56 protein-coding genes, 18 tRNA genes, 1 rRNA gene and 1 riboswitch (1 of these 76 only partly in view) are annotated in these 57,465 nt (G+C 41.9%); of the genes, 47 read left to right on the forward strand and 28 right to left on the reverse strand.

Going from position 1 to position 57,465, the window contains the following annotated elements; translation table 11 throughout:
• Nucleotides 1–43: 43 nt before the first annotated feature.
• Nucleotides 44–2,440 carry an EAL domain-containing protein gene (locus BQ5321_RS04115; protein WP_071393332.1) on the reverse strand — a complete coding sequence of 799 codons (2,397 nt, stop codon included), beginning with the start codon at nt 2,438–2,440 and terminating at the stop codon, nt 44–46.
• Nucleotides 2,441–2,799: 359 nt separating this feature from the next.
• Nucleotides 2,800–3,306, reverse strand: a complete 507-nt coding sequence (locus BQ5321_RS04120; RefSeq protein ID WP_071393333.1) for a CBO0543 family protein — start codon at nt 3,304–3,306, stop codon at nt 2,800–2,802.
• Between the two features lie 349 nt (nt 3,307–3,655).
• Between BQ5321_RS04120 and BQ5321_RS04125 the strand changes: the two genes are divergently transcribed.
• Entirely contained in the window at nt 3,656–4,507 is an 852-nt protein-coding gene (locus tag BQ5321_RS04125) for a patatin-like phospholipase family protein (RefSeq protein ID WP_071393334.1), read from the forward strand.
• A 219-nt stretch (nt 4,508–4,726) separates the two neighbouring features.
• On the opposite strand, the gene BQ5321_RS04130 is transcribed toward BQ5321_RS04125, so the two are convergent.
• The gene (locus BQ5321_RS04130; RefSeq protein WP_071393335.1) at nt 4,727–5,596 is read right to left on the reverse strand and encodes an AraC family transcriptional regulator; all 870 of its coding nucleotides are present in this window, start codon (nt 5,594–5,596) and stop codon (nt 4,727–4,729) included.
• Nucleotides 5,597–6,328: 732 nt separating this feature from the next.
• On the opposite strand from BQ5321_RS04130, the gene BQ5321_RS04135 reads away from it, so the two are divergent.
• A complete protein-coding gene (locus BQ5321_RS04135) occupies nt 6,329–7,087 on the forward strand; it encodes a DUF2935 domain-containing protein (RefSeq protein WP_071393336.1) in 759 nt (252 codons plus the stop codon).
• A gap of 263 nt (nt 7,088–7,350) precedes the next feature.
• Here BQ5321_RS04135 and BQ5321_RS04140 read toward each other — a convergent pair whose 3' ends face one another.
• A complete protein-coding gene (locus tag BQ5321_RS04140; protein ID WP_071393337.1) occupies nt 7,351–7,800 on the reverse strand; it encodes a DUF5946 family protein in 450 nt (149 codons plus the stop codon).
• Nucleotides 7,801–7,993: 193 nt separating this feature from the next.
• On the opposite strand from BQ5321_RS04140, the gene BQ5321_RS24360 reads away from it, so the two are divergent.
• Nucleotides 7,994–8,317, forward strand: a complete 324-nt coding sequence (locus BQ5321_RS24360) for a hypothetical protein (protein ID WP_071393338.1) — start codon at nt 7,994–7,996, stop codon at nt 8,315–8,317.
• 92 nt (nt 8,318–8,409) lie between these two features.
• Here the strand turns inward: BQ5321_RS24360 and BQ5321_RS04150 are convergent, their stop codons facing one another.
• The 3 genes from BQ5321_RS04150 to BQ5321_RS04160 form a co-directional block, all read right to left on the reverse strand.
• A complete protein-coding gene (locus tag BQ5321_RS04150; protein WP_071393339.1) occupies nt 8,410–8,868 on the reverse strand; it encodes a CBO0543 family protein in 459 nt (152 codons plus the stop codon).
• Between the two features lie 240 nt (nt 8,869–9,108).
• The gene (locus BQ5321_RS04155; protein WP_071393340.1) at nt 9,109–9,615 is read right to left on the reverse strand and encodes a CBO0543 family protein; all 507 of its coding nucleotides are present in this window, start codon (nt 9,613–9,615) and stop codon (nt 9,109–9,111) included.
• Between the two features lie 901 nt (nt 9,616–10,516).
• Nucleotides 10,517–11,119: a TetR/AcrR family transcriptional regulator gene (locus tag BQ5321_RS04160; protein WP_071393341.1), complete on the reverse strand. Its 603-nt coding sequence runs from the start codon at nt 11,117–11,119 to the stop codon at nt 10,517–10,519.
• A 133-nt stretch (nt 11,120–11,252) separates the two neighbouring features.
• Here BQ5321_RS04160 and rph point away from each other — a divergent pair, with 133 nt between their 5' ends.
• A complete protein-coding gene (gene rph, locus BQ5321_RS04165; RefSeq protein ID WP_071393342.1) occupies nt 11,253–13,874 on the forward strand; it encodes a rifamycin-inactivating phosphotransferase in 2,622 nt (873 codons plus the stop codon).
• Nucleotides 13,875–13,963: 89 nt separating this feature from the next.
• Here rph and BQ5321_RS04170 read toward each other — a convergent pair whose 3' ends face one another.
• Genes BQ5321_RS04170 through BQ5321_RS04180 form a run of 3 tightly spaced genes read right to left on the reverse strand, consistent with a single transcriptional unit; the run spans nt 13,964 to nt 15,698 of the window.
• A complete protein-coding gene (locus BQ5321_RS04170; protein ID WP_071393343.1) occupies nt 13,964–14,257 on the reverse strand; it encodes a hypothetical protein in 294 nt (97 codons plus the stop codon).
• Nucleotides 14,239–15,222 (reverse strand): anti-sigma factor C-terminal domain-containing protein, encoded by a 984-nt coding sequence (locus tag BQ5321_RS04175; RefSeq protein ID WP_071393344.1) that lies wholly within the window; start codon nt 15,220–15,222, stop codon nt 14,239–14,241. The genes BQ5321_RS04170 and BQ5321_RS04175 overlap by 19 nt, the downstream gene beginning before the upstream one ends.
• A complete protein-coding gene (locus BQ5321_RS04180) occupies nt 15,222–15,698 on the reverse strand; it encodes a sigma-70 family RNA polymerase sigma factor (protein WP_071393345.1) in 477 nt (158 codons plus the stop codon). The genes BQ5321_RS04175 and BQ5321_RS04180 overlap by 1 nt, the downstream gene beginning before the upstream one ends.
• Nucleotides 15,699–16,245: 547 nt before the next feature.
• Here BQ5321_RS04180 and BQ5321_RS04185 point away from each other — a divergent pair.
• From BQ5321_RS04185 to BQ5321_RS04195, 3 genes are all read left to right on the forward strand, one after another.
• A complete protein-coding gene (locus BQ5321_RS04185; protein ID WP_071393346.1) occupies nt 16,246–16,473 on the forward strand; it encodes a hypothetical protein in 228 nt (75 codons plus the stop codon).
• Nucleotides 16,474–16,912: 439 nt separating this feature from the next.
• Nucleotides 16,913–17,176 (forward strand): zinc ribbon domain-containing protein, encoded by a 264-nt coding sequence (locus BQ5321_RS04190; RefSeq protein ID WP_071393347.1) that lies wholly within the window; start codon nt 16,913–16,915, stop codon nt 17,174–17,176.
• 393 nt (nt 17,177–17,569) lie between these two features.
• The gene (locus tag BQ5321_RS04195) at nt 17,570–18,001 is read left to right on the forward strand and encodes a DUF5412 family protein (RefSeq protein WP_234978352.1); all 432 of its coding nucleotides are present in this window, start codon (nt 17,570–17,572) and stop codon (nt 17,999–18,001) included.
• Nucleotides 18,002–18,080: 79 nt separating this feature from the next.
• On the opposite strand, the gene BQ5321_RS04200 is transcribed toward BQ5321_RS04195, so the two are convergent.
• A complete protein-coding gene (locus tag BQ5321_RS04200) occupies nt 18,081–18,569 on the reverse strand; it encodes a pyridoxamine 5'-phosphate oxidase family protein (RefSeq protein WP_071393349.1) in 489 nt (162 codons plus the stop codon).
• A gap of 155 nt (nt 18,570–18,724) precedes the next feature.
• A riboswitch (cyclic di-GMP riboswitch) is annotated at nt 18,725–18,814 on the forward strand.
• Between the two features lie 111 nt (nt 18,815–18,925).
• Here BQ5321_RS04200 and BQ5321_RS04205 point away from each other — a divergent pair.
• Nucleotides 18,926–19,234 (forward strand): response regulator, encoded by a 309-nt coding sequence (locus tag BQ5321_RS04205; RefSeq protein ID WP_315970077.1) that lies wholly within the window; start codon nt 18,926–18,928, stop codon nt 19,232–19,234.
• Between the two features lie 140 nt (nt 19,235–19,374).
• On the opposite strand, the gene BQ5321_RS04210 is transcribed toward BQ5321_RS04205, so the two are convergent.
• Entirely contained in the window at nt 19,375–20,676 is a 1,302-nt protein-coding gene (locus tag BQ5321_RS04210; protein ID WP_071393350.1) for a DUF4179 domain-containing protein, read from the reverse strand.
• On the reverse strand, nt 20,652–21,191 hold the full coding sequence (locus BQ5321_RS04215) for a sigma-70 family RNA polymerase sigma factor (protein ID WP_084786632.1): 540 nt from the start codon (nt 21,189–21,191) through the stop codon (nt 20,652–20,654). The genes BQ5321_RS04210 and BQ5321_RS04215 overlap by 25 nt, the downstream gene beginning before the upstream one ends.
• A 184-nt stretch (nt 21,192–21,375) precedes the next feature.
• On the opposite strand from BQ5321_RS04215, the gene BQ5321_RS04220 reads away from it, so the two are divergent.
• Complete coding sequence (locus BQ5321_RS04220) at nt 21,376–21,975, forward strand: TetR/AcrR family transcriptional regulator (protein ID WP_071393352.1); 600 nt, start codon at nt 21,376–21,378, stop codon at nt 21,973–21,975.
• A gap of 17 nt (nt 21,976–21,992) precedes the next feature.
• Nucleotides 21,993–22,667, forward strand: a complete 675-nt coding sequence (locus tag BQ5321_RS04225) for a YqeB family protein (RefSeq protein WP_071393353.1) — start codon at nt 21,993–21,995, stop codon at nt 22,665–22,667.
• A 96-nt stretch (nt 22,668–22,763) separates the two neighbouring features.
• On the opposite strand, the gene BQ5321_RS04230 is transcribed toward BQ5321_RS04225, so the two are convergent.
• From BQ5321_RS04230 to BQ5321_RS04245, 4 genes are read right to left on the reverse strand one after another with little or no spacing between them, the layout of a single operon-like run.
• The gene (locus BQ5321_RS04230; RefSeq protein WP_234978353.1) at nt 22,764–23,375 is read right to left on the reverse strand and encodes a hypothetical protein; all 612 of its coding nucleotides are present in this window, start codon (nt 23,373–23,375) and stop codon (nt 22,764–22,766) included.
• Nucleotides 23,376–23,404: 29 nt separating this feature from the next.
• On the reverse strand, nt 23,405–24,043 hold the full coding sequence (locus tag BQ5321_RS04235) for a hypothetical protein (RefSeq protein WP_084786633.1): 639 nt from the start codon (nt 24,041–24,043) through the stop codon (nt 23,405–23,407).
• 5 nt (nt 24,044–24,048) lie between these two features.
• A complete protein-coding gene (locus BQ5321_RS04240; protein WP_071393354.1) occupies nt 24,049–24,459 on the reverse strand; it encodes a permease prefix domain 1-containing protein in 411 nt (136 codons plus the stop codon).
• Entirely contained in the window at nt 24,456–24,785 is a 330-nt protein-coding gene (locus tag BQ5321_RS04245) for a PadR family transcriptional regulator (RefSeq protein WP_071393355.1), read from the reverse strand. Before BQ5321_RS04245 ends, BQ5321_RS04240 begins: the two co-directional genes overlap by 4 nt.
• 239 nt (nt 24,786–25,024) lie before the next feature.
• On the opposite strand from BQ5321_RS04245, the gene BQ5321_RS04250 reads away from it, so the two are divergent.
• The 4 genes from BQ5321_RS04250 to BQ5321_RS04265 all read left to right on the forward strand — a co-directional run bounded on the left by BQ5321_RS04250 (nt 25,025) and on the right by BQ5321_RS04265 (nt 29,569).
• Entirely contained in the window at nt 25,025–25,606 is a 582-nt protein-coding gene (locus tag BQ5321_RS04250) for a TetR/AcrR family transcriptional regulator (RefSeq protein ID WP_200798708.1), read from the forward strand.
• Nucleotides 25,607–25,621: 15 nt separating this feature from the next.
• The gene (locus BQ5321_RS04255; protein ID WP_071393357.1) at nt 25,622–26,521 is read left to right on the forward strand and encodes an ABC transporter ATP-binding protein; all 900 of its coding nucleotides are present in this window, start codon (nt 25,622–25,624) and stop codon (nt 26,519–26,521) included.
• 1 nt (nt 26,522) lies between these two features.
• On the forward strand, nt 26,523–28,121 hold the full coding sequence (locus tag BQ5321_RS04260; RefSeq protein WP_071393358.1) for an ABC transporter permease: 1,599 nt from the start codon (nt 26,523–26,525) through the stop codon (nt 28,119–28,121).
• A 98-nt stretch (nt 28,122–28,219) separates the two neighbouring features.
• Entirely contained in the window at nt 28,220–29,569 is a 1,350-nt protein-coding gene (locus tag BQ5321_RS04265; protein ID WP_071393359.1) for a TrkH family potassium uptake protein, read from the forward strand.
• A gap of 244 nt (nt 29,570–29,813) precedes the next feature.
• Here BQ5321_RS04265 and BQ5321_RS04270 read toward each other — a convergent pair whose 3' ends face one another.
• Complete coding sequence (locus tag BQ5321_RS04270; RefSeq protein ID WP_071393360.1) at nt 29,814–30,308, reverse strand: SRPBCC family protein; 495 nt, start codon at nt 30,306–30,308, stop codon at nt 29,814–29,816.
• Between the two features lie 243 nt (nt 30,309–30,551).
• Here BQ5321_RS04270 and BQ5321_RS04275 point away from each other — a divergent pair, with 243 nt between their 5' ends.
• The 22 genes from BQ5321_RS04275 to BQ5321_RS04385 all read left to right on the forward strand — a co-directional run bounded on the left by BQ5321_RS04275 (nt 30,552) and on the right by BQ5321_RS04385 (nt 36,561).
• Complete coding sequence (locus BQ5321_RS04275) at nt 30,552–31,355, forward strand: DUF2238 domain-containing protein (RefSeq protein ID WP_071393361.1); 804 nt, start codon at nt 30,552–30,554, stop codon at nt 31,353–31,355.
• Between the two features lie 337 nt (nt 31,356–31,692).
• Nucleotides 31,693–31,774 (forward strand) — tRNA-Leu (locus BQ5321_RS04280).
• 48 nt (nt 31,775–31,822) lie between these two features.
• Nucleotides 31,823–31,894 (forward strand) — tRNA-Gly (locus BQ5321_RS04285).
• 9 nt (nt 31,895–31,903) lie between these two features.
• Nucleotides 31,904–31,992, forward strand: a tRNA-Leu gene (locus tag BQ5321_RS04290).
• Nucleotides 31,993–32,055: 63 nt separating this feature from the next.
• Nucleotides 32,056–32,132, forward strand: a tRNA-Arg gene (locus BQ5321_RS04295).
• Between the two features lie 207 nt (nt 32,133–32,339).
• Nucleotides 32,340–32,416: transfer RNA gene (locus BQ5321_RS04305), tRNA-Met, on the forward strand.
• A gap of 8 nt (nt 32,417–32,424) precedes the next feature.
• Nucleotides 32,425–32,501, forward strand: a tRNA-Ile gene (locus tag BQ5321_RS04310).
• Nucleotides 32,502–32,539: 38 nt separating this feature from the next.
• Nucleotides 32,540–32,632: transfer RNA gene (locus BQ5321_RS04315), tRNA-Ser, on the forward strand.
• Between the two features lie 40 nt (nt 32,633–32,672).
• Nucleotides 32,673–32,746 (forward strand) — tRNA-Met (locus BQ5321_RS04320).
• Nucleotides 32,747–32,777: 31 nt separating this feature from the next.
• Nucleotides 32,778–32,854, forward strand: a tRNA-Asp gene (locus BQ5321_RS04325).
• Between the two features lie 18 nt (nt 32,855–32,872).
• Nucleotides 32,873–32,956 (forward strand) — tRNA-Tyr (locus BQ5321_RS04330).
• Between the two features lie 49 nt (nt 32,957–33,005).
• Nucleotides 33,006–33,081 (forward strand) — tRNA-His (locus BQ5321_RS04335).
• Between the two features lie 4 nt (nt 33,082–33,085).
• A tRNA-Gln gene (locus BQ5321_RS04340) sits at nt 33,086–33,160 on the forward strand.
• A 6-nt stretch (nt 33,161–33,166) separates the two neighbouring features.
• Nucleotides 33,167–33,240 (forward strand) — tRNA-Gly (locus BQ5321_RS04345).
• Nucleotides 33,241–33,245: 5 nt separating this feature from the next.
• Nucleotides 33,246–33,319: transfer RNA gene (locus BQ5321_RS04350), tRNA-Ile, on the forward strand.
• Between the two features lie 38 nt (nt 33,320–33,357).
• A tRNA-Asn gene (locus tag BQ5321_RS04355) sits at nt 33,358–33,432 on the forward strand.
• 184 nt (nt 33,433–33,616) lie between these two features.
• Entirely contained in the window at nt 33,617–33,763 is a 147-nt protein-coding gene (locus BQ5321_RS23620; RefSeq protein WP_084786634.1) for a MerR family transcriptional regulator, read from the forward strand.
• 115 nt (nt 33,764–33,878) lie between these two features.
• A 5S ribosomal RNA gene (gene rrf, locus BQ5321_RS04360) occupies nt 33,879–33,995 on the forward strand.
• A 53-nt stretch (nt 33,996–34,048) separates the two neighbouring features.
• A tRNA-Glu gene (locus tag BQ5321_RS04365) sits at nt 34,049–34,120 on the forward strand.
• Between the two features lie 107 nt (nt 34,121–34,227).
• Nucleotides 34,228–34,303: transfer RNA gene (locus BQ5321_RS04370), tRNA-Val, on the forward strand.
• Nucleotides 34,304–34,339: 36 nt separating this feature from the next.
• A tRNA-Thr gene (locus BQ5321_RS04375) sits at nt 34,340–34,415 on the forward strand.
• Nucleotides 34,416–35,142: 727 nt separating this feature from the next.
• The gene (locus tag BQ5321_RS04385; protein ID WP_071393362.1) at nt 35,143–36,561 is read left to right on the forward strand and encodes an RNA-guided endonuclease InsQ/TnpB family protein; all 1,419 of its coding nucleotides are present in this window, start codon (nt 35,143–35,145) and stop codon (nt 36,559–36,561) included.
• Between the two features lie 98 nt (nt 36,562–36,659).
• Here BQ5321_RS04385 and BQ5321_RS04390 read toward each other — a convergent pair whose 3' ends face one another.
• From BQ5321_RS04390 to BQ5321_RS24200, 6 genes are all read right to left on the reverse strand, one after another.
• A complete protein-coding gene (locus BQ5321_RS04390; protein WP_071393363.1) occupies nt 36,660–36,884 on the reverse strand; it encodes a hypothetical protein in 225 nt (74 codons plus the stop codon).
• Nucleotides 36,885–37,082: 198 nt separating this feature from the next.
• Nucleotides 37,083–38,324 (reverse strand): sensor histidine kinase, encoded by a 1,242-nt coding sequence (locus tag BQ5321_RS04395; RefSeq protein ID WP_071393364.1) that lies wholly within the window; start codon nt 38,322–38,324, stop codon nt 37,083–37,085.
• A 235-nt stretch (nt 38,325–38,559) separates the two neighbouring features.
• On the reverse strand, nt 38,560–38,976 hold the full coding sequence (locus tag BQ5321_RS24915) for a hypothetical protein (RefSeq protein ID WP_200798709.1): 417 nt from the start codon (nt 38,974–38,976) through the stop codon (nt 38,560–38,562).
• Nucleotides 38,977–39,189: 213 nt separating this feature from the next.
• On the reverse strand, nt 39,190–40,461 hold the full coding sequence (locus BQ5321_RS04405; protein ID WP_071393365.1) for a cytosine deaminase: 1,272 nt from the start codon (nt 40,459–40,461) through the stop codon (nt 39,190–39,192).
• Nucleotides 40,462–40,464: 3 nt separating this feature from the next.
• A complete protein-coding gene (codB, locus tag BQ5321_RS04410; protein WP_071393366.1) occupies nt 40,465–41,727 on the reverse strand; it encodes a cytosine permease in 1,263 nt (420 codons plus the stop codon).
• A 341-nt stretch (nt 41,728–42,068) separates the two neighbouring features.
• A complete protein-coding gene (locus tag BQ5321_RS24200) occupies nt 42,069–42,224 on the reverse strand; it encodes a hypothetical protein (RefSeq protein ID WP_159433400.1) in 156 nt (51 codons plus the stop codon).
• Nucleotides 42,225–42,571: 347 nt separating this feature from the next.
• Between BQ5321_RS24200 and BQ5321_RS04420 the strand changes: the two genes are divergently transcribed.
• The 4 genes from BQ5321_RS04420 (at nt 42,572) to yppF (ending at nt 45,885) form a co-directional block, all read left to right on the forward strand.
• The gene (locus BQ5321_RS04420) at nt 42,572–43,030 is read left to right on the forward strand and encodes an Hsp20 family protein (protein ID WP_071393367.1); all 459 of its coding nucleotides are present in this window, start codon (nt 42,572–42,574) and stop codon (nt 43,028–43,030) included.
• Nucleotides 43,031–43,600: 570 nt separating this feature from the next.
• Entirely contained in the window at nt 43,601–43,999 is a 399-nt protein-coding gene (gene gloA2 / locus BQ5321_RS04425) for an SMU1112c/YaeR family gloxylase I-like metalloprotein (protein WP_071393368.1), read from the forward strand.
• 89 nt (nt 44,000–44,088) lie between these two features.
• Nucleotides 44,089–45,468 carry an MDR family MFS transporter gene (locus BQ5321_RS04430; RefSeq protein ID WP_071393369.1) on the forward strand — a complete coding sequence of 460 codons (1,380 nt, stop codon included), beginning with the start codon at nt 44,089–44,091 and terminating at the stop codon, nt 45,466–45,468.
• 213 nt (nt 45,469–45,681) lie between these two features.
• Nucleotides 45,682–45,885, forward strand: coding sequence for a YppF family protein (yppF, locus tag BQ5321_RS04435; RefSeq protein WP_084786635.1), 204 nt, complete (start codon nt 45,682–45,684; stop codon nt 45,883–45,885).
• Between the two features lie 161 nt (nt 45,886–46,046).
• Here the strand turns inward: yppF and BQ5321_RS04440 are convergent, their stop codons facing one another.
• Complete coding sequence (locus BQ5321_RS04440; RefSeq protein ID WP_071393371.1) at nt 46,047–46,526, reverse strand: DUF3920 family protein; 480 nt, start codon at nt 46,524–46,526, stop codon at nt 46,047–46,049.
• 219 nt (nt 46,527–46,745) lie between these two features.
• Nucleotides 46,746–47,141 (reverse strand): LysR family transcriptional regulator substrate-binding protein, encoded by a 396-nt coding sequence (locus BQ5321_RS04445; protein ID WP_084786636.1) that lies wholly within the window; start codon nt 47,139–47,141, stop codon nt 46,746–46,748.
• A gap of 14 nt (nt 47,142–47,155) precedes the next feature.
• Here BQ5321_RS04445 and BQ5321_RS04450 point away from each other — a divergent pair, with 14 nt between their 5' ends.
• The 5 genes from BQ5321_RS04450 to BQ5321_RS04475 all read left to right on the forward strand — a co-directional run bounded on the left by BQ5321_RS04450 (nt 47,156) and on the right by BQ5321_RS04475 (nt 51,646).
• Complete coding sequence (locus BQ5321_RS04450) at nt 47,156–47,485, forward strand: hypothetical protein (RefSeq protein ID WP_071393373.1); 330 nt, start codon at nt 47,156–47,158, stop codon at nt 47,483–47,485.
• A gap of 78 nt (nt 47,486–47,563) precedes the next feature.
• On the forward strand, nt 47,564–47,971 hold the full coding sequence (locus tag BQ5321_RS04455; RefSeq protein WP_071393374.1) for a cupin domain-containing protein: 408 nt from the start codon (nt 47,564–47,566) through the stop codon (nt 47,969–47,971).
• A gap of 10 nt (nt 47,972–47,981) precedes the next feature.
• A complete protein-coding gene (locus BQ5321_RS04460) occupies nt 47,982–48,935 on the forward strand; it encodes an aconitase family protein (protein ID WP_261798752.1) in 954 nt (317 codons plus the stop codon).
• Nucleotides 48,936–49,336: 401 nt separating this feature from the next.
• A complete protein-coding gene (locus BQ5321_RS04470) occupies nt 49,337–50,860 on the forward strand; it encodes a flavocytochrome c (RefSeq protein ID WP_071393377.1) in 1,524 nt (507 codons plus the stop codon).
• 348 nt (nt 50,861–51,208) lie between these two features.
• Nucleotides 51,209–51,646 (forward strand): hypothetical protein, encoded by a 438-nt coding sequence (locus BQ5321_RS04475; protein ID WP_071393378.1) that lies wholly within the window; start codon nt 51,209–51,211, stop codon nt 51,644–51,646.
• Nucleotides 51,647–51,789: 143 nt separating this feature from the next.
• Here the strand turns inward: BQ5321_RS04475 and BQ5321_RS04480 are convergent, their stop codons facing one another.
• Nucleotides 51,790–53,772 (reverse strand): oxidoreductase, encoded by a 1,983-nt coding sequence (locus BQ5321_RS04480; protein WP_071393379.1) that lies wholly within the window; start codon nt 53,770–53,772, stop codon nt 51,790–51,792.
• A gap of 659 nt (nt 53,773–54,431) precedes the next feature.
• Between BQ5321_RS04480 and BQ5321_RS04485 the strand changes: the two genes are divergently transcribed.
• Nucleotides 54,432–55,352: a catechol 2,3-dioxygenase gene (locus BQ5321_RS04485; RefSeq protein ID WP_071393380.1), complete on the forward strand. Its 921-nt coding sequence runs from the start codon at nt 54,432–54,434 to the stop codon at nt 55,350–55,352.
• A 75-nt stretch (nt 55,353–55,427) separates the two neighbouring features.
• Here the strand turns inward: BQ5321_RS04485 and BQ5321_RS04490 are convergent, their stop codons facing one another.
• On the reverse strand, nt 55,428–56,201 hold the full coding sequence (locus BQ5321_RS04490; RefSeq protein ID WP_071393381.1) for a DeoR/GlpR family DNA-binding transcription regulator: 774 nt from the start codon (nt 56,199–56,201) through the stop codon (nt 55,428–55,430).
• A 725-nt stretch (nt 56,202–56,926) separates the two neighbouring features.
• On the opposite strand from BQ5321_RS04490, the gene BQ5321_RS04495 reads away from it, so the two are divergent.
• Nucleotides 56,927–57,465 carry the beginning of an MDR/zinc-dependent alcohol dehydrogenase-like family protein gene (locus tag BQ5321_RS04495; protein ID WP_071393382.1) on the forward strand. The gene runs 571 nt beyond the window's last position, so the window shows 539 of its 1,110 coding nt (coding positions 1–539); the start codon lies at nt 56,927–56,929; its stop codon lies off the right edge, out of view.

Raw genomic sequence — 57,465 nt, forward strand, 5'->3', positions numbered from 1 at the left:
CCCGCCATTGGCGGGTTTTTCTTGGGGTATTTATTCATATAGATTATATGCATACAGCCTGACTTCTTGTTAATAGTTCTTCTATTTCCATCAGGGCTAAGGGTTTGCTAAAGTAATACCCTTGGGCGGCATGACAGTGATGCTGCTGCAGAAATGCCAGCTGTTCCATGGTTTCGACGCCTTCGGCAATGACCTGCAGATGCATGTGCTTGGCCATGGAGAGAATGGTTTGCACGATGGAGGCATCACTGCTGCTGTGGGGCAGTTCCTGGATAAAGGATTGGTCAATTTTGAGTGTATGAATCGGCAGCTTTTTCAAATATTGCAGCGAGCTGTAGCCTGTCCCAAAGTCATCAATGCTGAGCCGGACTCCCATATCAAACAGCTCCTGAACCACATGGGAAGCGTAGCTACTGGCAAACGGAATATTTTCGGTAATCTCCAGCTCCAGATAGTTGGGATCCATTCCCGTTTCGTCGATAATCCGCCGAACGTGGGTCAGGTATTGCTCATCCATGAACTGATTAATCGAAACATTTACCGCCATTGTCAACGGTGGGAGGCCTTGTTCCTTCCAAGTCCGCCATTGCCGGCAGGATGTCTCGAGAATCCATACTCCCATCGGAATAATAAGGCCGGTCTCCTCGGCAACCGGAATAAATTGCTGCGGAGAAATAATCCCCTTCGAAGGATGCTTCCACCTCACCAAGGCCTCCACCCCGGTAATCTGACCTGTCTCGATTTGAACAAACGGCTGATAGACAAGGAAAAATTCCTGCCTTTCGACTGCAAAGCGAAGGTCTCTTTCCAAATGCAGCATGGCAGCCGTTCCCGCCGTCAGGGAGGAATGATAGACTGCAAAGCGGTTCCGCAGCGCCTTTTTCGCTGAATACATCGCAGTATCGGCCCGTTGAATCAAGAGGTCGGCCTCCTCGCCGTGGTCAGGAAACAGACTGACACCAATACTAGAAGTCACAATCAGCTCTTGATCTTGAATTTTTGTCACCTGTTGCAGCGATTCAAGCAGGTCCTTTGCCAGCTTGGCCGCTTTATTCTGACTAGTATTCGGGACAAAAAGGAGAAATTCATCCCCGCCCTGCCTGCACAAAATACCAGAATCCCCAACGCAGGTGCGAAGTCTGGCAGCCGTTTGCCGCAGTAGCAAATCACCGACAGAGTGACCGAAGGAATCATTAATCAGCTTAAAACGATCTAAATCGAGAAAGAGAATCGCCACCTGCTCCTCTTTTTGCTTCGCCTCCTCGAGAGTGTCATTCAGCTGCTTGTAAAAATAACGGAAATTCGGCAGACCGGTTAAATAATCATGATAGGCTAAATACTCAGCCTGTTGAATCGATTTTTTCAGCTGCAAATTCTTGTTTCGCAGCGCAACCGTACGGTCATGGACACTCTGCTCCAGATCCTTGTTCAACTCAGTCAGCTGTCCAAGCAGCCTTCTGTTCTCGGCCAACGTGTAAATCTGCCGACAAAGAATCAGCACAATGGCAATAATGGAGCCAATCGTCATGCTGTTAAAGCCCTTTTCCTGAAAAACAGTCAAAAGAAACAGCAGAAGTACACCAAAATACGGCATCACCAAACGCGGTGACAGGGCATAGGCGCCCCAGCTAGTGGTTTTTCCTATCCTTTGTGGACCCGGCATGGGCAGAAGCGCCTTACCTGTACCGAAAAAGCTCGAGAGCCCCACCAATAGCAACCCGACGGCCCACAGGAGCTCAACTGGATGTCCAGTGTAATAGCTGCCATTCGTGATCAGTGATAAATACACCGTGTCGGCCAGTAGAAAATGGAATATACCTAAGGAAATAAACCAAAACACCTGCGGCTGATATTTCGTTCGACCGGTATAATATAAGCATAGAAGTCCGAAAAGGACGATTAAATCACCAATCGGATAACTAATACCCATCAGCTTATCTAATATCTCAGGGTTAAGCGAATCGTTTAGAAGCGGTAGGAACAAAAACTCCCAGCTCGAGAAGAACGCTACTACAAATATGATACTTGCATCATAAAGGATATGATTGACGCGTAAGGTTTTACGGTTCTGGATAATTAGATACATAAAGGCCGTGAACAATAACACATTCATCAGGTTCCAGAAAATATCAGCGATAGTTGGGAACGGGTCGATGATATGTAAAATAATCTCGTAACAGCTCCAAATAAGCATAGCAACAGCAAAGCTAAGCGTAGCAAGAGCAAGAAATAACCAAAACCTCCGGTCACTGCTCTTTTCAATTGAATACCGCTGATACAACCAATAAGAAGAGATAAGCGGGATAATCGTTTGGAAAAAATCCGAAATGAATAAGAGCATCCATTCATTTTTCCAATATAGAAAATTTAGGATGATATTGACAATTAATAAAAAAGTGGAAAACGCGATCGCCCTGCTGCGTGCCGTTAAATTCCTCATATATATCCCCTTTTGTATGGCATAAACCAAGAACAAATAACAGTATAAAAACAGTTAGTAAAATCATTAGTATTATTTTACTATAAAATATTCCTCCGTTTTATACTCAATTTGAAAAATTAGCCGAATTATTGCAGCTTTAAAGAGGAAAAAAGAAAAAGCATTCCTACCCAAGTAGAAATGCCGTACAAATGCTGTGTCATCGCTGGTGTCATATCGCTTGGTCGTTGGTGTCTGATATGGTGTCAGGCACCGCGTATGGATAGTCTCTGCTTAAAGTGGACACTCCCCAGGGTTTTCATCAGGATACTTATTGATGTAGGTCTATCATATCCAGTAACTTCATCCCAAACAAAGAGCTATGAAAGGCTATTTTCAACAGCACCCTCTTTATTGACACGGCGTATAAGTGCCATGAGTCCTCTAACAAGCCAAAAAGTCAGTGTAAGGGTATAGAAGCTTACTTTTGAGCTCCATCCACGGCTGTATTTCACCAATTGGGTATTTTTTTCAAGCCAATCCTCAATGATGCTCATTGGAAAGCTGATGAAAAAAACCTTGATAAGGATGCCCACTAAGCTTGAGTGCTTGGTCAATTGATTATAGTACACACAGGCTATTGGAAATAAGAGATAATTAAATAACACGCTCGTATTGAAATGATGGACTAAATTCACTGGATATCTCACATAGCCTTTTTTATTCAAAATCGTATCGACAAAGGTAGAAATGTAGCTTTTTATGAAAAAGACAAGTAACCATTCATTCATATCCTTTACGGGTTTTCTCCTGACAAGCGGGACGAAAAGTATAAATCCAAAAATAAATAAAGCTCTCAATAAAAATACTTCAGATTTCCTGCTCAAGCAATCACCACATTTTTCAGTATGTATGCGGTTATTTTATCCTAAAAAAAGTTATTTATGTTAAATTCCAATCGGACATCCCCAGAAACACATTGAAGCGACCTCAACGCAAAAATGATACAATATTAGAAACCAGAACATGCTGAGAAGAACACACTAATACATTAAAGCGCTGGGGGACAGTCCCCCAGCAGAGCATTGCGTTAAAGCATTGGGGGACAGTCCCCCAACAGAGTAATGCGTTAAAGGACTGGGGGACTGTCCCCTAGTAGTCCCCCATTATGGTAGAACATGTTGAGAAGAACTAATTGGCCACTAATCATCCTGAGTGGCGGCAAAAGGAGATCATATGCAAAATATAGGTTTAATTTTAGAAGGCGGAGGCAGCAGAGGCGTTTACACAGCCGGGGTTCTTCGCTATCTGATGAAAGAAAATATATATTTTCCGTATACCATTGGTGTATCGGCCGGGGCCTGCAATGGATGTTCATATATTTCCCGTCAGGCTGAGCGAAATAAACAGGTGAATATTGACCTGGTCAATCATCCTGAATATCTATCACTAAGGAATTTGGTTAAAAATGGACAGCTGTTTGGAATGGATTTTCTGTTTGATAAGGTACCTAATCAATTGGTCCCGTTTGACTATCAAACCTTTAATGAGGCGGAGGAGGAGTTTGTCGTCGGAACAACCGATTGCATTACGGGCGAGCCGGTTTTTTATAAAAAGTCAGCTTATGCAAAGGACATGCTCACGCTGCTGCGGGCATCAAGCTCCCTACCGGTCTTTGCCCCAGTCGTTCCCTTTGAAGAACGTGTCTTGATGGACGGCGGAATTGCAGACCCCATTCCAATCAAGCAGTCCATAAAAGATGGAAATCAGAGAAATGTCATAGTTCTCACAAGAAACCGAGGTTATTATAAAAAGCCTCAATCGTTCAGCGGCTATATTCGCAAAAAATATCAGGAATACCCAGGCTTGGTGCAGGCCTTAGAAAACCGTCACAAGGTATACAACGAAACCCTGCAATATATATTTGACGAAGAGAAAAAAGGAAATGTCCTAGTCGTGTGCCCATCCGAAAAACTAACCGTCGGCCGCGTCGAAAAAAACAAGAGAAAACTAACCGCGCTCTACCAACAAGGAACCCAAGACATCCAAAACCTAGCCCAACCCTTAAAAGAATTCATAACACAATGAAGCATTAAAGCGATGGGGGACAGTCCCCCATTAGAGCACTGCGTTAAAGCATTGGGGGACTGTCCCCCAATAGGGTAATGCGTTAAAGCATATCTTGATTTAAAGCTTGTTGAACGTTAATTAGACCAGTCATATCTCGTGACTGGTCTAATTGATTATAGAGAATATTATTTTTGTTGCGGAATGCTCCTGTTTGAAATAGATTCATGATCCCATTATTTATTTGCTGCCTTTTTCCTTTACGGCTACCCAAATTTCGCTATAGACATTTTCATATGTCCCGGTATGCTTTGTAAAGGAAATGCCTGGTAAATTGACTAGTTCATAGTCGGACGATGGCAGCCATTCGGAATAGATTTTTGCTGTTGTTTCTTGCATCGTAGAAGGGAATGGGCCTTGATTTGGGAAAATCGCCCATAAGCTTTCGTCAATAGTAATCTGCTCCAAATCATCGAATGGATTGTCTTTGGTTGTGGCAAAGCCAATCATATGCGTTAAGTTTCCCTTTTCCTCCAGGTACCCTTCGTCAAAATCATAGGATACATTCAATACCTGCTGAGGATATAAGTCAGCTAATTGATGCATTTCCTTTCTCTGCTGCTCAGTAATCGTCTGGGCAAGCTCGAGGATCGCATTATTTACACCCTCGAATTGGATTGGTACTCTTTTTGAAACACCCACTATATTAAACTTCTCTTTTTTCTCAACTTTGAATTCCATAGATATTCCTCCTCTTATATCGATAAAAAATGTAAACTTGGGAAATGATTTTTGGATTTTGTTTTTAGCTACCTCGGATGGTAAAAAACCACTCCATTCCCGAAAGGCCCGCGAAAATCCTTCTATTGATTGATAGCCATATTTATAGGCAATGTCTGTCACCTTTGCACCATGGATTAACTCAACATTTGCCTGTGATAATCGTCTATTTTTGATATACTCATTCAACGTCATGCCCGCCATATACGAGAACATTCTTTTAAAATGATAATCAGATACGCCGACAATCCTTGAAATATTCTTCCCGGAGATTTCTTCCGTCAAATGCACCTCAATATAATCCATCAACTGATTGAATTCCTGTAACATTCATTTCCCTCCTTCACAACTACATAATAGCCTTAATAATCATGATTCACTCGATAATTTAGATACGGACTTTATCGGAGGTAGATTTTTTAAAAAAAAGATACTTCAACCCTCGATTTAAAATCTCTTTTATAAAATAGTTCTATTAACCATGAATGTTGATTTTCGTTCCAGGCACTTCGCTTTCCTGCAGGCGACCGCCGAGTTGACTCAGGCTGCGGGGTCTCGACAGCCTCGTTTCTCTCCCGCGGAGGTCTGCATGCCTTCCACTACAATCAATCTGCTTAAAAAGTAAACATTGTACTTTTAACTTCATTCAGCAAATGCTTTTTGTACCGAAAGCTTGCGACAGGTACAGAAGTCCTCCACTTCTACAAGTGGGGGATGAATGCAAACTGTACTTCGATTCAGTGGGGGTTCAAACCCCGGCTGAATGAAGTTAAGCCTCCGGCGGATGTCACGGATTTTTTTAGGGGTAATTTATCGAACGAGCTCAGGTAATCCGGACGCAAATTCGACGGGCGAATTTGATCACAGCAAAAAAATCGACCCACCATCCATAAGTCCAAAATAGTTAATGATCGTATCAGTTTCGCTAAAAACCATAGATGATAGGTTGTCATGAAGCCTTGTCTAAACAACACCCTTTCTCCTCCAACAAAAATGACGACTAAATCCGTCCACTCTCGAATAAATTGATACGAAGTCATCAAAAAGGAGTTGGAGTTTCATTTGAGTAATTATGTAGACGCTGCCGTATTTGAGCATCAATTTTGGCTCCGGGTGCTGGGAGACCACTCGCGATTTATTCATGATTCGCTGTACCCTTCACAAAAGGAGGATATCGCAAAGGCACTTCATTTTATCCAGCAATTTGATCAGCTCCTAGCCCAGGTGAATCAGTTGAATGAGGGGAATGCCGTAGCCTTTGCTTTGACAGTGGAGAGTGCTGTTAAACCGCTGAAGACCTTCAAGCTTTCCATCATTGCCAGGCATCTAAAAGGTCAAATGGGGATCCACCTTACGCCCACCTTCATCAACCACATGGTCAACGAGCTTGAAGAATACCAGTGTGTCCTAGGCTATTTAAAAGAAGGAAAAGCACCACCGGTTTTTCATGAGCTTCACCATCATTTAGTGTGGCTGGTTGACGCAGCCGGCCATGCGAACGCCATCAATGACCAGATGGACGGAGTGGAAAAAAGGCTGAAGAAAAAAAGCAAGGCCTTCACCAAGCACTTCGAGCAATTTTATCTAAAAGCGGTGGAATTAACCGGGTATCTGCGCACCAATATTCAATCCTTTCCTGCCCTGAATCGATTCACAGAGAACGTTGAGGTGGAAATGAAATTATTTATGACCTTTTTAAAAGAATTAGAGGAAATGGAATTAAGCGCAGAGGTGCTTAGTACCTTTACTCCCTCGATGGCTGACCATATGTATAGGGAGGAGCAATACTATTTAACAAAGCTGGCGGAGTCCTCAAGGTAGCTGAAGCTAGATGGCTACCACGAGCTTAAATCTATTCATTGACCTGTTCAAAGTCTCCCTTTTTTATTAATAGGTTGAAGAGGCTTGTTCGGTTTGCCACACCGACTCGCGTCGCTTAGTCTGGACATATAGGGCTATACAAGCCCACGTCTTTAGGTGTGTGGTTGATGATAGGCATAAAGGCTTAGAGTGATTTCACATCTAAGTCTTTTTTTGTATTATCTTAGCGTACAACGGACTCTGTAGTTGAAAAGCACACTAGATTAAGATTCTAATTCCGTTCTAACCTGCTCCTTCCATCTTTTTATTTTGCTTATCGCATTTTCCTCTCCACTTATATAGATATCTTCAATTGTCATCGACCAATTTTTATAGATACGTTTTCTTTTGTTATTGGGTAGGGGATTGGTGATTTTATCTATTTTTACAAGGAGTTCTCGATTCTTTCTAAGAATATAATCCGTTGGCCACTCATGATCATACGCTTCAGTGAACAAATTCACCATGAGTTGATACCCTTCTTTAGTATAGTTAGAGGGATGTTGAATCATATAACAAGAAACAAGCCAAAAATGTAAAGCATATAATTCTGGGTCATTATGCTCCCAAACCAGAGGAAATTGAAACATCTCGTAGCAGGAAAATCCATCTGTTTCCTTCGCCCCACATTCCATACATTTTCTATCTTTCATCATTGTGTTATTGTCGACCATGATAGACTCATGCCTCCGTATAAATAAATTTACCTTTTCAATATTACACTCTTACGTAACGTAAGAGTCAACATCTTATTCAATGATTCTGCGTTAGCGCATTACCAAATTAATTCCAATTTTCCTCTAAAGAGCCCTTACCGTTTCTGAACAGTCTAATAAGATATAGAGACCGTCAGAAAGGAGTGATTTCATGCTACACAAACATCATCATCACCATGATGAGAATCCTGAAAAGGAACACGACAAAAAGAAGGATAAGAAGATGGGGCTGGAAAAAGACAAGAAAAAGGATGAAAAGAAAGGCAAAGACAAAGGCAAAGGTAAGGACAAAGACAGAAGTAAGGATAAAGACAGAAGTAAGGATAAAGACAAAGATAAAGACAAAGACAAAGATAAGGATAAAGATAAAAGTAAGGACAAAGACAAAAACAAAAACAAAGACAAAAACAAAAACAAAAACAAAAACAAAAACAAAAACAAAGACAAAAACAAAGACAAAAACAAAGACAACTAACCCGAAAACAGTGTAATAAATTCCCCATCAATATAGGAATTGGCGTCCACCAAGAAGGGTACAATTCACCACCTGATTCGTACCCTTCTTTGCTATCCTAATTCTTTACCAGTTAACCTCCGAACCAGCTTTAGGTTCAGATAAAGAATGTAAAAAATAATCGGATAAAGCATGGCGGAATACCAGAGCTTCCAGGTTGTATAGTAAAAAAAGCTAGTTTGCACGGATATCCATTCAAAGGTGACCGAAAACAAGGTCCAGCAAAGGATATAAACCAGCTTTACTTTATTGCCTTTATGAAAAGGGAAATAATTTAAAAACAACGTGTTGACCGCTGGATACATCAGAAATTGGGCAATGAGTCCGCTAAATTGCAGTCCTTCTGAAAAAAAACCATACAGGTTGAGTAATATATCTAAAATAGAGTCCGTTGTTCTGCCAAATACCATGGAAAAAAAGCAGGTAGCGTAGATTTCCAGCCTCGTTAACCTCTTCGGCATCACAATCGCAAAGATATTCATCGCAATTAGACAAATAAAGATAAAGATCATGTTGAAGTCAACTACTTTCAGTAATAGATTTACCTTTTAGTCCAAGATCAAATTCGCCCCGCCGAATTTGCGTCCGGATTACCTGAGCTTGCTCGATAAATTACCCATAAAAATCCGTGACATCCGCCGGAGGCTTAACTTCATTCAGCAGGAGTTTGAAACTCTGCTGAATCGAAGGACCATTTGCATTCATCCTCCACTTGTAGAAGTGGAGGATGAATGCTGAATGAAGTTAAACTTCTACTTAAAATCACTCATTTTTACCCCAAAAATGGTTAGTAAAGAAATCACAATAATAATTGAAAGTAGCCAGGCCACTGGAGGGCGTTTGTGGTGCAACGGTAAAATCATAAAGATAATGCCTGTAAATATAACAGACCACCAAAAATTCCAGCCATTGTGGTACGTGATAAATCCAAGCCTATAATTAAAGTACTCAGCAGCCAAATAAATTCCTGACCACAGCACAAACCAAATGGACCGTTTGATCCAGCTTTCCGGAAAACGCCCAAGATAAATGAGGACAGTGACAGAATAGGTTACCACCATCGCTAACAGAGTAATCAACGTGTGATTCGGCAGAATCAGGTCATGAAAGAGCCACATTGACTTTTGGTAGAGTAGAAAATTATATAAAAAATCCCCGAGGATGAGGAAAAGAATCGTCGGATAGTACGTTTTCCAATTTCTCCAATCGCCCCATAGATAGCCTGCAATGACATAGAGGGCGTTGATGAGTAAATACATATCATCATTCCTTTTAGGTAGTATTCCTATAATTTGTGGGAATGTGATAATTTATTCGTTAGTCTAGCGGCTATAAAGAGAATCAACACCATCAAAAGGTCATTTGCTCATATGCTCACAAGACGTATCATATAATAGACACTTAATTTTCAAAATGTTTAGTCTACAAATAGGTTATCATTAGAAAGAGATTCATAAATAGTCAAATAGGGGGTAAAAATATGTTATCTAATATAGGAATGCCAGGTTTTGTGCTGGCGTCTAACTTCATTCAGCAGAAGTCCTCCACTTCTATAAATGGGAGATGAATGCAAATGGTTCTTCGATTCAGTGAGGGTTCAAACCCTGGCTGAATGAAGTTAAGCCTCCGGCGGATGTCTCGGATTTTTAAAGGTAGTTTATCGAGCGAGCTCGATAAAAATCCGGACGCAAATTCGACGAGCGAATTTGATTTTCATTTTCCTGTTAATTTTTTTACTTGTCTTGTATCTTGTGATTTCATCAGCCGTCAAGACTGGGATTAATAAGTCTGTAGTGGGCCAATTGATTGAAAAAAAATACGGCAGTAAAGAGGAGATACTATCATTTCTTGATCGTGATTTAGATAACGACAAATAACAAGGTGTAGAAGGACATGCATTGGCTCTACTATTAAGTGGGCATACTTCAGAAGGTGGGATGATTAGAACTTTAAAAAATCATCTATCTAAGATGAATCTATATATATATTATAGAACAAACGTTCTGATTGTGCAACCGTTAAGCACCATCTATTACCAACACTCAGCCCAACTAGTTACGGGCTTCAGACAGCATTTTCCCAGCTAGAGAGTTTCACGCAAACCAAAAGCCCTTAAGACCAATTAAACTCAGTCCTCAAGGGCTTTTTGCACAAAGAAAGCTATTCGAAACCCCCGGCTTCCTTCCCCAAAATTCCATACAAGGTCAGCTTCAAAATTCCCTTCTTATATTCAGGACTCGACTGAAGAAAATCGGACTCCTGCAGGATGGAAATGGTCGCCAAGAAATAGTCCAGAATCGCCTCGTCGGGAATCTCACGATCAATCGCGCCTTCCTTTTTTCCAAGCTCGATAAATTGTATATAGAGGGCCTTCGCCTTCGTATCGGCTACCTCCTGAAAGACCTGCTGTAAAGCCTTGTCCTCCCAGGCGTGCTGGCTAATATAGGAGCCGCTTACCTCAAGAATCGCCTCGTTTTTCCGCTCTAAAATCAGCTTGAGCTTTTGTGAAAAAGGAAGCTTACGCGCCAAAATGTCCTCATAGCTCTTCATATACTCGTCGACAAAGGAGCGAAGCACCTCTTTCGCCAGGGCATTCTTATCGCCAAAATAATTATAAATCGATACCTGCGAAACGCCTGCGTTTTTCGCAATCTCACTGATACTGACATCGGTGATTCCCCTCTGGGTAAATAGCTCACGCGCCGTCTCGATAATCGACTCCTTCTTTTTAGTGGTTCGTTTTTCATAACCATTCATCTTCATCACCTTCTCCTATCATACCACGGTTTTGAAATTATATAATATAGATTTCAAAACTTGTTGACACCCCAAACCTCCAGCTATATTATGAAATCAACAAATTGATATTTCAAAACTTCAACATGGGGGTTTACACATGAAGCCTTATATTTTACCTTTTTCAGAAATAGATCAGTCAAAGCTTATGGAGGTTGGCGGTAAAGGCCTAAATCTCGGTGAGCTATCAAGAATAGAAGGATTACAGATTCCGGACGGCTTCTGTGTGACAACGGAAGCCTACAGAAAAGCGATTGAGCATCATATCGAATTAGAGAATTTGTTTGAGCAACTAAGCGTATTAAAAGCGGAGGACAGGGAGCAAATTTCAGCGATAAGTAAAAGCATTCGTTCCACCATCGAAAATCTTAAGCTGTCCCAGGCTGTGGAGCTGGCAATCAAACAAGCGCTTGTTTTATTGGGGGAGGATGAGACGTTTGCCATCCGCTCGAGTGCGACGGCGGAGGATTTACCACACGCCTCCTTTGCCGGGCAGCAGGATACGTATTTAAATATCCTGGGGGAGAAAGAGGTGCTTCGCCATGTCATCAAGTGCTGGGCCTCCCTTTTTACAGATCGCGCCGTTACCTATCGAATCCAAAATGGCTTTGACCATCGGAAGGTCCTGCTGTCTGTTATCGTGCAAAAAATGGTCCTGTCCGATGCCTCGGGGATTATGTTTACCGCCGACCCGATGACCTCTGACCGAAGGACCCTGACAATTGATGCGGGTTACGGGCTTGGCGAGGCACTCGTTTCAGGCCTGGTGAATCCGGATGTCTATAAGGTTCAAGATGGCATCATCTCGGAAAAAAAGCTCGGGACGCTGGAAATGGAAATCAGACCACTTGCCGGCGGGGGAACGCAGGAAGTCAAACGGGGAAAGAGCAGTCAGCAGGTTCTGAGCGACAACCAAATCAAGCAGCTGGCGGAAATCGGGAAGAAAATCGAGGCCCATTTTGGCTCGCCACAGGATATTGAGTGGTGCTTCGTGCAAAATGAATTTTATATGGTACAAAGCCGTGCGATTACGACCCTGTTTCCGTTGCCGGATACCAAAGGGCAGCAGACGCCCCGTGTTTATATGTCGATTGGGCATACGCAGATGATGACAGCTGCCATCAAGCCCCTCGGGATGTCTTTTTTCGAGATGATTTCAGATACGTCATTGGAGCGGGCAGGCGGCAGGCTTTTCGCCGATATCACGCACGACCTCTCGTCTAAGCTGGGCCGTACCCGCCTCTTGGCAGCAACGGGACAGCAGGACCCCTTCATTCAAGGGGCGCTTCACACGCTTATTGATGACAAGGAATTCATGAAGTCCCTGCCAAAGGGCAAACGGAATGTGAAAGGGGGCATTTTCACCGCCGCATCGATGAAGGAAACGGTGAAAATCTATCGCCGAAATGACCCAACCATTTTGCAGGGCATTCTCGACTCTTTTGAAAAAGAACTAACCGACATAGATAAACAGCTTTCCGAGCTCTCAGGTGTGCAGGCCTTACAGTTTATCGAGGCTGATCGCGAGCGTTTGCTCGAGATGGCCTATAACCCAACCCTCCTCGGAGCGATTATCTCGGCGATTCTCGCCAACAATTATTTAAATAAACAGCTTGAAAAATGGCTAGGTGAATCCAATGCAGCGGACGCTCTTTCCAAATCACTTGACCATAATATTACGACGGAAATGGGGCTGGCTCTCGGGGATATCGCGGATGTGCTTCGCGAGTATCCAGAGGTGCTAGCATACCTTTCCACTGAACCGAGGGAGGAGGACTTTTTTGAAAAAATGGCCATGCTCCCTGGTGGCGAAGAGGTCAGGGAGGCCTTCGGCACGTTCATGGGAAAATTCGGGATGCGCTGCCCAGGAGAAATCGACATCACGAAGGCCCGTTTTGCGGAAAAACCAACCCAGCTGTTTCCCGTTCTCTTGAACAATATTTCGGTACTAGAGCCAGGCGAGCATCGCAGGAAATTCGAGGCAGGGAAGCTCGCGGCAAAGCAGAAGGAGGAGGAGCTCCTGCAGCGCTTGAGCAGGCTTGATGGCGGGAATAAGAAGGCAAAAAAGGTCATGAAGCGCATCAGCGTGCTTCGCCATTTTGCCGGTTACCGTGAAGAGCCAAAGTATTATATCGTCCGCCGTTATCAGGTGTATAAGAAGGCCCTGATGAAGGAAGCGGCAAGGCTCGTCGAGCAAGGGATTCTGAAACAGAACGAGGACCTTTTCTATCTGTATTTCGATGAGCTCCTACAGGTCGTGAAAACCCAGCAGCTCGACTATTCGAAGCTGGAACAAAGGAAAGAGGACTATGCTCGTTTTGAAAAACTAACCCCTCCGCGCGTGCTGACCTCCGATGGGTATATTCCGAGCGCCAGCCACGCGGGAAAAGATATTCCAGAGGGCGCCATCGTGGGGATTCCCGTTTCCACGGGAGTGGTCGAGGGTCGTGCCCGAGTTGTTTTATCCGTAGAGGAAGCAAAGCTGGAGAAGGGCGATATCCTGGTCACCCGCTTCACCGACCCAAGCTGGACGCCGCTTTTTGTCACCATCAGCGGGCTGGTGACGGAAGTAGGCGGCTTCACCACCCACAGCGCAGTCATCACCCGAGAATACGGCCTCCCTGGAGTCGTCGGAGTAGAAAATGCCACCAAACTCATTCAGGACGGCCAGCGAATCCGCATCGACGGCACAAAGGGGTATGTGGAGATATTGAATGGGTGATTAGCTATATTGGAAAAAAGACGGTATACAGAAGATTTAGCAGAGGATAAAGGGATTTCTCGTCCCTTTATCCAGCTTCTTTCCTTACATCACGGGAAAGGTGTAACCGCCCAACCAAGCACAAACATAACGACAACAAAGGCTCCTAAATAGACGCCAATCCCTAAGCCCCACAAGCCAAGGGAGCGGCTGTTTTTGTTAAAAATGGAAACCACTCCGGAAATCAGGGTAAGGGAAATCCAAAAAAAGATATCACCCACGATCGGGATATCGTAATTCCACAACAGGAAAATATTTAAAGTCACCAAGGAAACGAGTCCCATTATCACGCTTAGCCAGCCAATCGATAGAAAAATCCTTTGCTTCATCGGGCCCAATTCCATAATTTCACCTCACCTAGCTTCAAATAACGGACCATTTCTGAATTCTGTAGCTTCTCCACCTCAAGCTTTGGACCTGTCACAACGACACCGTAGGTTTTATAGCCATTTTTTTCAATAAAATCAATCCGCTCGGACAATTCGAGATTTTTATGTGAAGAAACTTTAATTGCGATATCCTCATAAGGTTTGATTTCCTTTAGCATTTTAAGGAAAGTCTCCTCATGTGAGTCGGAATCCCTGAAAGGCGACCAATAGGTTTGATCAGGTTGGACTGGGTAGCCAATGGGAGAGATGAGGTCCCCGTCCGCACTGACCATTTTTTCCTCAGTTCCGGTATAAATAGCAGCCCAGGTGACGTCTAGTTGTTTCATTTCACTCACGACTTCATCAACGGGATACAAATCCTTTAAAGAGAGATAGGCCTCGACAACCGTTTCCTCTGGCAGCCCGGATAGAACCTGCCACTCCTTCACGCTGTTAAATTCAACACTATTCTTCGGATGGGCTAACCATTGATTATTCTGCGTTGGGTATGTAGGATAAACCTTCTCTAATTTGGAATCGCTCTCGCTTTTGACAAGGTTATTCAGCACAAACTTTAAATCATAGTGCTTTGCTGGATAATATTCATCCCCAATCTGCTTGTATTGCTCGAAGGCTAGATTCATAGAAAATAAGGAAAAATCCATATCGAATTCCAGTTCCTCCAGAGTGGTGTTGGGCTCAGTGATGTAAAGTGTCTTACTAGCCACGTCCATTAAAGTAGTCGATTTAGTCCCAAACACATAATAGATATAGGTCAGCATATAGCAGGTTGGAACGATGAGCAGGAGTACCGTTAAGGTTGTCAGAATCAGCTTCCATTTCGAGGAAAATATCGCCCTTTTCAGCTTTTTCGCGCCATCGCTAGGTTGGGGCATCTCAGCCTGCTTCGCCTTTTCAATAAGCTTTTCATATGAATCCATTACGTATCCTCCTCCAAAAGTTTTCGCACCCTTTTACGCCCCCGAGCCAAATGGCTTTTAAACGTATTGAGTTTTAAATTTAAAATGCCTGCAGCCTGCTCATTCGTGCAATCATGCAAATCGCAAAGCAGGATGGCCTGTTTTTCCATCGGCTTAATACGGTCTAAATAGCCCAGTAGCTCCAAGAAAGAATCTTTTTCGATTAAAATATCCTCTGGTGTATGGGTATCAGCTTGAAAAAATTCATCCATTGTGACATAGCTTTTTTTCTTCCTAAATCGGTCAATGAATGTGTAATACGCTACTTTAAAAAGCCAGGGCTTTATCTCGGTAATTTCACTAGCAAGCAAGACGATGTGTGCCTTTGTAAAAGTATCCTGTACCAAATCCTCCGTTTCAAAATGATTACGGGTTAAGGAAAAAAGGTAGCGGTATAAGTCATTGAAATAAAGCGTATAGATTTGTTCAAGGTCCATTACTTCCCACCTTTCATTCTATCCACGTATCAATGGCATAAAAAGTTGCAGGAAAACGAAAATTTATTGCAACTTCTGTAGTAAGGTTTGATTGAAGCACGAAAAAGCGCAAACTACTATACATCGTACAACAAGAAGCTTAATTGAAGCATGAAAATAAGCATCCTGGTAAATATCCTACAACAATGTCCGAAAGATTGAACCGGCAAATATCGTAAATCCCGCTTAACCATAACCGTTAAGCCGGATTTAATCTAGGGTCGATTAACTGGAATATGCTATAGTAAAGTTACACAACGAGCCCCTAACGAGAATTCCCAGGTTAACTTCAATAGAGCATGCTTAAGCTTGGATTGGAATACAATGATCGTAAAGGCTTTATACATGCCAAATAGGCGATTCGCTATTTCGAAAAGGGCGATACTAGTGAGGCAGCTATTTTTCCGTAGAGGGAAAACAAATCCTTTTACGCAAAAAAAGAATCTTGAAACCTTACTTCAACAGAAACGTATATGTAAATAAATGGATGTCTATAAGGAGGATGCTGATGGGTCCTGCAATGGTTGCCTTCATTATAGTTGTGGCAGTTCTTGCTGACTACTTTTGGTTGGATAAGGATCGAAAAAGATGGGGCTGGATGAATAATTGGCCCAAGCTTAATAAGAGACTGTTCCTTTCCGGCTTAACTTCATTCAGCAAATGTTTTTGTAGTGAAAGCTTGCGACAGGTACAGAAGTCCTCCACTTCTACAAGTATGGGTTCAAACCCCGGCTGAATGAAGTTAAGCCTCCGGCGGATGTCACGGATTTTTTAAAGGTTGTTTATCGAGCGAGCTCGATAAAAATCCGGACGCAAATTCGACGGGCGAATTTGATTTTTGGTATCAGTATTGATTTATCTTGGCTTGAGCGCGATCTAACCTTTTTTCGAGGAAAAATCAGCAAATAGGAGGAGATGATTCCTTGGTCAACCTATTAGAAAACATATTCCAAGTGACCGCCATCCTACTACTCTTGTGCTCCATCTATTATTATCGGCACTTTAAAAAAATGAAACGCGAACGAAAGCTCACCAAATCTGAACGTACGATTTACATCATCACGCAAGTGGCCATTTTCCTTTGTGCAGGAAGTTATTTGCTATTGTTTTTGAATGGGAATATTTAGAGGGACAAGGGACCTGTCAATTGTCCCCATACGAAAGGAATGGAAAAAATGACAAACATACCAATGTGTCAAAGCTGTGGCTTACCTTTTAATGAAGAACACGCTCATTTTATTGCAAAAGAGCCCGATGGAAGGAAAAGCATTTACTGTACAAATTGCTATAAGGACGGAAAATTCCTTCACCCTAATCTTTCTCTGGAAGAGATGATTGAAATGCTTGTACCGATTCTAGGAGAAGCAATGGGCGAAGAAAAGGCAAGGAAAGAAATGACCGCTTTATTACCTACACTACAACGCTGGAAAAAAGAATAATTCATCTTAGGCAGAATTCCAAAGAACTTATTTTTTCAGAAAAGTAAATGTCTATGATCCGTGACGTTCCTACAACAGGTAGGGACGTTTGTCATTTTGAACTCTGGTCCGTGCTGTTCAATCTAATTCGTCTCACTCTCCTAACAGTGAATGTTGGGTTATCCATCCTGTCCCGCCTTTTGAATGAATACCTTTTTTACCCAAAGACCGATTTACTTGGAGAAATGTTATTTGAGAAGATAGTATTGCAAGATAGGAGGGAGTATCATTTTCATTTTATTGGGAGTCATCATTTCTTTCATTACTATTTTAGTATTTTTGATTTTAGCGGCTAACCTTATCCTTTTTTTTATGAAAAAGAATACTTTTCCCAAAAAATGGCTGATTGCAGCTTTGTCGGGGGTTGTTCTAGTATCTTCCATCTATTTGTATGTGATGTACTTTTTTACCTTTAATAAAATTAATCGGGATTTCACCCAAAAGGGACCTGGACCTGTTACCTCGCCTACTGAAGAATATACAGCAAATGCTTATTATGAACTATATGGTGGGGCAGCAGGCGGCGTGAATGTATGGGTTGAAATCACAAGCAATTATAAGAAGAATAAAGTACAAACTGTATACTATAGTGATGCCAAAAGTGATTTTTCTATGGAATGGCTCGATGAGGACACATTGTCCATTCAAAACGACGAACCGGATGACCCCCATTCGAATAGAAGCATCCAATTAGAAATCGGTAAAGAGATCTATCACGAAAATGGTTTGGCTTGCAAAAGTCTATTGCTGAAAAATACATATGAGACTTGCTATCAAAACGAATAATCCGATTCAACCAACCTTCGAATCTATCCTGCTGTCACTTACATAGGTTGTCCTCTAACGAGACAACCTTGATAAGTGGTTAATGATTGAATTCAATCGTTTCATTAATATCTATTGATTGAGCATTTTGCCCTGTCATACGTTTATAGTAAAAGGCGATATTCTTGATAAGATTTCCTGATTCCCAATATTCGGCTGCTTCCACATGTACCTTTATCAAGATAATATTAGGATCATCATAAGAGGTTTGCATCACTTTCTCGTAAACCTTGCTCCACAATTCTTTTTTCTTGTTTAAATCTTCAACGATTTCCGCTTTTCCACGGACGGAAACATAGGATTTACCTACATAGGCAACATTCACCTCTTGATTATGTAAGATTTCCTCATATTTATTCGTCGCTTTTTTAGTAAAAAACCATAAGTCTCCATCAAACTCTACTTCCTGTGTTTTCATGGGACGAGAAACAAGCCCATCTTCAGTAGCCGTCGTGAACATGGCCGTCTCTACATCTTGAATCAACTCTCTTAATGTTTCAATATCCTCTTGTTTCATCCTATTAGCCATATCAATCACCTCTTTATGGTTTTATCCTCCCCTGTCTATGAGCTTTTATTCTGGGACAACGGACCTGTCCCCATGGCCAGACTCGCCTCTAAATACATAGAAATTTTTTATGTATTTTTCGACATGTATAGACAAATTTAGATAAATAATTATTATAGTTATATAGGCAAATTTTAAGAAAGTAAAAGACGCAAAGCCACGGACCTAAAACAAAGCTTTTTTGTCATGGTAGCCGGGTTGCCAGGCTCAAACCTGAAATTATTTTTTTACCTATCCTATTTGCCTAAATCTATAGTGAAAAGGTATTAAATTATGAAAAGAATTCTGATTGCTGACGATTCTCGCTTTATGAGAACGTGGCTAAAAAACTACTTAGTGAGTTCAAGCATTTTGATTTTGTAGAAGCAGACAACGGATATAAGGCTGTTGAAATGTATAAATTGAATGCACCAGATATTGTATTCATGGACATTGTCATGCCAAAACAAAATGGAATCAACACCCTTAAAGAAATTATGAAACTCGATGCAAACGCAAAGGTGATTATGTGTTCTTCATTAGGTCAAAAACACTTAATCATCGATTCCTTAAAAATAGGTGCCAAAGATTTCGTCGTGAAACCTCATTTTCAGAATTTGGAATTTGTGGTAAACAATCATATTTAGAACAGAGGTTAACGGGGACAGGTTTGTCCCTGTTTTTTTTATAAAAATAGCCCTATCTCTCTGATCTATGAGATAGGGCTTACTTCGTATAATCTTCAATTATTTCCCTTTTGGATAACGGACCTGTCCCTGTGTCCCAACTATTCCTCTAGCTCAATCGTCACCTCTAGCTCCTCCAGAAACTCCGGCGGACTCATCGCCACTGTGACAATATACAGCTCCTCGAAAGAAGGTACTTCCGCAAAGGAAACCTGGTATTGATTAACCGTCCCGTCAACACGCACCGCTGGCTGATCGAAGTGATAGCGGGTACCAGCTGAATCCTCGAGCCAAATAGCGGTTGACTGGCTGTATAAATCCTCACCCTCAACCTGATAGGTAATCGTCGTAACGCCATCCTCCTCCGTTACTTCCAAAATGGTCAAGTGACCGATTTCCCCTTGCGAAAGGGTCATTTTCTCACCCTGCCATTGACGCCTCTCGAGCTCAGGTGCGGCCTCATTCATATCGATCAAATAAGGCTTGATGGTCAATGATTTCGGCTGCTCCTCCAATGGCTCATAATATTGCTTAAAGCTTTGCAGCACCTTCCCATCGACAGGTCCGCCGCCGCCACCCCCGCCGCTGAATGGCTGCAGCACTCGACCCTTGTCATCGATGACCTGATAATCTAGCATCATATATTTATTCGAATGGAACGCCTTCTCATCGATTAATAAGCGAAGCGCGATTTCAGTTGAAGTCGGGAAGAAGGTGATTTGATCATATAAAATCGTTAAATCCTTCTGCTGCTCGACCTTTTGCACCAGGTAGGACTCGTGATTTCCTTTTCGTTCAACAGGCAGCTCGACAGACCAGGCTTTCCCTTCGCGCGGGCGAATCCCAAGAACAAACGAATCGGGGATGTCATCGCGAACACTGACGCTGATTGTCCCGGCATACATGCCCTTTTCAATCTCCGATTCCCTTCCGCCCATACCATAGCCGCCAATCGGCTTGCCATCAATGAAGAGCTCAAGATTGTTCATAAAATGATCGTTTTGAGCCTTCTCAGGGGCCTGCATCAGGTAGCCAATATGGATTTCACCACCGTCATACAGCGTTTCCGTAAAGGTAATCAGCTGCCCGTCGATCTCCACCTGTTCCCCCATCACGGTCGTTAAGCCTTTTTCTTTGCCTTTTTTCATCCCAATATCGCCCACAAATTCAATCGCGGAGCCAATGACAGGGATGTCCTTCAGGGAGTTGGCAAAGGTAGGCGAGAAGAACGATAGGCCGAATGTCAATATAAGTGCCGCAGCGGCAGCGGTTAGTCCGTAAAAAAACCTCCGCTTCGGCTTTTTCCCTGGTAGCCTCTTCAGCGTTTCCTCGACACGTGTATCAATCATGCTTGGCAATGAGCGGTTGACGTCATTCTTTAGTTGCTTTTCCCAGTTTTCCATGTCTGAACCTCCTTATCCTTGGCCAATATTTTTTGCATTTTCTCGCGGGCCCGCCGTAATCTTGTCTTCACAGTATTTTCAGGTATGTCTAAAATAAGAGCTAAATCATGAATCGATAAATCCTCTATATAATAGAGCATCAGCAGCTGCTTCTCCGCAGCCGGAAGCATGTCGAGTAATTGCTCAACCTCAATTTTTTCATAGCCACTTTCGTTTGATGACGGTTCCGCCAGCTCGTCGATGGAAAGGAGATTCCTGTGCTTTCGAATCAGCTGGTGGCATTCATTAAGAAGAATCCGGACCAGCCAGGTCTTAAAATAGCGCGGCTCCCTCAGCGTATGAATGCTTTGAAAGGCCTTCAGAATGGCCTCCTGCATCGCATCCGCACAATCCTCATCACGAGAAAGCACCGTCCGAGCAACCCGGTACATCATCCATTTATACTCAAGAATCAGACGCTCAAACGAGGACCGATTTCCCTTAATCGCCTTCTTCACTTCCCTAGTCTCATTCACTATACGCGCTCCTTTCATGCCCTTCTATCTATTAGATACATCAAACCGGTGGAAGGTTTCAATTTTTTTGGACGGGGGACAGGTCCCATTGACAGACATCGATCTTCTATGAGAAAATAAAACTGATTGAACGACCAATTTTTTAATTGAGTAATCAACCAAACTATTTAAGGCGGAGATTCGGATGGAAAATAAACAATCTTTTATTGCGGAAGCACGTAGAGAGCAGATTATTCAGGCCTGCATTGATACGCTTGATGAGCTCGGCTATACCGATGTCAGTTTAACCAAGGTTGCAAAAAGGGCAAAGGTGAGTACAGGGTTAATTTCCTATCATTTTTCCGGAAAAATGGATTTAATCAATCAAACCTTGCTCTATTTACTCAACAAAAAACTGGCCTTCATTAGTGGCAAGGTTGTGCAAGCGGAAACGCCCATGTCACAGCTAGAAGCCTATATTGAAGCTAGTTTGGCTTACCAAGTAGCAAACTATAAGAATAATATCGCATTAATAGAAATTATTTTTAACGCGAAAAATGAAGAAGGGGTTCCTTTCTATAAAGTGGATGATGACGAGGAGAATGATCCATTGGCGGCCATGCTCAAAGAGATTTTAGTAGAGGGACAACAGCGACAAGAATTTTCGAATGAATATGATGCTGATATGCTTTGCGTCCTGATTCAAGGGGCAATCGAGGAGAGCATGCTGAAGCATAAGAATTCCTTTAGCTTTGAGAAATATAAGGAAGATTTAACGCGAATTATAACAAAAATCGTCAAGTAGCTGGAGGTACAAGCTCGATGAAACATACATCTACAATTGGTTTGAGTTTTATGGAAAAATTAGTTGCCCTATTATTTCCGATTGTTTTAGGAACGATAGGCTGGTTTCTTCCGAAGTTGTTGGATTTGGTAAAAAAAATCCCGTTCGTTTCCGATGCAAAGGTCATTCAGCTTTTAGAATCCTTTAACCCTTTTTGGGTGTCGATTATTTTAATGATCGCAGGTGTCGTGATCGGTGTTTTATTATCACTCACCGTCTACAGTGAAGCGCTAAAAATGAGCATCAGTGACCAAGAAATCCTGATCAATAAAGATGATAAAGAAAAAAGGATTGGAAAGTCGGAGGTAAAAGCAATCTTTATGGAAGGCCAAACCATCGTCATGACGGGCCATAAAGGGCAAGAGCTTTTGAGTGAAAGGACCGACATCAAGCAGGAAAGCATACGAGAAATGCTCCAATATCATCAATACCCCTGGTGTGAACAGGACCCATATGCAGATGAGTTCAAGCTTTGGACTTTAGAGAATCATACAGTGGGAGAGAAAGCCCATGCCATTTTATATGAACGCCGGAACGCAATCAGGGATGGCGATAAGAAAAAAGCCAAAAATTTCAAACTAGATTTGAATGAGCTAGGAATCGTTGTGAAAGACGAGGGGGAGAATCAGTATGTGCGAAGGATTCAGGGGTAATGGGATAAGGGACTTGTTTATCTGTCCCTAAAACGATTGATATTGGATACGTAGAAGAGCATAATCAGGGTTTGTGGTAAGCAGGGAGGGACAGGTTCATTGTCCCTCCAAGACTAGGTGGGATAATGAACCTGTCCCTCTGTCCCAGCGCAATTCGGGGTATTTTTTTAGTTTGCCTTGGAAGAGTAGCTGAAACTCCTGGCATTCTCTAAAGTCATTTGGCTTGATCAGGCTGCATGGTTTTCTATTAATGGATATTCCGCCGGCATTTAATATCGTTGCAACAAATTCAGAACAAAAGAATGCTTTTCTTGTACGGAGTTTTTTATTGATTAATACCCCGAATAATCCGATGAAATTATATTTGTACTTTTTTTGGTGCTGCTCGATTTGCTCTACTAACTGTCGCATCTGCTGATATTCACACTCCGAAACCGAGCAGCTGTAGATGGCACAAGCAGCATTTTTGAATAGCTTGCCATGCATATCTTCTTTTACAAAGCCCCCGATAAAGGGATTATTCGGCCTTTTCCTCCCGAAGCTATAGGTTGTGTCTAACTCTTTTGTAAAAGAAATGGATGCATGGTTTAGCGGCTGTCTTGTAAAAAGTCTGATCAATTTTGTAAAAAGCGTCCCTGTATCGGTAAGCACAATAAATACTTCCAGTTCGGACCCCTCCCATCTTTGAAAAATCATCTCATCCTGCAATCAAATTCTCCCCGCAAGAATTATTGAACTCACGAATCGATTTTTCTTTTATGCACAAAATAATACATACTTAACGGCCACCAAATCACAGCAAAGATGGGATAGACAGCCCAAATCGTATCGGGTGTAGAGATAATATTTAATAGAATAAAAAATAGACTAATAAACAAGCTTGCCTGCAGCGAGAAGTTGAAATATGTTTTTCTTTTCACATGATAAATGACAAGCGGCCACCATAAAACGACGAAGGCAGGGAAAATAACCCATGGATAGCCAGGTGCCAAAAATAGATTTAGGATTAAGTAATATAAAATAATGCCCGTCGAGCCAAGTAATGCGATAAGCAGCGTCCCGGCGTATTTCCCTACCGATACAAGAATCGGCCACAGGATGATGGGGGCGATGGTATATAAAACCCACGGATATTCCGGTGTATTTAGGACGTTCATTATGATCAGAAATAGGAGCGTCAACAAGCTGCATAGAAAAGAAAGGAGGAGATATTTCTTTTTATAGATACAGTAAATCCCAACCGCAGAGATTAATAGTGAAAAGGCAGGATACAAAGCCCAAAGATGCTCCGTGCTTGTTAAGAAATTGACAACGATTAGAAATAAAATCGTCATAACCGTTCCCGATAATAGAAATTCAACATGATATTTTTTCACTGAACTCACCCCTGTTTTCTTTTTACCCATTTGAAGTACATCGTTAGCGGCCACCATAACACAGCAAATGTGGGATAAACAAACCAAATCACATCAGGCGAATAGTAAAAATTAATAAAAATAAAGAGGGAAACAATCAAGATGCTGCCCCAGATGGAATACTGCAGGTTATACTTGGTGAAATCCCGCTTGCTTGACTGGATGACCTCCACGTCCAACTCTTTTTTCAAATCTTCTATATCTCCAAAATCAACGATGGCTTTATTAATCGCATCTTCTTCTTCTTTTCCTTGTTCGATTAAGTCCCAAACCTTTTCTTCCAGGTTTTGCAAAACCTCCTGCATGAGAGTGCTTTTTTTCTCACTATCCGGGATATCCTTAAATAATTCGTTGACATGTTGCTTTAATGGTTTCATTTTAATCCCTCCATGAATAAATCGATAATTTCCTTCGTTTCCTTCCATTCCTCAAATGTTTCTCTAAGAAAGGCTTTCCCAAGCATGGTAATTCTATAGTATTTTCGCTGACGGCCTTTTGAAACACTGCCCATATACGATTCAATTAGATCCTTTTTCTCCAGTCTTTGAAACACTGCATATAAAGTGGCTTCTTTTATTTGAAATCGGTTATCTGTTCGCGTACTAATTTCCTTTGATATTTCATAACCATATCGGTCCTTTTCTAAGAGCAAACGTAAAATAATTGAGTCTAAATGTCCTCGAATAATATCACTTCTAATCAAATTGACACTTCCTTACAGTTCATTTACTCTATCTGTCAGAGTAATCATACCTCGGATTACTCTATCTGTCAAAGTAATATAGTTGGGACAGAGGGACAGGTCCGAATGTTGACCTAATAGGTAAACAGATGTATGATAATAGTGGATTTACCTATTAGGTAAACAAAGCAAATATTTTTATAAAGAAGGAGATTTATATGTTCTCTAAATTCTTGAATTTGGAACCTAACAGACGGAATGTGATTTTAAATGCGGCTCTCAAGGAGTTTGCCAGCAAAGGCTTTGATGACGCGTCAACCAATGTGATGGCCAAGGAGTCAGGCATATCAAAGCCTTTGATGTTCCACTATGTTAATAATAAAAAGGACTTCTTTCTTTTTCTCTACGACTATTGTTTGGAGATTCTGGAGAGAGAATATTTTGATCGGGTTAATGTGCACGAAAAGGATATTTTCGAACGGCTGCGGGAAACATGCCTGCTTAAAATTCAAGTCATGCAAAAGTATCCATGGATTTTTGATTTTATAAAGGTGGCGGTTTTTACCGATTCCAAAGTGGTGAAGGATGACTTGGAAAAAAGGCGAAAAAGGGTCGAAGCCAGCAGCTTTGAACGATTTTATGGAGATATAGATACATCACGCTTCCGCAGCGAGTTGGATATGGAAAAAGCTAAGCAATTGATATTCTGGGCGGTAGGTGGATACGCAGGGCAAATCCTGGAGCAATTTAAGAGTTCGGATACCTTGGAGTTTGATTTTGAAAAAATCCGTACGGAGTTTGACGGATATCTGGATGAGCTGCGAAAAACTTATTATAAATGATTGGAGGGTATTAGGATGAATGCAATTGAAACATTAAACCTTACGAAGTCCTTCGGCAAGCAGGAGGCTTTACGCGGAGTTGATTTGACGGTAAAACAAGGCGAGGTGTATGGATTCATCGGCCCCAACGGAGCAGGAAAATCGACAACGATCCGAATTCTTTTAGGGATGCTACGTAAAAGTGGTGGAGAGGCAAAGCTGCTGGGTGGCGACCCTTGGAAGGATGCTGTCGCTCTTCATCAGAGGCTTGTCTATGTGCCGGGAGATGTGACCTTGTGGCCCAACTTAACCGGTGGTGAGGTGATTGATTTCCTAGGGAGCTTGCACGGCAAAGTCAATCCTACTCGCCGCAAGCAACTATTGGAAAGGTTTCAGCTTGATCCAAGGAAGAAATGCCGGGGTTATTCAAAAGGAAATCGTCAAAAGGTTGCGCTGGTCTCGGCCTTTGCTTCCGATGCCGAGCTGTTGATTTTAGATGAGCCTACGAGCGGTCTTGATCCGTTAATGGAGCAGGTTTTTCAGGAATGTGTCTCAGAGGTAAAGAAGCAGGGGAAGACGGTTTTTCTGTCCAGCCATATTCTTGCAGAGGTAGAGGCGCTCTGCGACAGGGTGGGGATTATCCGGCAGGGAAAAATGGTTGAATCCGGCACACTTGAGGAACTGCGACATTTGACACGCACAACCGTAACCGTGAAGCTTGCAAAACCCGTAAACTTGAGACAACTGCAAGGGGTTCATGATGTATCACGAAAGAATGACAAGTGGCGTTTTTCGGTGGACGCCCATGCCATGGACGCGGTTATGAATGAGCTTGCGCCAATGGGGATTCAGTCGCTTACGGCAGAGCCGCCCACACTAGAAGAACTGTTCATGCGTCACTACGGAGATACACTTGGGGGAAAGGAGCTGAACTAACATGAAAGGAAAATATTTTGCATGTATGGGTAAGCTGCTTAAGCTTTATCTGCGAAGAGACAGAATCATTCTGCCTATATGGATATTACTTCCCTCGTTGTTGCTTGCCGGACAGATGTCTTTTGTAAAAGAAATGCCGGATTGGCAGGCGTTTATCACAGAACTGTCTGCAAGTCCTCTTACCACTGCTATTCTGGGACCAATTGTTCCGCTAAGCATAGAAGGCGCCATCATGTGGCGGGGCTTGCTACAGGCTTCCATTGCCGTAATGTTCGGAGCGGCGTTTACGGTGATTCGGCATACTCGCACGGAGGAAGCATCAGGAAGAAATGAATGGATTCTTGGCAGACCGGTAGGAAGATACGCCAATCTATCGGCGGCACTGATTCTTTCATGTGGGGGAAGTCTTTTGGCGGGCATCTTAACGGTTGCAATCTTAATGGGCAACGGCTTCGCAGGGAGCGGTTCCGTTCTGGCCGGGTTGACGCTTGCCACCTCCGGATGGATGTTTGCGGGGATTGGCGGATTGTGTGCGCAGATTTTTGGGCACAGCGGCAATGCAAGAGGGAGTGTATTTGGTGTATATATGTTCACGATGGTTGCTATGGTTCTAAATAATATGGGAGGTGGGTCTACCTATTGGGCTTGGCTTGCCCCTGAAGCGTGGTTCCGTCTTACCATTCCCTTTGGGGAGAACCATGCTTGGCCATTATTGGTTTTTATCGTGTCTTCTAGCTTGCTGATGCTGATTTCCTATAGGCTGATTGTTCGACGTGATATGGGTGCGGGACTTATCTCGCACAAGGAAGGTTCAGCTGTGGCATCCACTCGTTTGAACTCTCCAGTGGGCTTGGCCTGGAGCCAGCAAAAAGGCAGTATCTTTTTCTGGACAATGAGTATGGTTTGGCTTGGAGTAAGTATAGGGGTGGCTACACCTAATATATCGAATGCTATCCGTTCTGCATTCTCCCAAATGGATACCGAATGGGCAGCTGCGATAGTAAAGTTAGGGAATCAGGAGGGGTTCATGGCCATTCTAATCTACATATTGGGACTAATGGGCGGTTTATCTGTCTTTGCCATCACGACGGTTCAACGACTGCGGCAGGAGGAAAAGGCGCATTATGCCGAGCTGGTATTGACAAGACCTGTGAGCCGGGTCAAATGGATGGGAAGCTATTTGACGGTTGCCTTCGCGGGCAGCGCATTAATCCTTTTTGTCATCGGTTTGGCTTCCGGCCTGGGATGGAGCATTGCGGCGGGAGAGTTTAGTCACTTCCCACGCGTGTTAGGCATGAGTCTTACGAAAATTCCTTCCGTCTGGACAATCATCGGCATAGCTGCATTGTTATACGGCTGGTTGCCCCGAATATCATTCGTTCTCAATTGGCTGATATTGGGCGTGTTTATCTTCATCGAGATGCTATGGGAGGTCGGAATCGTCGGCTGGTCCACACTGCAATGGACGCCCTTCGCCTACGCCCATTACAGTATTCCCATCCAAGAACTTTCCATCCTGCCACTGATTGTCTTAACAGTGATAGCGGCAGCACTCACATGGGTAGGCATTATTGGTTTCAGGCGTCGTAGCATTTATTGATGGGACAGAGGGACAGATCCTTTGTCCCGCTAATCTGGAGAATTACATAAAATAGGTTTATAATAAACGCTATCTGATTACATAAGGAGTTCTTTCTCTTGTTATACATTTTCAAAAGGAATCGTTTAAAACCAGCACAAATTATTGTTTCTTTTTATTTAATTGCTGTGTTCATTTCAGTTTGTTTGCTTAGTTTGCCTATTGCACTAAAGCCGGGTGTGGATTGGACTTTTCTAGATGTTTTGTTTACAGCCGTAAGCGCAATAAGTGTAACCGGCTTGTCTGTTGTATCAGTAGTAGATACGTTTAGTACAACGGGTATATTCATCTTACTTTTTATCCTTCAGTTTGGCGGAATCGGAATCATGACATTGGGGACCTTTTTATGGTTAGTAATGAGAAAGAAGATTGGTCTTAAGGAAAGACAATTAATTATGACTGATCAAAATCAATCAGATTTATCTGGCCTAGTCAGACTGATGAGACAAATATTAATAATTATTGTTCTGATAGAATTGGTTGGAACCCTTATCTTAGGCACCTATTTTCTTACCTATTTTCCAACATGGCAAGAAGCCTATCTACAAGGATTATTTGCCTCAGTTAGTGCAACTACTAATGCAGGGTTCGATATTACAGGTAACTCACTTGTACCATTTGCTCATGATTATTTTGTTCAATCCATTAACATAATTTTATTAACTTTAGGAGCAATTGGGTTTCCGGTTCTGATTGAATTAAAGGATTATTTTCTAAATAGAAACAAAAACAAAGCCACCCATTTTTCTTTATATACCAAGTTGACAACCATCACTTTCTTTTTATTGATGATACTTGGAACCATATTTATTTTATTATTTGAGGCAAATCACTTTTTTGAAAAAAAAAGCTGGCACGAATCCTTTTTTTATGCATTTTTTCAATCCTCTTCAACAAGGAACGGTGGATTAGCTACGATGGATGTTAGTCAATTTTCAGAACCTACCTTATGGATTCTTTGCTTTTTAATGTTTATTGGTGCTTCTCCAAGTTCTGTAGGTGGAGGTGTCAGGACTACTACCCTTGCTGTTAATGTTTTATTACTTTACTCATTTGCAAAGGGTCATAAACATATTAAGGTGTTTAGACGTGAAATTCATGAAGACGATATTAGAAAGTCCGTTGTGGTAGGGTTCCTTGCTGTAATCATTTGCTTTACGGCAAGTATTATCCTCTCGGCAACTGAGCCATTTAGCACGATGGAAATATTGTTTGAAGTAAGCTCTGCATTCGGAACTACAGGTTTATCAATGGGCATAACTCCTGAATTAAGTACATGGGGGAAAGTCGTCATCATTTTACTTATGTTCATTGGAAGAATCGGAATCCTATCATTTATTTTCTTATTTAATCGTGGAGATCAAGAAGTAAACTACCACTATCCAAAAGAGAGAATCATTATTGGATAATTACTATATGGGACACGGGGACAGGTCTCTCTGTCTAGCTGTCTTACAATGGAGGTGCAGTTCATAAACAAAAAACACCGTGTGTCATCGGTGTTTTTTGTTCAGGCTATATTCACTTCATTCAGCAAATGCTTTTTGTACCGAAAGCTTGCGACAGGTACAGAAGTCCTCCACTTCTACAAGTGGGGGATGAATGCAAATCGTCCTTCGCTTCAGTGGGGGTTCAAACCCCGGCTGAATGAAGTTAAGCCTCCATCTTTTCTAGGTACTCATCTAATTGAACAAAGGTTCCTTTATATCCTCCCTGTGCCATCTCCTTTGTAGCCTCGAAGGCCCTCCATTCTTCCTCCGTCGGAGATACGGGAGTTACCATCATGGTCAGGGTTGTTTTTCCAGCGACTTCAGTTAGCGTCATGGTATTCAAGATTTCCAGAGGATAATGTGCGTCAAAGGGTGCCCGGACAGGGTTACCCGCTTCATCTGAAAAGAAGCTACTGTAGACAATCTTCTCGGGTGCCAGCAATTCCTTGTACACAAATTTCACCCACATAGGTTCGCCGTCAACCGGCTTCTGGCTGTACAGAAAAATACCTCCCGGACTGAAATCTGCCTTAGAAACCTCAAATATCCACCCTTTTGGCCCCCACCAATTCTTCACATGTTCTGCATCCGTTAATGCTTTAAACACAAGTTCACGCGAAGCATGGAAAGTATGCGTAGTTTTAATATCAGCTGACATAGTGATTCCCTCCTAAGTGGAACATGGAACAAGGGAGACATATCCCCTTGTCCCAGATTGTAACGACTCAACTTATTATTCAGTCAACCTCACGGAATATATCCGTGAATTTCGTAGCCTATCCTGGTTTTTTTCTCCTGGGACCTGTCCCCCCGTCCCAGAATATCGCTGTTCATAGCGGGAATGATAAGCGAAATATGAAATAGAGTAACAACTCTTAAAAAGATTGGGAGGAGGAGGCTCTTGAATACGATCAAAAAATTCTTTACGAGCAGCACGAAAACCGCTAACAAGGGGCTTGTGGCCGTATATGTTGTCTTTCGTGTGATTGCAGTTGTTATGCTCCTCAGTCAGTTATTTATGCAAAGATGGGGGAATGCTTTCATCCTTGTGCTGACGCTCGTTTTATTTACGATACCGCTACTTGTGGAACGAGTCCTGAAAATTGAATTTCCCAACCTGCTGGAGCTGATTATAATCGCTTTTATTTTCAGCTCGACTATTCTGGGGGAGCTGAGCGATTTTTATGGTTACTTCAAAATGTGGGATACTGCTCTCCATACGCTCAATGGCTTTCTCGCCGCAGGTGTCGGTTTTTCCCTTGTCTACCTGTTGAATCAGAACGCCGAGGGGATGAAGCTGACTCCGCTGTTTCTGGCGATCGTCACCTTCAGCTTTTCGATGACAGTGGGTGTCATGTGGGAGTTTCTTGAATACTACGCCGACCGCTGGATGAGTCTCGATATGCAGAAGGACCGAATCGTCCAGCAAATTAACAGTGTCAGCATCGGCGAGGAAAAAAACACCGTTTTTCATATTGAGACTATAGAGCGCACCGTGATTGTGGGAACCGACGCATCGGGAAATCGGATGGAAACCGTGATTGACGGAGGTTATCTGGATATTGGCATTATTGACACGATGAAGGATATGTTCGTCAACCTGCTTGGCGCGATTGTCTTCAGTATTTTTGGCTTTCTCTACGCCCTGTATGACCGGAAAAAATATCGGTTTGTACAGAATTTTATACCTAAAAAAAGCAAGTGAAGGTCATCAGGCTTTGGTGGAGGCTGGAAGTCAGGCCTTTCCTTGCAAAAGATAGAACCTGTTTTCTTTAATCAAACGTTTGTTTAAAAAGATTTATTTATGAAAAAAGGCTTTTTTTATTTAGGCTGTGTTAAACATGAGTGTTGATTTTCGTTCCAGGTACTTCGCTTTCCTGCGGGCGACCGCCGAGCCGACTCGGGCACTACGTGTCTGTGGGGTCTCGACTGCCTCGCTTCTCCCGCGGGAGTCTTCGTGCCTTCCACTACAATCAACCTGCTAAAAATCAACAATGTACTTTAACACAGCCTTTANGCATAAGCAAAATAATTTTCTATATGCGGGTGTGGCGGAATTGGCAGACGCACTAGACTTAGGATCTAGCGCCGCAAGGCGTGGGGGTTCGACTCCCTTCACCCGCACTAAAGGTTTTCTAAATACTAACTAGCTAACAACTAACCAACTTATACGCGGAAGTAGTTCAGTGGTAGAACATCACCTTGCCAAGGTGAGGGTCGCGGGTTCGAACCCCGTCTTCCGCTCTAAGTATTGCCGGGGTGGCGGAACTGGCAGACGCACAGGACTTAAAATCCTGCGGTAGGTGACTACCGTACCGGTTCGATTCCGGTCCTCGGCACCAAGGTTTCTTACGTAAGTAAAAAAAACAGAGTTTTTTTGAAAAGCAAAATAGCTTACAATTAATGCGCCCGTAGCTCAATTGGATAGAGCGTCTGACTACGGATCAGAAGGTTATGGGTTCGACTCCTTTCGGGCGCGCCATTTATACGGGAAGTAGCTCAGCTTGGTAGAGCACTTGGTTTGGGACCAAGGGGTCGCAGGTTCGAATCCTGTNTAACCTTTTTTTATTAAAGAAAAAGAAGAAATCAAAACCTTTCGGTTATGCAAACAACAAGGAAATCGTTTTTATGGGATATTTACCATTGAAAGATATAAAACAATGGAAAANTATTAATTTTTACGAATTGTGGCGGTGTAGCTCAGCTGGCTAGAGCATTCGGTTCATACCCGAAAGGTCGTAGGTTCGATCCCTATCGCCGCTACCATATCTTTAGGATCTTTAGCTCAGCTGGTTAGAGCAGACGGCTCATAACCGTCCGGTCGTAGGTTCGAGTCCTACAAGATCCACCAAAATAGTCTCTTTTGAAGCTATTTAATATGTTTATCATGGAGGAATACCCAAGTCCGGCTGAAGGGATCGGTCTTGAAAACCGACAGGCGGGTTAAACCGCGCGGGGGTTCGAATCCCTCTTCCTCCGCCATTTTCTCAAATGGATATCTTAAAAGAATATTTTCTATTATCGCGGGGTGGAGCAGTCTGGTAGCTCGTCGGGCTCATAACCCGAAGGTCGCAGGTTCAAATCCTGTCCCCGCAATTGTATTTCTAAGGAAACTTGGAAATACTTTGGTCCGGTAGTTCAGTTGGTTAGAATGCCTGCCTGTCACGCAGGAGGTCGCGGGTTCGAGTCCCGTCCGGACCGCCATTTTTTAATATTAATATCGGAGGGGTAGCGAAGTGGCTAAACGCGGCGGACTGTAAATCCGCTCCCTTGGGTTCGGCGGTTCGAATCCGTCCCCCTCCACCATTGTTTTTTTCAAGCTAGTGAAAATAACTTTCCACTTAGGATTATTATGGCGGCTGTGGCGAAGTGGTTAACGCATCGGATTGTGGTTCCGACATTCGTGGGTTCGATTCCCATCAGCCGCCCCATTTTTGGGCTATAGCCAAGCGGTAAGGCAACGGACTTTGACTCCGTCATTCGTAGGTTCGAATCCTGCTAGCCCAGCCATCTTTTGCGGGTGTAGTTTAGTGGTAAAACCACAGCCTTCCAAGCTGTTGTCGAGGGTTCGATTCCCTTCACCCGCTCCATAAATGGGCCTATAGCTCAGCTGGTTAGAGCGCACGCCTGATAAGCGTGAGGTCGATGGTTCGAGTCCATTTAGGCCCATCAAAGTTTTTTGCGGAAGCAAAATAACTCTCCTTTATTCCGCAGTAGCTCAGTGGTAGAGCTATCGGCTGTTAACCGATCGGTCGTAGGTTCGAATCCTACCTGCGGAGCCATTTTTAACAATTAATACATAATATAGTAGAGACCTAATTCATATATTTGGTCTCTTTTTTATTAAAAAAGCACAGTAGGGGCTAGATAACTGTTTGTTTAAAATTATCCAAAGTTAATCTAAATTACTTAAATTAAGCAAGTAAATATGTTGCACTTCATCTACAAAGGTGAGGTGTTTTTATTATGTTCACAATTAGAGAAGCGGCGGAAATGTTAGGAGTGGCAACATCTACGTTAAGAAGGTGGGAAAACGAAGGAAAAATTAAGTCCGTTCGTACAACAGGCAACCACCGTCGGTATANACGGGCAAGCGAGAAGGTTGTTCTTTAACCTTTTTGATGGCACGGCTTAAGACCTCGAGCTCCTAGGCGCCGCAGCTGGACATTATTTCAATGAACTTGTCTATTATCTAGTTTTGAGGGAATAAACCTTCAAGCATAAATAGTCTGGTAACAATGGCGAGAAGGTCACACCCGTTCCCATCCCGAACACGGAAGTTAAGCTTCTCAGCGCCGATGGTAGTTGGGGCAAGCGCCCCTGTGAGAGTAGGACGTTGCCAGGCAAACCCATTATTGGGTCCTTTTTTGTTTCATTCTTTTTTAACATTTTAATATTGGCCCCTTGGTCAAGCGGTTAAGACACCGCCCTTTCACGGCGGTAACACGGGTTCGAATCCCGTAGGGGTCATCATTTAGAAGATAGTAGTTAGCTGTTAGTAATTAGAAAAGAATAGTTAGAATCATAAGTTTTCCTATCTAACTAATCACTAACCAACTAACAACTACATCAAACCCGGAGGATTAGCTCAGCTGGGAGAGCATCTGCCTTACAAGCAGAGGGTCGGCGGTTCGAGCCCGTCATCCTCCACCATGAATTTTTCACGAAATGAAAATAATCTTCCATAATGCCGGCCTAGCTCAATTGGTAGAGCAACTGACTTGTAATCAGTAGGTTGGGGGTTCAAGTCCTCTGGCCGGCACCAGAATTTCTTTAGAGCCATTAGCTCAGTCGGTAGAGCATCTGACTTTTAATCAGAGGGTCGAAGGTTCGAGTNACAAAACTTAGCCTCTTATTATATTGATAGGAAGTTAAGTTTTGTCCTAGGAGCCAGCCGCCTAAGGTGGGACAGATGATTGGGGTGAAGTCGTAACAAGGTAGCCGTATCGGAAGGTGCGGCTGGATCACCTCCTTTCTAAGGATATTACGGAAAACCTTTGGTTTATCTAAAGGTTCGTTAAAATGACTTTCTGTCTTTGTTTAGTTTTGAGAGAATAATCTCTCAAAAAAGCATTGCTCCTGCGCCGCAGTAGCTCGGGGAAGTAACTCCTCAGCTCGTCGCAAGGCAGCATGAAGTAACGCTACGAAGTCATTCATGAAGTGAATGAAGTCAGTAGCCTTGTTCCTTGAAAACTAGATAATGTAATGACAAGACATCATTGAAATAGTAAGTTCTTTTTAAAACTCTTTTAATAAGAGCATAAACCATAGGTGAATTAGCAGCGAGAAGGTCGAGGAAGCGACAGAGTGAGCATCGGAGCGTACGTAGTTGGTACGTGAGAAGCGGAACGACGAGCTGACGAAGAGATTCGAAGCTGATCATTCGCCGGTATAGGTTAAGTTAGAAAGGGCGCACGGTGAATGCCTTGGCACTAGGAGCCGATGAAGGACGGGACTAACACCGATATGCTTCGGGGAGCTNTAATCGTAAGGTGGAAATTATTTTTCCAAAAGAAACCACTTATGCCTTAGACGGTCAAAGTAAAATATGTAATTGGCTGTATAATCAATTAATTCAAGCTGCCCAAAATGATTATGAGAATGGTTCCCCTTTAAAGTTGTTAGAAGGACGAAATTTAAGAAATTACGCTACAACATTGAAAAAAATCCATCCATTCCTTCGGACCGTTCATTCTTCCCCGTTAAAAAACACGGCCTTGCGCTTAAAAGATGCCTATGACCGTTTTTTTAAAAAGCAAAATGGATATCCAAAGTTCCGTAGTTGGAAGGAGAAGTGGTTTTCTTTATACTTTGATGAGCCAAACAAAGGGTTTAAATTACTCGATTCTAAAACGATTAGGATTTCATTTGGGAAAGATATATCAGGCAAACAACTCACAGTAAACGGAACGTTACGTGAACCTTTTTTTATTAAAGAAAAAGAAGAAATCAAAACCTTTCGGTTATGCAAACAACAAGGAAATCGTTTTTATGGGATATTTACCATTGAAAGATATAAAACAATGGAAAAAGAACAAAAACAAATAGAAAAAACATTTAAAGAACTAAAGAAAAAGTTATTACATACACATTCGATTTATCACTCGAAGAAAAAGAAAAAACAATCAAAAACAAAAGAAAGGTTCCCGAAGGGAACCAAATGGGTTAGTTTAGATCCGAATCATAAAAATTTCTTTGTAGCAGTAGATTACAAAGGAGTTTCCTATGAAATGAGTAAAATTTATCAAACAGAATTCTGGGATCAAAAGATTGATGAAATCAAAAGTAAAAGAGATTTTTGCGAGAGAAAATCAATCAAAATAGAAACAGAACACGGCAACGCTTACTGGCAGCCAAGCAAAAGATGGGCTCGATACAATAATACTTTGAATAAAGCGTACCATACACGACGAGAACAAATTAAAGTCGCGTTATATAGTATCGCACATTGGTTATATAATCACTACGATTTAGTGATTATTGGTGATTATACGCCTACGAATGGCACAGCTCGTTCTAAAAATATGAAAAGAAGTATGTTGAATCAAACACATATTGGTGAATTCCGTAAAATATTACAGTGGGTTGCTTCTAAACGTGGGAAACAATATAAAATGGTAAACGAAAGAAATACAACCAAAGAATGTTGTGTTTGTGGTCATAAAGAAAAGAAAGAACCGGAGGTTCGTTTGTTTATTTGTCTTTCTTGTGGACATACCATTGTTCGTGACTTAAATAGTGCCATTAATATGGCTAAAAAGATACAAATATTGTCTGGCTCGGACTGGGTGAAAAAGTGGAAGCTCGCTTGTATCACCTATGCGGTAAGGTATGATTTGTTCGCAAATCATGAGAAACCGATTGCATCCGTTAGAAATAGCGGTGCAAATAAATTGAATCCTATGGCTTGACCAAGGGAGCAAGGTTTACTGGAAAACTTGCATCTAAGTAGTATTTAAGTAAGTTTAGGTAAATTTTGTAGAGCGGAAAATCCTACTGTGCTCTTTTGTTAATAAAACCAAAATGGATTTCTTCTGTTTTCGCGGCGTCCATCGTCATGGTCATCATGATGTTTACGATCATGATTGTCATCATCTTCATTTTTTACGATTACTACATCATCTGCGCGGATAATCACTTTATCTACATCTAAAATTAAATTACCATCATCGTCAAACACTCCAGCAACCCGGCCTTTGTCAAAGTGAATATAATGGTGTCTTCTTTCTTCCAATCAGTCCCCTCCTTTCATCCTTCTTAAAATTAAAATATGCTTCTGTCAAAAAATGGTATGGATAAGTGTAAAAAAAGGCGAAAATAAGAATGTTATAATTTCTAATTGTAGAATGCAATTGAAGCATATAGGAAGATACCAAGCATTATGGCGGACATAAAAAAAGCTCCTTTCGCAGTCAACGCTGCGAGGAGCTTTTTATACGGGAATAATAAGTGTAAAGGTGGTGCCTTTTCCTTTTTCACTATCTACTTTTATCGTCCCCTTCATTTTATGGATAGTACTGTAAACCATCAGCATGCCAAGGCCTGTTCCATGTTTTTTCGTAGAATAATATGGCTTGCCGAGCCAGGAAATCTCATCTTCTGTCATTCCGATACCGTTGTCTTTAATTGCGATGATAATTTGATTCTTTCGCCCTGATACAGCAATCATGAGTGTCCCGCCAATTTCTTTCATTGCTTCAATGCCGTTTTTACAGAGGTTAATCAAGCATTGCTGGATTTGATTTTTATCATATTTTTTAAGAAGAGAATTTTTAAAAGAGAGTTGAATTTCTACATGATGCATATGAGCGTAAGGCAGTAGAATATTTTTGGTATACTCGACTTCTTCTTTAAAATTCGATAAAACCATGTTTTCACTTTGTGGCTTTGAAAAAGCAAGAAAGTCACTGACTATTTGCTCGGCTCGATTTAATTCCTGCAAGGAAAAGTGAATATATTCTTTCTCCTTTTGGGGAATCTCATTTGACTCCCTTAGTAGCTGTAGAAACCCGTTGGTTACCGTTAATGGATTGCGAATTTCATGGGCAACACTGGCGGATAATTCACTAATGATGTGAAAACGCTCTGTGTGTAAAAAGGCTTCTCGAGCTTTTACATTGGCAATTATTTTTTCAATTAAAAACATAAGAATAATTGTCATGAAAAAATAGGTTGTCAAAGAATGAATAACAAGGAGCCAGAATTCTTGGTTTAATGGTATTTGCGGTGCAAGCGTAATGAGATAAAAGAGAATCGAGAAAAACGCGATGACACCAGCCAAACAAATTCTGGACCGTGGTTCCAATTGCCGAAACTTGTTGCTCCATAACGTAATGAACGGAAACAACGCTGTATTATATAAAAAGGCCTGTATCGAGCCGTCACCACCAATGATTAAACAACGGTAGCTAATGAGAACAAGATAGAGGATAAAGGCGTATTTATATCCTCCGTAAAGGGCTACCATGATTAACGGAATTAGCCTTAAATCAAAAATAAATCCACTTTCCAAATGAATCGGAAATGACATACTTAGGACCATAGATATTGCGGCAAGAAGGACAACAACCGGCATTCTCAAAACATATTGATAAAATCGGTCCTCGAAGAAGATCAAATAAGCTAAAACAGGCAAAAGCAAAATTAAAAAATTTAACAATAAGGATTCTAGCACAGCCGAACATCCTCCCAATAAAATATGCTATTCTTGCTATTCTACCATAATATTGAAAAGGTGGGGATGATTCTTTTTCTTCCCTTTTTTTGTTGTAGAAGGAAAAATGGCTTCTTGGTTTTCAGGAGCTATATGTATAAGGATTGAAAGACACAAGGCTTTGTCCGAGCCCTTGTGTCTATAGGTTGTTGAATATTGATAAGGTATTCTGAAAATTTGTTAGACGAAGCGTTGGTTATTCCCAATCTACTTCAGTTGCTAATTCATCAAATACTTCCTCTGGTTCGCGCCCATATCCTGATCCGTAGCCCATTCCATAGCCTTGGCCATTCCAAGGATTCCCATATCCTCCATAGCTTTGCCCGTAGCCTGAGTGAGGATAACCATTATAACCCTGCCCATACCCTGGGTTTCCATAGCCACCATATCCCTGCCCATACCCTGGGTTATATCCACCATAGCCCATTCCGTATCCTGGACCACCATATCCACCGTAGCCAGAACCATAATAACCTGCTGGACTACCGTAATAATTGGGTCCACCTAGTACCTGACCACCTAAATAATTTAATCCGGCTCCAATTAAGGCTGCTCCCGCTGGCCCTACACCAGATGTCCTATCTTCAAAAGGAAATGGATGTAATCTAAACATGATGAGCCTCTCCTCCAGTCATTCATTATCTCTAACATTACGGTTACATCCTATTCCTCACCATCAATGATGTATAGGCGTAAGGCTAGATATCATTTCCTTTTTTTGCTTTAATGCAGTAACAAGGTGGGGGACAGTCCCCCAGCGCTTTAAAGCACTGGGGGACTGTCCCCCGCTCCTTTAATGTACGAAAGTCTTTTCCCTAATTGTTTTTTATTTGGTGAAGTTTACTTTTTCTTCTTTTTGTCCGAGTTTGATGGTTGTTTGTGCTGGTTCGGTTTTGGCGATTACTTGGCCGTTTCGAATTGAGCACGTGACGGTTGCTTGCTTGCGGATGGCTTCGTATTCGTTTTCGGCCGAAAGCACAATCAGGTTGGCTGGTTTGCCTTCTTCGATTCCGTAGCGCTCCTCGATATGCATTGTTCTGGCGCTGTTCGCTGTGATGAGGTCAATTGAGTTCACAATCTGCTCATAGCCCATCAATTGTGAGGCGTGAATACCCATATGCAAGACCTGCAGCATGTTGCCGGTTCCTAGTGGATACCATGGGTCAAAGATATCATCATGACCAAAGCTGACATTCATTCCAGCCTCAAGCAATTCTTTTACTCGCGTTAAACCTCTGCGTTTTGGGTACGTATCAAAGCGACCGCCTAAATGCATATTGACAAGCGGGTTGGAAACAAAGTTAATCTCCGACAGCTTCAACAGACGGAATAGCTTATACGTGTAGGCATCATTATAGGAGCCCATTGCCGTTGTATGACTGGCCGTCGTGCGGGCACCATATCCACGTTCGAAGGCTTCCTTTGCAACCACCTCAACAAAGCGTGACTGTTCATCATCAATTTCATCACAGTGAATATCGACTAAACGATCATATTTTTCCGCCAAATCAAACGCGATTTTCATAGAATCGACACCGTATTCGCGCGTAAATTCAAAGTGGGGGATGCCGCCGACTGCATCTGCACCCATTTTTAACGACTCCTCTAAAAGCTCTGTACCATTCGGGTAGGAGAGAATTCCTTCCTGCGGGAAAGCGACAAGCTGAAGGTCGACATATGGTGACATTTCTTCTTTTACCTCAAGCATCGCTTTTAACGCCGTTAAGGTTGGGTCCGTTACATCGACATGTGTCCGAACATGCTGAATTCCTTGGGCTAGCTGCCATTTCAAGGCCGTTTTCGCTCTCGTTTTTACATCCTCAAACGTTAGTGATTCTTTTCGCTCGGACCATCTTTGAATACCTTCAAAAAGCGTACCGCTCTGATTCCATTTCGGTTCACCTGCTGTTAGCGTTGTATCAAGGTGAATATGCGGATCAATAAAAGGGGGAAGGACGAGAGAACCCGCCGCATCGATGATTTCGTGATTTCCAGTCTCTAAATCCGTATCCTGCGTTATTTTCGCAATGATACTGTCCGTCATCACGATATTCCATAGTCCAGTTGTTCCTCGAAGCGTTGCATTTTTAATAATCATCTCTTAACTCACCTTTTCATTTAATTTACGTACAGACTTTGGTGCGAATAACGGTGCACTTTTCATAAGCGCTACATAAAGGATGATTGACCCAATAAGCCCATTCACCGGCGCAATGCCTGGTACTAATTCTGCAGCGGCAACACCGCCAACCCAGGCGGCAATCGCCATCCAATTGACTGATTTAAATTCCATTTTTTCAAAGCTAGTATATTTCCCGCGATTTAAGAAAAAGTAATCTGCAATAATAATCGCCCCGATGGATGGAAGAGCGGAACCCAGCACCGTTAAGAAGCCAGTAAAGTTGTTGTAGAGCCACATCGCTGCTACCGTTCCAAGAACACCGTTGAAGACAACGATTTTATTTTTATTCCACTTTGTAATCGTTGTGTAGCCTAAGCTTGAAGCATATAAGGCATTTTCGTTTGTTGTCCAAATATTCAGTCCAAGGACGATAATCGCTGGTAAAATTAGCCCTTGTAAAAACATCACATCGGAGATATCGGCTTTGCCGTAAGTCATCGCGCCGACAGCACCGAACAAGAACATCAACGAATTTCCTAAGAAAAAGGCAATCACGGTTGCCGTTACGGCAGACTTCGATGTTTTGGCAAAGCGGGTAAAGTCTGGTGTTAAAGTACCGGCGCTGACGAAAGAGCCGATACAAATCGTTAAGGCAGCGGCAATTCCTAAGCCTTGGATCGGCTGATAGGCCATTAAGCCTTCCATCCCGCCGATTTTTTCCGTTGCTTCAAAAACAGAGTAGCTTCCAAGAACGGTAATGGCAGGTACGGCTACCATTCCAAGTATGGCTAGAGCTTTCATTCCGTAAATCGCTGTTAAGGTCATCAGCATTCCTGCGAGTACAATAAGCAGATATAAATTAATGCCGGTTGCTTTATGCACAGGGACGGCAAACATCGCGACACCAACACCGAACCAGCCGACCTGTGTAGATGCCAGCAGGAAAGAAGATAGATAGGATCCTTTTACGCCAAAAGCATATTTGGTTAAAAGATGTGTCGATAAGCCTGTTTTTGCTGAGATATGGGCAAGGGCTCCGGTATAAATACCAAGTAATAGATTTCCTGCCAGTACGACGAGGATAAAGGTTGTGAAGCTGAGTCCATTTCCAAGCGTTCCCCCAGCCCACATGCTTGCTGAGAAGAAGGTCAATCCAAGCATGACCGCGAGTATTTTCCAAAATCCATTCCGGTGTGATGCTGGTACAGGCGATAATGAGAATTCTAAATCCTTGTTTTCCATTCCAATTCCTCCAATATACTATTTTTGGAACTGGTACCGAAGTACTGGAGCATAAAAAAAGGTTTACTGCCATTACCTGACAATAAACCTCTTCGAAGTATCATAGTCTAAAAGGTATGGAAATAGAGCATACCCCGTCTATTGATACATGTCCGTTGTCCTTGTCAGCCTCTCTGGACTGAATTAAAGGTACCAGTATTTAATTGTGTTTATTATTGCAGGAAAAAGATAGAGTGTCAATAGAAAAAATCTATTAAATTGAATTTTCTATAGAAATAGTAAATAAATCAAATGATACGAAACTAAAAACAGGCAGCCGTGATGGCTGCCTGTCCTGCTATCTAACAGCCTTGCATTCCTAATAATGCAAAGCCCCGGTACTCGTCATAATCTAATGTAAGGTGTGTCGCATATTCATGAATTCCTTGTTCAAAAGCGATTTGAATTCCATTGATCATTTCTACCTGATCATTCTCTTGTGCCTCATCCAGAGACACTCCAACCTCTGGGCCTCCTCAGCCAAAGCCTGCAAAATACAGGCGAACTCCCGCTTTATTCTGTGACTCTAGTAAAGAAGTAAGTTCATCACGTGCAGTATCCGTAACCTTCAACCTTCTCCATCCCTCTCCTAAAAAAGTAAAAATTATTTTATGAACCTAATAATATACCACACAGGGTATTTTGTAAAGCCATTTACCTAAATCAAGGCCTACACTTTGGCACATTAAAGCGCTGGGGGACTGTCCCCCGCTGCTTTATAGTGCTAAAGCAGTGTTTTATTCACATTTTTGCTGTGCCGGCATAGGATATAGTGGAAAAATTCTTGGCTGGGAGGGAAGAGTATATGGTGGAGCGTAAGAAGAATGAGGAAAATGATCACTTTGGAGAGTTAATGAGACCTTTTAATCAGTTTTTCAATGAGAAACCGGTAAAGGGATTTCTACAGCAGATAGATGAGCTGTTTCATAAGCCGTTCTTTTTAGCTTCTTCATTCAATGTGGATGTTACCGAAACGGAAAAGGAATACCTGATAAAGGCTGAGCTTCCGGGAATCAAGCGTGAACAAATTGATATTGATATTTTGAATCATTACGTAACCATCTCCGTACAATCATCTGAGTCTTTAACAGAGGAGGATGAGAATCACGATGTGGTAAGAAAACAGCATTCGATGCAGCGGTCGAGCAGAACCATTCCACTGCCACAGCCAATCAATGAAAAAACAGTCAAAGCTAGCTACGATGACGGTCTGCTCCAAATTATCGTACCGAAGCAAAAAGGAAAGAAAATTTACTTAGAATAGGAACAAAAAACAAGCAGGAATCCATCCTGCTTGTTTTATTTATTCTTTCGCTATGGAGTAAATGCGCTTAATCAAAATGAATGAAGCATACCGAGCAGCAAGATTCAGCCTAAATAATTGTCACCAAATACCCAAAAATGTATAAACTGCCATAAAGGATGAAGAAGGTGATCGGATGTTACTGCAAATAGCTCTTTATCTTTTAGTCGGCTTCACCCTCCTTTGGTTTTTCAGAGCACAGCCCCTCAACACCATCTTAAAAGAAATCAACCTCGTCCTCCTATGGCCCTTTTTTCTCCTCCTCCAATTCATCGAGCTCGTCGATAACGTCAAACGAAACCGAGAATGATCAATCGAACCATTCGCCTTGCTTTCCCATAGCTTTTTATAAAATATTAGACTACTTTAAAAGGATCTGTAATCCCTTACAGGTCTTTTTGTCTGGTAACAAACTGATCGACGGTCATGTCGAAAAAATGTCACTCACAAAAAGGTCGTTTTATCCTTTTTTAATCCGGAAATATGTTACTATTTTCTTTATAACTCTGTATTAGAAAGGCCAGTGCAGCAATGAAATTACATAATCTCCATCATATTGCCATGATTTGTTCAAACTACGAGAAGTCAAAGGACTTCTATGTGAGAATTCTTGGGCTTACTCCCATCCGTGAGGTCTACCGCGAGGACAGGGACTCCTATAAATTGGATTTAGAGGTAAATGGACTGTACCAGATTGAATTATTCTCTTTCCCAAACCCACCCGTACGTCCGAGCTACCCGGAAGCCGCGGGCTTACGTCATCTAGCGTTTGCAGTTGAAAATATCGAAGAGGCGGTCAGCTATTTAACTGAGCACAAGATTGAAGTTGAAAAGGTCAGAATCGACCCGTATACGGAGAAAAAATTCACGTTCTTTTCTGACCCAGATGGATTGCCGATTGAGATTTATGAACAAGCAGAAGTGAACTAAAACAATGAAGAAATTTTGGTGATAAAAAGCCACAAAAAATGAAATATGGAAGCTGAAGCACCAACTCCGGCTTTCAAGGGGAGAGTCAGATGAAAAAGGTAACAAGTGAGAAGTGGGTCATTTGGGCGTTGTTAATTGCGACGTTCCTAACGGCCATTGAGGGAACGATTGTGAGCACAGCCATGCCTGTGATTGTCAAAGATTTAGGAGGCAGTGAGCTTTATACGTGGGTGATATCTGTCTATTTATTAGCCATGGTCATTGGGACACCGGTGTTTGGAAAAATGGCCGACCTGTATGGGAGAAAGCTTATGTTTACGCTTGGCGTCATCATCTTTCTTGCAGGCTCGATGCTGTCCGGTCTAGCGCAGACAATGGAGCAGCTCGTTTGGTTCCGTGCCATTCAGGGAATTGGAGCGGGTGCGTTAACAACGATTCCGTTTACGATTATCGGCGATGTATTCGCCTTTGAACAGCGCGCGAAAATCCAAGGCATGATCAGCTCTGTCTGGGGGATATCTGGAATTATCGGTCCGTTAGCAGGCGGTTTTATCGTTGATTATATTTCCTGGCGTTGGATTTTCTTTATGAATCTGCCATTTGGAATTGTATCTCTCATTCTATTATGGGTATCCTTACACGAGCACCTTGAAAAGAAAAAGCAGATTATCGATTATCCGGGCATTTTCACCTTTGCCATCAGCATGACCTCGTTTCTCTATGCACTGACCATGCTGAAGGAGGAAAACGGTCTAACAGGCAGTATTATGCTGCTCTTGGCCGTTGCAGTAGCCGGAATGGCCCTGTTCTTTTGGATTGAAAAAAATTCAAAGGAGCCAATGCTGCCATTATCTCTATTTAAAAATAAATTACTTTCAGTGGCCAATACAGCTGGATTTTTATTTGGATTTATCCTTGTGACCGTCACGTTTTACATTCCCTTATGGGTTCAAGGTGTAAGCCAATTAAATGCGACATTGTCCGGAATCTCGATGCTGCCAATGTCGATTACATGGCCAGTGGCAGCGATGCTTTCTGGAAGGTGGCTCGCCAAGACACCAATTGGTAAAATTGCTGTTACGGGAATTTTCTTTGTCGTTGCAGGGACCTTTGGATTAACGTTTATGAAGGAGGACACGACCATCGCCTTCATGATGATCATGACAGCGATTATGGGGGCTGGATTCGGATTAGCTCTCACCGCCTTTACCGTAGCCGTTCAATCAGCGGTAGAATGGAGACTGCGCGGGGCTGCCATGGGTACCTTTAACCTGCTGCGTAACCTTGGTCAGGCAATCGGTATCGCCGTTTCCGGACTATGGTTAAGCGAAGAGCTATACGGTCATGCCCTGGCACAAAGCCTGCACACCGTATTCATTATTCTCGTCATTCTAGCTGTTGCAGCCCTTCTCACAGGCAGCCTGCTGCTAGGGAAAAACGCACTATCCCTATCCACAGAGGAAAATTAGTATAGGGTCTATGATTTGATTTTAAAGGGGATGGTGCTCTTGCTTCTGCAAAGAAGGAAGGAGCATCATCCCCTTGTTTTTGTATTCGACAAATTTTTGTAGAAAAATGTCGGTAGTTTGAATTTTTTTAAAATAAAAGTGAGGAGAATCAATGTGATATACTAAATCCAACATAAGCAAGGTGATAAAATAATTAATGAAATGAGTGGATGAATGATGATGCTAGAAGAGTTAACTAGACGTTTTGAATCGGTAAAAAAGCGTAACCCATTACATGCCAATGAATTATTAGATTATCTGCAAAAAAGCTATATCTATGAAGAATTATCTATTGTAGAATACAAAAAATTCTTCTCGGAGCTTCACAAGCTTGAAGCGCAAAAGCCAGAGCAATTTGTTTTTTCAGCAGCCATGTAAGTAGGGAAAGTCTTCAATAATGCGATCCACGATATTCTATAGGTACAAAAAAGAGAGAAAGACATGTTCTTCCTCTCTTTTATTATATAAAAATACCTATTCATCACATGTTTGGATTTCACTCTTAGTCAGCATCCACTCAAAAAACAAGACAATCCTAGTTACACCACATTTTCCCTGCCATAAAGGCTTCTAAAATACGCCTCGCTTTTTTCTTTGGCAAATTGAAAGGCATCGATTTCGGTCTTGCGTTCCTTATAAGGCAATTTTTTATCACTTTCGAAATGAAGTCGGAAGACCGGGTCCTCATCCTGCATGACATGACGAAATTCATGGAAAAGGGTCTCAATTAACGTTTCATACTCCTCGTATTGGAAAATAAAGATAATCCCCAGCTCACGCCAAAAAATCCCTGCAGCAAAGCGCAAATACTCATCCTCTTCGTCCCCTAAATCGCTGATGATTTGGTTCGCTTCCCGAATGGAGCAAAAAATCACCGGAATATGGAAGACATTCTCTAAATAAGCATCCATCGTATGATAGATGGAGCGGAGATTCCAGGAAAACTCGCTATCCAAGACATACCAGTTCTTATATCGTTGAAGGATGGTACGCTTCTGCAGTACTTCGGTTAAGGTCATGAAGACAGCCTCCAATCCAATTTAGATCAGCATGCTACTATCATATCGCCTATAGGTGCAGGATTATACCTATTGGGTATTATTTCCATTCTTAAAATAATTCTAAAAAGAATGAATAGTAAAAGCTGTACTAAGAGTAGGAAGGGCTGCTGTTCATCTTTTATGAGGTAATGTGTTTCATTATGCTGACACCCAAAGAAGACACTAAAAAGCGTTTAATCAGAACATTTCAATAAACCGCTGGGCACCCTTCGATAGAGGACGGTTTTTGTCCCAGATTAGAGAAATTTTATTTTGCAGAGGACAATCCTCTATTTCAACAATTTTAATATCGTCAGACGGGTGGATGGCAAAGGTTGATCTTGGCAAAACAGCTCCTCCCATCCCGGCTGCGACAAAGGAGAAGATAATCGCAGCGTCATGAGATTCGCAGATAATATTTGGTTTGACCCCTAGTTTGTTACAGGTATCTTGAAAGGCGGTATACTTTCCATACTTGTTTTCGCGTACGAACATGACAAGCGGGATGTCTTCCAAATCCATCATATGAATGGTTGCTCTAGATGAATCCCACTCCCATTTACTTGGAATGAATAATACATAGGGCTCCAGCAATCAAGGTGTTGGAATTGCAGGAAACGGAAGAAGACAAGCGTCTTAATCGAAGATTAGCGGTAGAAATTCAAATCAAAACAAAGAATGGGCAAGTGTATGAAAAATCGGTTCAGCACGCACCGGGCTCGAAAGAAAAACCACTGAGTGAAGCCGAGCATCGTGAAAAGTGGGTCAGCTGCTTGAGCCATTATGGAGAGCCATCATCGGCTCCTGGCAGCATAGAGTCCATCGCCCATGACCTGTATGATCAAGGTTTACGAATGGACACATACACCTGCTTCAGTGATTGGATGAACGAGATACACAAACAATTGAATGCTTATAAACCAAAACAGATGATTTGATTCCAGAAAGGAATCGAGTGGAAGGAGTATCATAATGAAATTCCGTATCTGTGGAAAAAGAAGCTGATTCTTGAGGCCTTGGACAAAGCAAAGGAGCTACTTCAGGTAGGCACAGGCTCAATTGATAGAAGAGCGGTCTATTTAGTGAATCCAGGTATGAAACAGATGGAGCCACACGGCTGGGGTGGCGCAACACAAACCTTATATGCAGCCGTTCAAGCGCTTAATCCTGGGGAAGTCGCTCCATCTCACAGGCATATGACATCAGCTCTAAGGTTTATTATGGAGGGTCACGGTGCATCCGGTATTGTGAATGGTGTGAAGTATCATTTTGAACCGGGAGACTATGTCATTACACCAGAGTGGACTTGGCACGATCATGTGAATGAAGGAAACGAAACGGTACTATGGATGGACTGCTTAGATATTCCATTCACATCAGCACTGACAAGCTCCTTCTTTGAGCTAGCAGGGGCTGTTCCATGAACAGGATACCATTGGGAAAGGTAAAGCATATTCTGATTATATTCAGTTTGACTTACAGACGGTGGAAGCAAGTGTTTCCGGTCCCAAGCGACCGCAGGACAGAATGCCGATTTCAGAGGTAAGACAATCATTTCCAAAGCCACTTTCAGCTAGCGAACCAAACGAGCTGGATGCTCAGGGAACGGAATTGCAGAATGGCTCCATTGTCATAGCAGCCATTACAAGCTGTACGAATACATCCAACCCCTTCAATATGATAGGTGCTGGATTATTGGCTAAGAAGGCTGTTGAATATGGTTTAACCGTACCGAAGACGATTCAGACTTCTTTGGCGCCTGGATCAAAGGCGGTTACAGCTTATTTGCAAAAAGCAGGATTACTTCCGTATTTGGAAAAGCTGGGCTTTTATCATGCCGGCTACGGCTGTGCCGTATGTGTAGGCAACAGCGGGAAGCTTAATGCTGAAGTCGAGAAAATGATTCAGGAGAATGATCTGACGGTCGCTGCTGTATTAAGTGGCAACCGTAATTTTGAAGGACGAATTCATGCCTTAGTAAAAGCAAATTATTTAGTTTCGCCTCCGTTAGTCATCGCCTTTGCCATTGCAGGCACGATGAATATTAATTTGGAGAATGAACCGCTGGGTCGAACTTTATCAGGTAAAGAGGTCTATTTGCAGGATATTTGGCCGAGCTCAGATGAAATTGCTAGCCTAGTAGAGTCTGCGATTTCATCTGATATTTTCCGTGAAGCCTATGAAAATGTGTTTGAAGGCGACGAGAAATGGCGGGAACTGGAATATCATGATTATCCGATTTTTAAATGGGATGATCGGTCCACCTATTTTAAAAAGTCTCCTTTTCTCGAGTCCGGACAAATCCAACGATTCAGCGCTTTCTCCAGGCAAGGGGAACCTTTGCCCATCCAAGGCTGTAAAACCCAATGGCTCAAGGACATCATTTGAAGCCGTACTGCGTCTGGATACGAAAATGGAGATTGAGCTCTATCAGAAAAAGGGAGTCTTTCAGAATATCCTCGACCAATGGGGAGAAACACAAAAGGTATAATACATGTTACAGAAAAAAGGAGAATCTTCTAGTAGATGTTCTCCTTTTTTCTATGCAAATGAAAAGGCCAAAGAATAGAAAAATTCTATCAATAAATGGAAAAATGAAGGTAATCGATTATTATAAATCCCCTTTCGCTCAAAGGGAAGAAAAATCGTTATTGTTCAAAATAAGGACAAGAATTTGTGAAAACTATATAAAAGTGATCTGGAATCCATAGAAATTCTCCATGTATTTTATGTATGATAGGTACGTACTAACAAATGTGATATTGTTCACATATATAGGAGATGACAGTATGAAGAAGAAAAATTGGTTACTAATGCTCATCATGAGTATTTTTATGCTATTTGCTGCTGCTTGCGGAAACGACTCTGCAAGTGAACCAAAGCAGGAAGAGCCAAAAGAAGAGCAAAAGGAAGATGAGGTAACAGGTGCTTCTGAAGGAGCAAGCTACACACCTCTTGACGAGCTTCAGGATAACTATGACATCGTCATTATCGGTGCTGGTGGTGCCGGAATGACAGCTGCTCTTGAAGCAAAGGCAAACGGCATGAATCCAGTTATTTTTGAAAAAATGCCAGTTGCTGGAGGAAACACATCAAAATCCTCTTCTGGAATGAATGCATCAGAAACAAAGTTCCAAACCGAGCAAGGCATTCAGGATAGCAATGATAAATTTTATGAAGAAACATTAAAAGGCGGAAAAGGTACAAATAATCCAGAATTACTTCGTTTCTTCGTTGATAATTCAGCTGATGCGATTGACTGGTTAGATTCAATCGGCATCCGCTTGAACAATATCACGATTACAGGTGGAATGAGCGAAAAGCGTACACACCGTCCTGAAGATGGTTCTGCAGTAGGCCAATATCTTGTGACTGGCTTAGTAAAAAATGTGGAAGAGCAAAAAATTCCTTTATTCGTTAATGCGGATGTAAAGGAAATTACGCAAAAAGATGGACAAGTTAACGGCGTTAAAGTTGTATTTGATGGAAAAGATGAGAAAGCAATCTCTGCAAAGGCTGTTGTAGTCGCATCAGGCGGTTACGGAGCTAATATGGATATGATCACAAAGGTTAGAAGCGATTTAGAAGGCTATGTAACAACAAACCAAGAAGGTAGCACAGGCGATGGTATCACGATGATTGAAGCTCTTGGCGGCACAGCGGTTGATATGGATCAAATCCAGGTTCACCCAACTGTACAACAGGAAAAATCTTACCTAATCGGTGAAGTGGTTCGTGGAGAAGGTGGAATCCTTGTTTCTGCAGAAGGAAAGAGATTCCATAACGAAATGGATACTCGTGACAATGTGACAGCTGCAATCAACAGCCTACCAGAAAGATCAGCATGGTTAGTATTTGATTCTGGTGTCAAATCTCGTGCGAAGGCCATTGATCAATATGAAAAAATGGGCTTTACAGTAAAAGGTGAAACGATTGAAGCATTAGCAGCAGAAATGAAGGTTCCAGCAGAGGCATTAAGTGCAACGCTTGATACTTGGAACACTACTGTTGCCAATAAAAACGATGCTGAATTTGGCAGAACAACGGCGATGGACAACGATTTATCAGGTGCTCCATTCTACGCCATTAAAATTGCTCCTGGAATTCACTACACAATGGGTGGCGTGAATATCAACACAAATACAGAAGTAATCACTGAAGCTGGTCAAGCAATTCCTGGTCTATTTGCAGCAGGAGAAGTAACTGGCGGATTACACGGTCAAAACCGTATCGGTGGAAACTCTGTAGGAGATATCATTGTATTTGGTCGTCAAGCGGGTGTGAAATCAGCTGAGTTTGTAAAAGCACAATAATATTTGTCTGAATGGCTGGTCAAACAGCTATGGTTAAAATAAAAGATTACTAGAAAAAGAGTCATCCTTATGGGATGGCTCTTTTCTTGTATGAATGGTGTTTATGGAAAAAGAGGGACTTGTTTGGTGCAACTAATATATGGAAGGAAGTGAAGCAGGTTTGGTGGAAATGGACTAATAAGTATTTTACAATAATAGTAGAAAAGTATATTTAAATATTCAGATTTATAGTGGCTAAATACTCAGTGTACGGTAAAGGGGGAGTTTTAAACGTAATCACCTAGAAATATGAACTTTTTTCACATTTAAGATTGGATTTGATTAACAAGTGATGAAAGGGTGCTTTGTATGCTGAAGGAAATTGAAAAAAAGCTGATCGATCATGTTTTTGACATGAGTGTGAAAGGTGGGGAGAAGCTGTCATTAGAACAATTTGAGTTGGCGGAAAAGGATAACCCAGATTACCGGGTCAAATGGAGTGAGCTTGGCTCCTATTTATTGAATTTAAGGTCGCAGGATTATTTGCGGTTTGATGACAGTATTTTAACCTGTGGCGGTGAAGTAAACCAGAAGTATGATAATAATATTAGCTTTGTCTGGACGGATAAACTAGAATTAGGTCATAATGGAATCACCTTTATTTTAGATGAGCTGAAGGCTGTTAAGGATAAGGAAATTCAGGCCTTACTGGCTGCCGGACAATCCACTCGAAGCAAATGGACGAACGCTCTTATCTTCTTCGTGCTTGGCCTGATTGTTGCCTGGATGATAAGGTTTTTTAACTAAGGCAGATAGGGGAAAACCAAAATGTTGTCAACTTATGGAAAAAATAACACGCTAAAAAATGTCCTTCAAGGGTGATGAAGGACATTTTTTTAACTTCATTCAGCAGTCGAAAATTAGACGGGCGAATTTGCTTGTTGAGCTATTTAGTGAACTCTTACAGGAGATTTTTTACAAACCTGAGATTCTAGCACATAGGCTAATTCAAACGCATCCTTCACGGCAGTCGATAAGGACCCAGGATGATTAACGGCATCGCCGATGACAAATACCTGGTCAAAATGCTGACGGAACGACTCTTCTAATGGATTATAGGCTTGGGTTCCCATTGCAATCACCACATTGTCCATATCAATGGACGTCTGCTGGCCTGAGGCAGGATCCTCAATGACGACAGCATCCGGCTGAATCTCTGATACCCGGTGGTCGCTAATAATCTTTACATGATTCTTCTTCAATCGATTCATTAATCGTGCTCTTGTCGGTGGACTAATTCGTCTGCCGATGGCAGTAGGAAGTTCGATATAGGTTACGTCATTTCCCTTTGCTGCCAGCTGGTCTGTGATACTAAAGCAGATCATCCCGCTGCCCATCACGACGATTTTTTCCTGATTAAAATATTTATGATGTGAATAAACATATTCATAGCCATAGACATTTGGCTGGTTAATTCCTGGGATATCAGGCATATAGCCCTTTGCACCGGTGGCTAAAATGACCGCATAAGGATTCATCGCTTGTATCATGCCAATCTCTGCCTCTGTATTCATATGAATCTCAACGCCTAAACGATTCAATTCATTGCGATGATAATCAATAAACCAGTTCATTTTCTCCTTATGGAGCGGCTTGCTCACAAGCGGCAGCTGTCCGCCAAGCTTGTTATCCTTTTCAAATAAGGTAACTCGATAGCCTTTTTCCGCAAGCACTCTTGCTGCTTCCATTCCGCCAGGACCACCCCCGACAATCACTACATGGCGCTTGTCTTGAATTTGAGGAAGCTTCTGATCAAATTCAAGCTCACGTCCTGCTCTTACATTAATCGCACATTGGACATGCAGTCCCTTTCCAACCGAGCGGATGCAGTGCATACAGCAGATGCATTTGCGAAGTTCGTCTTCGCGCTCCTCCATTACCTTATGAACCCATTCCGGATCGGCAATCTGACCACGGCCAATCGCAATAAAGTCTGCTTTTCCATCTGCTAAAATCGACTCGGCAAACTCTGGCTCACGAATCACACCAACGGTAATGACTGGAATGCTAACAGCCTTTTTCATTTCCTCGGCAAGATACACTCTCCAGCCCTGCTCATAAAGCGGCGATTCGACGATAACCTCGGAGGAATCATAGGTGCCGGCACTTGCGTGAAGTGAATCAACTCCGGTCTTCTCCAAATGGGCCCCGATTCTTAAACCCATTTCAAGGTCAATTCCACCCTTTACGAATTCATCGACGCTAAGGCGGACGGAGACAGGGAAATCTTGACCGCAATGCTTCTTAATCCCAACGATGATTTCGTCAATAAACCGCATGCGATTCTCAAAGCTGCCGCCATATTCGTCGGTCCTTAGATTGGTATAAGGGCTGAGGAATTGGTTAACTAAATAACCATGGGCAGCGTGTATTTCAACACCGTCAGCACCAGCAAGCTTTGCGCGGACAGCTCCCATGACGAATTTCATTACAAGCTCCTTCACCTCAGCAGTCGTGAGCTCTCTAGGCTCCTCACCGATGGACGGACAGGTGACAGGACTTGGCGCCACAATTTGTTTCCCGCCAATCAGAATTGACTTGGATTCACGCCCGGCATGGTGCAGCTGCATAAAAATCTTCGCTCCATGCTTGTGAACCGCATTAACCAACCGGTGGATACCCGGAATGAAGCGATCCTCATCAACCCGCGGCTGAGTAACCGCTGCCTTCCCATATTCATAATCAATAGAGGCAACCTCTACAATAACCAACCCTGTACCACCTTTTGCCCGTTCTTCGTAATAGGCAATCATATGATCAGTAATTTCACCATCAGGACCGGATAGGTTGGTTCCCATCGGCGGCATAACGATTCGATTTTTCAATGTAAGGCTGCCGATTTTTCCTTTAGCAAATAAATGCTGATATTTCATCTCAAATTCCCCCTTTTTAAAATGATCAAATTCGCCCGTCGAATTTGCGTCCGGATTTTTATCGAGCTCGCTCGATAAACTACCTTTAAAAAATCCGTGACATCCGCCTGAGACTTAACTTCATTCAGCCGGGGGTTGAACCCCACTGAATCGAATGACCATTTGCATTCATCCCCCACTTATAGAAGCGGAGGACTTCTGCTGAATGAAGTTAAATAATTCACATAACGATACAAAAAAATAATTCCAATCCCTATTATAAAGGAAGGGAGGGGCAATTTTTTGTCATAAAACGGACAATTGAGTGACATAAGTAGGTCGATTAAGGGTCAAGTAAAAATGTTATTTTACTAACTATAATTCTCTTCATCTGGATTATTGTAAAATAATTTTAAAAATGACAATCTGTGCCTAATAATATCGAGATTTCAGACATACTGTGTCGTTGTTATATGATTTTATAAACGATATCATTAAATCGTAATAATTAATTTCATAGTTGTTAGATGAAGATACTCTATCCAGAAGATATCGGGAAATAGTAAATGGAGAAGGATAGGCTTTTTTAATAATCAGGATTGTTATTGCATTCACATATTTTGTCGTACACCTATGAAATTAATGAAGGCTATTAAAATCATTGTAAGGGGTGTTATTCGATGAATGGTAATGGAATTGAAAGATTAGGTCGGATTCAGCTTCGAGTGTTTGATTTTGAAAAATCAGTTGATTATTACACAAATGTGCTTGGCCTTGACATTACAGCCCGAGATGAGAACAGAGTCTATTTAAAGGCATGGGACGAATGGGATCATCATAGTGTGATTCTCGAAAAGTCTGATCGAGCCGGCGTAGACCATGTTGCCTTTAAAGTAACAAATAATGATGTATTGGATACATTAGAAAAGAAAATTGGAGATTTTGGCTGCACGATGGAGCGTGTTTCGAATAAGGACCGTATTGGCGAAGGTCAAGCGATTCGGACAACACTGCCAACCGGCCATAAAATTGAGTTCTATCATGATATTGAGTATGTAGGGGTTCCGACTGGCACATTGAATCCACATCCATGGCCAGAGGGACAAAGAGGCATTTCCCCACATCGTCTTGATCACTGCTTATTATCAGGTGATGATATTGTCTCTACTAAACGCTTATTCAAGGATGTGCTCGGCTTTGTAGAAACGGAAAAAGTCGTGACCGTTGATGGTGAATCGTTAATTGCGACTTGGTTAACAACGACTATGACGGGACACGACATTGCCTTAATTAAAGGACCGGAAGCAAAAATCCATCACGTCGGCTTCTTTTTAGATAACTGGTATGATATTTTAAGAGCTTCCGATATTCTATCTCGCTATGAGATTGAAATCGATGTAACACCGACTCGTCACGGAATTACTCGTGGTCAAACCATCTACTTCTTTGACCCATCAGGTAACCGTAATGAGGTGTACACCGGCGGCTATGCAGTATATTCTGACTTCCCAACGATTACTTGGACAGAGGACAAGCTTGGACAGGGTATTTTCTATCACCGCCGTCAGTTAAACGAAGCATTTACAGCTGTATTTAGCTAAACAAAACCATCGATAAAAAAAGGGAGATCCTTACCATGAGGATTTCCCTTTTTCTAATTGAAATTATTATTTATTTTATTGTGGCGTAATGACCTCAATATTATGTGCTACAAGCTCTTGATACATTTCAGCGCTTACCTGTTGATCTGTAATCAATGCATCAATTTGATTAAGGCCCGCGAAAGCTGCGCTGGAGTTACTTCCGATTTTCGTTGAATCTACTAGGGCAACCACCTTATTAGACCTTTTAATCATTTCCTTTTTAAGCGAAATTTCATAGAGATTAAAGTCCGTTAAACCAGATTCTACAGAAAAGCCATTGGCCGATGTGAAAAATATATCAATATTGACATTATCGAGAATACTTACTCCTAAGGTGCCTTCAATGGAAGTAGAGCCTTTAGTTACTAGACCACCGACTAAGATAACCGTTATATCTGGATTGTCCTTTAACTCTAAAGCAGTTTGGAGTCCGCTGGTAACAACCGTTAAGCGAATCGGCTGCTCCTTTAAATAACGGGCAAATTCTAAAACCGTTGAACTGGCGTCTAGGAGAATACATTGCTTTTCCTTCACAAATTCTGAAGCCAGCTTGGCAATTTGCATTTTTTCTTGCTTGTTTTTCTTTTCACGGGCTGAGAAACTCATTTCATTATTGGACTCTTCATTTAGTACTGCCCCGCCATGAGTTCTGGTTAATAGACCTTCCATTTCCATTTTACTTAGGTCGGTTCGTAATGTAGCTTCAGATACTCCGATTTCTTTAGCCAAGTCCTTTACGGTGATTCGTTCCTGTTCCTGCAGGATTTGCATAATTATGTTTTTTCGCTCACTTGCAAACATTTTCATTTTTATTCATCCTTATAACTTGGTATATTATTTTTATCATATTTTATTTTCGTTTATTTTTCAATCTAATTCTCGTTTTCTTTTCTAATTTTAAAAGAAAACGAAAATGAATAGATATATGAATATAAAAACTGTGATATATAGGGTATTTCCTAAATATATTTGGCTAATTCAACTTCTTTACCTTCTTCACAGGTAACAATGTTCAGCCGCATTCTCCCTCTATATAGTATGTACTCATTTCTAAACCCAATATATGGTGATTTCACCAATAAAATCAAACTGGGCATATTTTCGTTTATTTTCGTATGAAAAAAATTAAAGATAAACACAAAAAATAATTAAAACTAAGTTGACAAAACAAAAATAAATGATAATATTAAAAGTGTAAAACGAAACCAAACGAAACAATAGAGAAAAGGAGTGGAAAGCAAAAATCAATAAATTGAAACCGATTTCTCTAATAAGTAACTGTAACGAAGTATTTGAACTCAAAGATCAACATAGTAGAATGGTAGATTCCTAGTATAAGTGGTTTTATCTTAGCAACTGTAACGGAAGTCACGGATAGTCAGAATGAAATCAGGTAGTATAAAATGGTCTGTCTATTTATAATAGAAGGTTTCCTTACATTCGCAGGTGAGTTTTTAAAATAATATACATCTTAGATTATCCTCATCTTATAAGATGAAGGAAATAAGTATTTAGGAAAAGGAGAATACAAAATGACTCAAACTCTTAAAAACGAAACAATTCAGGGAAATGAACTGCCTAAAACAATGAAAGCGGTTGTAGCTTATGCACCTGGTGATTATAAATTTGAAGAAGTACCAGTACCAACGATTGAAAATGATAAAGAAATCATCATTAAAGTGGAAGCGTGTGGAATTTGCGCAGGAGATGTAAAAGCATTTGATGGAGCACCGAGCTTCTGGGGGGATGAAAAGCAGCCTGCATATATCAAGGCTCCTATGATTCCAGGTCATGAATTTATTGGACGTGTTGTGCAAAAGGGTTCAGCCGTTAAGGATTTTGAAATTGGCGATCGAATCATTTCTGAACAAATTGTTCCATGTGAAGAATGCCGTTTTTGTAAAAGAGGTCAGTATTGGATGTGTGAAAAGCATGATCTATACGGATTCCAAAATAATGTAAACGGCGGTATGGCTGAATATATGAAATTACCGAAGGAAGGCCGTAATTATAAAGTTCCTGAAGATATGCCGATTGAACAAGCTATTTTAATTGAGCCATATGCTTGTAG

Source organism: Bacillus tuaregi (assembly GCF_900104575.1).
Lineage (GTDB): Bacteria > Bacillota > Bacilli > Bacillales > Cytobacillaceae > Bacillus_BD > Bacillus_BD tuaregi.

Bases quoted from the DNA above. Each gene is read 5' to 3' on its own strand.
- BQ5321_RS04180 (WP_071393345.1), bottom strand. From the start codon at position 15,698: ATGGACCTTGAACAAATCTATACGCTTTATTTCAATGACTTATACCGC.
- BQ5321_RS04220 (WP_071393352.1), top strand. From the start codon at position 21,376: ATGGAAAATAAACAATCTTTTATTGCGGAAGCACGTAGAGAGCAGATT.
- gloA2 (WP_071393368.1), top strand. From the start codon at position 43,601: ATGAAATTACATAATCTCCATCATATTGCCATGATTTGTTCAAACTAC.
- BQ5321_RS04470 (WP_071393377.1), top strand. From the start codon at position 49,337: ATGAAGAAGAAAAATTGGTTACTAATGCTCATCATGAGTATTTTTATG.
- BQ5321_RS04190 (WP_071393347.1), top strand. From the start codon at position 16,913: ATGACAAACATACCAATGTGTCAAAGCTGTGGCTTACCTTTTAATGAA.
- BQ5321_RS24915 (WP_200798709.1), bottom strand. From the start codon at position 38,976: ATGTTTAGATTACATCCATTTCCTTTTGAAGATAGGACATCTGGTGTA.
- BQ5321_RS04140 (WP_071393337.1), bottom strand. From the start codon at position 7,800: ATGGTCGACAATAACACAATGATGAAAGATAGAAAATGTATGGAATGT.
- BQ5321_RS04405 (WP_071393365.1), bottom strand. From the start codon at position 40,461: ATGATTATTAAAAATGCAACGCTTCGAGGAACAACTGGACTATGGAAT.
- BQ5321_RS04260 (WP_071393358.1), top strand. From the start codon at position 26,523: ATGAAAGGAAAATATTTTGCATGTATGGGTAAGCTGCTTAAGCTTTAT.
- BQ5321_RS04440 (WP_071393371.1), bottom strand. From the start codon at position 46,526: ATGACCTTAACCGAAGTACTGCAGAAGCGTACCATCCTTCAACGATAT.
- BQ5321_RS04480 (WP_071393379.1), bottom strand. From the start codon at position 53,772: ATGAAATATCAGCATTTATTTGCTAAAGGAAAAATCGGCAGCCTTACA.
- BQ5321_RS04200 (WP_071393349.1), bottom strand. From the start codon at position 18,569: ATGGCTAATAGGATGAAACAAGAGGATATTGAAACATTAAGAGAGTTG.
- BQ5321_RS04125 (WP_071393334.1), top strand. From the start codon at position 3,656: ATGCAAAATATAGGTTTAATTTTAGAAGGCGGAGGCAGCAGAGGCGTT.
- BQ5321_RS04490 (WP_071393381.1), bottom strand. From the start codon at position 56,201: ATGAAAATGTTTGCAAGTGAGCGAAAAAACATAATTATGCAAATCCTG.
- BQ5321_RS04210 (WP_071393350.1), bottom strand. From the start codon at position 20,676: ATGGAAAACTGGGAAAAGCAACTAAAGAATGACGTCAACCGCTCATTG.
- BQ5321_RS04160 (WP_071393341.1), bottom strand. From the start codon at position 11,119: ATGAAGATGAATGGTTATGAAAAACGAACCACTAAAAAGAAGGAGTCG.
- BQ5321_RS04225 (WP_071393353.1), top strand. From the start codon at position 21,993: ATGAAACATACATCTACAATTGGTTTGAGTTTTATGGAAAAATTAGTT.
- BQ5321_RS04185 (WP_071393346.1), top strand. From the start codon at position 16,246: ATGGGTCCTGCAATGGTTGCCTTCATTATAGTTGTGGCAGTTCTTGCT.
- BQ5321_RS04130 (WP_071393335.1), bottom strand. From the start codon at position 5,596: ATGTTACAGGAATTCAATCAGTTGATGGATTATATTGAGGTGCATTTG.
- rph (WP_071393342.1), top strand. From the start codon at position 11,253: ATGAAGCCTTATATTTTACCTTTTTCAGAAATAGATCAGTCAAAGCTT.
- BQ5321_RS04420 (WP_071393367.1), top strand. From the start codon at position 42,572: ATGGTGGAGCGTAAGAAGAATGAGGAAAATGATCACTTTGGAGAGTTA.
- codB (WP_071393366.1), bottom strand. From the start codon at position 41,727: ATGGAAAACAAGGATTTAGAATTCTCATTATCGCCTGTACCAGCATCA.
- BQ5321_RS04255 (WP_071393357.1), top strand. From the start codon at position 25,622: ATGAATGCAATTGAAACATTAAACCTTACGAAGTCCTTCGGCAAGCAG.
- BQ5321_RS04115 (WP_071393332.1), bottom strand. From the start codon at position 2,440: ATGAGGAATTTAACGGCACGCAGCAGGGCGATCGCGTTTTCCACTTTT.
- BQ5321_RS04170 (WP_071393343.1), bottom strand. From the start codon at position 14,257: ATGGAATTGGGCCCGATGAAGCAAAGGATTTTTCTATCGATTGGCTGG.
- BQ5321_RS04150 (WP_071393339.1), bottom strand. From the start codon at position 8,868: ATGATCTTTATCTTTATTTGTCTAATTGCGATGAATATCTTTGCGATT.
- BQ5321_RS04175 (WP_071393344.1), bottom strand. From the start codon at position 15,222: ATGGATTCATATGAAAAGCTTATTGAAAAGGCGAAGCAGGCTGAGATG.
- BQ5321_RS04475 (WP_071393378.1), top strand. From the start codon at position 51,209: ATGCTGAAGGAAATTGAAAAAAAGCTGATCGATCATGTTTTTGACATG.
- BQ5321_RS04485 (WP_071393380.1), top strand. From the start codon at position 54,432: ATGAATGGTAATGGAATTGAAAGATTAGGTCGGATTCAGCTTCGAGTG.
- BQ5321_RS04240 (WP_071393354.1), bottom strand. From the start codon at position 24,459: ATGAAACCATTAAAGCAACATGTCAACGAATTATTTAAGGATATCCCG.
- BQ5321_RS24360 (WP_071393338.1), top strand. From the start codon at position 7,994: ATGCTACACAAACATCATCATCACCATGATGAGAATCCTGAAAAGGAA.
- yppF (WP_084786635.1), top strand. From the start codon at position 45,682: ATGATGATGCTAGAAGAGTTAACTAGACGTTTTGAATCGGTAAAAAAG.
- BQ5321_RS04270 (WP_071393360.1), bottom strand. From the start codon at position 30,308: ATGTCAGCTGATATTAAAACTACGCATACTTTCCATGCTTCGCGTGAA.
- BQ5321_RS04155 (WP_071393340.1), bottom strand. From the start codon at position 9,615: ATGTATTTACTCATCAACGCCCTCTATGTCATTGCAGGCTATCTATGG.
- BQ5321_RS04430 (WP_071393369.1), top strand. From the start codon at position 44,089: ATGAAAAAGGTAACAAGTGAGAAGTGGGTCATTTGGGCGTTGTTAATT.